The following is a 56,297-nucleotide window of genomic DNA, read 5'->3' on the forward strand; positions in this document are numbered from 1 at the left end:
CGGGCAGGCTGCGCCAGTAGCTGGCCAGCGCATCGGGCGCGGCCTGGCCCTTGCGCGGGGCGAGCAGCGCGGCGAATTCAGTACTGACGCGCTGCTGCTGCACGGCCAGTGCCGCGCGCAGTTCATCCCAGTCGGCGTAGCCCAGGCCGAGGGCGATGCGCTGGCGATCCAGCGGGTCGCTGGGCAGCACGTGGGTCTGTGCGTCGCGCAGCATCTGCAGGCGGTTTTCCAGGCGGCGCAGGAACAGGTAGGCCTCGCGCAGCGCAGCCCCATCGTCCGGCGCGATCTGGCCGGCGTTGACCAGCGCCTGCAGGGCGACCAGCAGGCGGCGTTCGCGCAGTACCGGCTCACGCCCGGCGCGGATCAGCTGCAGCGCCTGGCACAGGAACTCGATTTCGCGGATGCCACCGGCGCCGCGCTTGATGTCTTCGTGCAGCTCGCGGCGTGCGACTTCGGCGGTGATCGCCGCCTTCATCTCGCGCAGGCCGTCGAGCGCGGTGAAATCCAGGTAGCGGCGGTAGACGAACGGGCGCAGCGTCTGCAGCCACGCTTCACCGGCGGCGATGTCGCCAGCCACCGCGCGTGCCTTCAGCCAGGCATAGCGTTCCCAGTCGCGGCCCTCGCGCTGGAAGTACTGATCCATCGCCGCGAACGACAGCGCCACGCGGCCGGCGCTGCCGAACGGGCGCAGGCGCAGGTCGACGCGGTGGCTGAAGCCATCGACGGTGGTGTCGTCCAGCAGCTTGGCCAGGCGCTGGCCGAGGCGGGCGAAGTACTCCTCGGCGGCCAGCGGGCGCGGGCCATCGGATTCGCCGCCCTGCGCGTAGGCGTAGACCAGGTCGATGTCGGAACTGAAATTCAGCTCGCCGCCGCCCAGCTTGCCCAGCCCGAACACCACCAGCTGCATGACCCGGCCGTCGTCATCGCGGATGACGCCGTGGCGCTGGGCGAATTCCTGCTGCAGGGCGTCCAGCGCCAGGCGCAGGCAGTCCTCGGCGAGGGTGGTGGCGCCGGCCAGGGTCTGCGGCACGTCGTCCAGGCCGGCCAGGTCGCGCCAGACCAGGCGGGTGGACATGGCCGTGCGCCAGCGCCGCAGCTGCGCGGGCCAGTCGCTGGGCTGCTGCGGGTCGAGCACCGGCGCCGGCAGCGGCGGGCAGCCCGGCTGGGCCAGGTGGGCCAGCAGCGCGGGCTGGCGCACCAGGGTGTCCAGGGCGAAGTCGCTGGCCACCGCCAGGTGGGCCAGCGGCGCCTGCAGCGCGGCGGGGATGGGCTCGGGCAGGACGTGGGCCAGGCGCGCCAGCGCGCGGTCGACCAGGGGCTGCAGGGTGGCGGGCAGTGCGGCGGGGGCGAGGGTCATCCCCCGATTGTATCGACCCGGCCGGGGCGCGACGGACCCGGCAGGGAGGGGCACGTAGCGTCGCGCCTGCTCGACTGGCCGTTGCAGAGCAGTCGAGCAGGCTCGACGCTACCGGCAACGCCACCTCGCCTATTCAGCTTGGGCATCAGGCAATAAAAAAGCCCGCTTGCAGCGAACTGCCAGCGGGCTCTGCTCCCTCCCCCACGTCGGGATGCAGGGCCATCGTGCGGGCTGCGGAACGACATTGCACGCTGCACTGCAAAACAGAACTGGTGGGTATGGTAGCCCGCGGCCCGGAAAAGCCATTCCACGAAGGTAGAACGCCCCGTACGCCGGGGGATGGCCGATAATCGGGCTTCCCCCCTGAAACACGTGTCGTCATGTCTGTTGATCGCATCGCCAACGCGCGTCTCCGTGACCGCGTGGTCTCCGCCGAGGCCGCAGCCGCGCTGATCCAGCCCGGTGAAACCGTCGCCATGAGCGGCTTCACCGGTTCCGGTTACCCCAAGGCCGTTCCCGTCGAACTCGCCCGCCGCATCGAGGCGATGCACGCCGAGGGCCAGCCCTTCCAGATCAAGCTGATGACCGGCGCCTCGACCGCGCCGGAACTCGATGGCGCGCTGGCCAAGGCCGATGGCATCGCCATGCGCATGCCGTTCCAGAGCGACCCGGATGCGCGTAACCGCATCAACGAGGGCAAGCTGGATTACATCGACATCCACCTCAGCCACGTCGCCCAGCACGTCTGGTTCGGCTTCTACGGCGAGATCGACACCGCGGTGATCGAAGTGTCGGCCATCCGCGAGGACGGCTCGCTGGTGCCTTCCACCTCGGTGGGCAACAACAAGACCTGGCTGGACCTGGCCAAGAAGGTCATCGTCGAGGTCAACGAGTGGCAGCCGGCCGGCGTCGACGGCATGCATGACATCTACTACGGCACCGCGCTGCCGCCGCACCGCAAGCCGATTCCGCTGGTGAACGCCAACGACCGCATCGGCGATACCGCGCTGCGCTGCGACCCGGACAAGATCGTGGCCGTGGTGCGCACCAACGGCCCGGACCGCAACAGCCCGTTCAGCCCGATCGATGCCACCAGCGAACAGATCGCCGCGCACCTGATCGAGTTCCTCAAGCACGAGGTGAAGAAGGGCCGCCTGCCGCCGAACCTGCTGCCGCTGCAGTCGGGCGTGGGCAACATCCCCAATGCGGTACTGGCGGGCCTGGCCAAGAGCGGTTTCCGCGACCTGGCCGCGTTCACCGAGGTCATCCAGGACGGCATGCTCGACCTGCTGCGCGACGGCGTGCTGAGCTATGCCTCGTGCACTGGCTTCGCGCTGAGCCCGCAGGCCAACGAGACGTTCAAGGAACACATCGATTTCTACCGCGAGCGCATCATCATGCGCACGCAGGAAATCTCCAACCACCCGGAACTGGTGCGCCGCCTGGGCTGCATCGGCATGAACGGCATGATCGAGGTGGACATCTACGGCAACGTCAATTCGACGCACGTGATGGGCACGCGGATCATGAACGGCATCGGCGGTTCGGGTGACTTCGCCCGCAATGGCTTCCTGTCGGCGTTCCTCAGCCCGTCCACGGCGAAGAACGGCACGATCTCGGCGATCACCCCGATGGTGAGCCATGTCGACCACACCGAACACGACGTGTCGGTGATCGTGACCGAGCAGGGCCTGGCCGATCTGCGTGGCCTGACCCCGCGCAAGCGCGCGCAGGTGCTGATCGACAACTGCGCGCACCCGGATTTCCGTCCGCAGCTGCAGGATTACTTCGACCGCGCCAGCCGCGAAAGCTACGGCAAGCACACCCCGCACCTGCTGCCGGAAGCGCTGTCGTGGCACCAGCGTTGGCTGGATACCGGCACGATGAAGGGCTGAAACCCGGTTCCGGGGAGCCGAGCATGGGCTCGGCTCTACACGGCACGGATCACGCGATACGCAGCGCCGCCAGCGATTCGGCCTGCAGCCGCTCGTAGATCTCGAACTCATCGTTCACCGCCACGCCCATCGCCTGCTCGAACGCTTCGCGGTTGGCATGCGCGGCATACGCGCGCTGTTCTTCGCCACCCAGATTCGACTGGAAGATGCCAGCGGCGCTGACCGGCAGGAAATCCTCGTAGACGATCGGGTCGGCCGTGGCCAGGCCGGCGGCCACCAGCACTTCGGCCGGCAGATCGGCCACGCGCTCCGGCGCGGCACGGCCGGCATCGGTCAGCTGGTAACGGTAATAGCCCAGCCCTTCCTGGCGCAGGGTGTCGTGGTCATCGGGGAAGCTGGCGAACACCGCCTGCAGGCGCTGGCCGTAGTCGCCACCGGTACTGCCGGCGCCACCGGCATCGCGCGCCTGCGCCAGCAGCTGGTCGTACAGCGCCCGGCCCTTCGGGGTCAGGGCCAGCCCACGCTGTTCGATCTCGCCAAAGCGCGCGGTGTGCGTGCCAGCGGCACCGCCTTCGCCACCGGGGAAATGCACGGCCTCTTCCAGCGCCTTGAAGCTGGTCTGCCGCAGCAGGATCGGACAGGCGCGGCGTGGCGGGCCCTCGATCACCGCCTTGGCGGCCATGCCGTGCTCGATCATCGCCGCCTGCGCGGCATCGATATCCAGCGTGCGCGGGGTGAGGTGGTTGATGTGCGGGCCACGGAAGCTGACCACGTCGGCCACCAGCCGGTGCGCGTTGTGCAGGGCGTGGTAGGTGGGCAGGTCGACGGTGGCATCGCCGTGCCAGCGGAAGGTTTCCAGGGCCTCGGCAACGAAGCGCTCGGCATCGGCCTGCGACAGGCCACCGTCACGCTCGGCCTGGTCGATCAGCGCCAGCGCGCCGTCGGTGAAGATGCGGCGGCGTTCAAGGATGCGGGCGGATTCGGCGCGCAGGGCTTCGTCTTCGATCAGCTCCAGGCGCAGCAGCGAGGTGAACACGCGGAACGGATTTTGCGCCAGGGCGGCACCGGTGAGCGGGCGGAACGCGGTGGAATGCACCGGCACGCCGGCCACCGACAGATCGTAGTAGGCCACCGGGAACATGCCCATCACCGCGAACAGGCGGCGCAGCGTGGCCAGTTCCTGCGCGGTGCCGACACGGATCGCGCCGTGGCGCTCCTCGTCCAGGCGCGCGCGCTCGTCGTTGCGCTGCAGCTGCGCGGCCAGCGCCGGGTCCTGCGCAAGCACCTCCGCGTTGATCCGCTCTACCAGTTCCACCAGCGTGCCGTACAGCGGCACTTCGGTGCGGTACATGCGGGACATGGCCTGGGCGAACAGGCGGCGGATCACATCAGGCGAAACGAAAGAGGCGCTCATCAGTCACTCGAATGCGGGAACGGGGAACGGCGAGAACCGTATTGTCGCCGGAGTGCGCGATGGGGGCGATACGCACAGCAACATGAAGAATATCGGTAGCGCCGGGCCATGCCCGGCGGATAGCGCTGATTTGGTGGGTGCGAACCAAGGTTCGCACCTACCGGGTCCTCACCGGGCATGGCAGCAGCGGTGGACTGATTTGGTGGGTGCGAACCTTGGTTCGCACCTACCGGGCCCTCGCCGGGCATGGCAGCAGCGGTGGACTGCCTTGGTGGGTGCGAACCAAGGTTCGCACCTACCGGGCCCTCGCCGGGCATGGCAGCAGCAGTGGACTGCCTTGGTGGGTGCGAACCAAGGTTCGCACCGATCTGGCAGGGGCCGAGGCAAAGACGTGCGAACCAAGGTTCGCACCTACCAGGTCCTCTCCGGGCATGGCAGCAGCGGTGGACTGCCTTGGTGGGTGCGAACCTTGGTTCGCACCTACCGGGCCGCCGGGCATGGCCCGGCGCTACCGGTTGAGCTGGCGCTTCAGGGTGGCATCCAGGGTGATCGGCCGGTCCCAGTGCGCGAAGCTGGCCACGACGGCGTGGCGCACGGCGCGGACATGCCCGTTTTCCGGCTTCACCGCCATGCGCGTGACCACCGCCTCCCAGCCCCCTTCCGGGTTCTGGCTGAAGGCGCGCACGCTGTCGCGGCAGGTCTGGCCACTGGCCTTGGCCCAGAAGCAGGCGAAGTAGATATCCCCGGCCTGCCAGCCGTGGGTGGTGAACAGTGCGCTGATGTACCCGCGCGGCACGTCGGCGTAGCGCGCTACCTCGTCGAGGAAGGCATCGGGGTAGCGCTCGGCGTAGTGGTTGATGTCCTGCAGCTGGGCATCCAGCCAGCGGTCACCGGTTTCCACCGTATAGGCCGCCGAACGTTCGGCGGTCTGCTGGGCCAGCACGGTGGCCGGCGCCAGCAGCAGGAGCGACAGCAGCAGGAACGGGAAACGGTTCATGCCCCGATTCTGCCGCAGCCGCCGGGTCCTGTCAGGCTGCGGCAGCGGCCTTGGCCTCGATCGCGGCCAGGGCGGCCGGCCAATCCCAGGCGGTATCGGCGGTGACCAGGCGCGGTTCGTCATCGGCCACGCCATGCTGGGTTTCATGCGCCCAGGTGACGGCGTACGGGGTGTGGATGCCCCAGCCGCCCAGGGTGACCACCGGCTCGATGTCCGAGCGCAGCGAGTTGCCGACCATCACGAACTGCTGCATCGGCAGGTCGAACTCGGCCAGCACGCGGGCGTAGGTTTCCGGGTCCTTCTCCGAGACGATCTCGATGCGCGGGAACAGCTCGTGCAGCTTGGCCACCTTGATCTTGGCTTCCTGGTGGAACAGATCGCCCTTGGTGATCAGCACCACCGGGTAGTGCTCGGCGATGGCCGCCACCGATTCGCGCACGCCATCGATCAGCTCGACCGGGTGGCGCAGGGTGTCATGGCCGATGTCCAGCATGCGCTGGATGTCCTTGGCGTCGATGCGCTGGCCGGTGATGTCGATGGCCGCTTCGATCATCGACAGCACCATGCCCTTCACGCCGTAGCCGAACACGGCCAGGTTGCGCTGCTGCACTTCCAGCAGGTGGCGGGCGGTCTGGGTGTCGTGCACGTCGACGTAGCGCGAGAGCAGGTCCAGGTAATCCTGCTCGGCCTTGCGGTAGTAGTCCTCGCTCTTCCACAGCGTGTCGTCACCGTCAAAACCGACCAGGCCGATGGCGCGCAGGCGCGCAGGCATGGAGGTGTTCATGCGACAAGGATACAGGGGTGGCGCAGGCAACAAAAACCCGGGCGGCCTACGCCGCCCGGGTCCCATGCACCGGTTTTTCCCGAATCAGGCGGCGATCAGTTGCCGCCTGCGTTGCCTGCGCCTGCCCCGGCCTGCTGGGCAGCCACGAAGGCCTTGTACTCATCTGCGGTGAGCTGGCCGTCCTTGTTGGTATCGGCCTGGTCGAACACCTGGGCCAGGCCCGCGTTCACCTGCGCCTCGGACTTGCTGATGGTGCCGTTGCCATCGGTATCGATGCTGGCCCAGGTCTGGCCGCCGCCACTGGCCTGTGCCGACGCAGATGCAGCCGCACTGGAGGCCTGGTCAGCCGCCTGGCCTGCCTGGGCCGCCGACTGCTGCGCCTGCGCCGCCTGGGTCTGCGCCTGGGCGGCCTGCTGCTGGGCGCTCTGCGCCATGGCCGGGAGAGCCAGCACGCTACCGGCGGCAACGATCAGGGCGAGCACGGGCTTGCGGTTGCGAATAGTCATCAGGTGGATCTCCTTTGGGTGGTGGAGCGCGGGGTGTTGTCTCCGCACGGCACCTACCCTGCCACCGCGTTTCTGAATCGATTTTGCGCCGCGACCGGCCTGCACACACGCCATTAACCACTGGCCACCGCGCATGGTTTACCGCACTGGTTAGGGCAAAGTGAGGGGGCCATAAGGCAGGCATTCAGCGCGGCAGCATTTAACCGGAACGCAACGAAAAACCTGCGTCAATCGACGTTCTGCACCGATGACCGCGAACTGAACAACACCCACCCCAGTGCAACACCGGCGAGCGCACCGGCGATTTCCAGCACCACGCGGCTGCCCAGTTCGTTGGGGTCGTGGATGGTGGAGAGGAAGATGCGTGCATACAACGGCGATTCCAGCCGCACGATGCCCATGTAGAACAGCTTCCACATGTCGATGCCGGCGGAGATGGCGACGGAGAACACACACGCCCAGCCGATGGCATGGCCCATGGACCAGCGCAGCGCGCGGCACAGGTGATGCCAGAGGAAGTACACCAGCAGCCCGACCAGCAGGGCGATGGCACCGGCTTCGAGGGAGCCGAGCAGGCCGAAGTGCAGGGGAAGGTTCATGCAGGTGGGTCGTTGGGAGGCGGTAGTGAGTGTAAGGGTATCGGCAGGGCTTGCAGCCCTGCACCTGCTCAATGCAACGGCAACGGCAAAAGCCAGAGCGGGCATTCCGTGGGTTGGCGGGTTCACGCGGCTGTTGGCAACGGCGACTACTGGAACGCGCGGCTGTTGGTAGGTGTCGACCTTGGTCAACACACCTGTCAGATATCGAATGAATTCGTCCGTGTCGACCAAGGTCGACACCTACCAGAGCAGAACGCCGTTCCGACAGATCGCGGGAAACTGTCGAAGGCGGGGTGGGTCCGGTTGAGGGGGCGTGAGCCGCATGGATGCGGCGACCGAGCTTACAGGGACGTACTTGCAGCGTCCCCCTCAACCGGACCCACCCCGCCATCCCACGGAATGCACGCATTTGACGTCGAAGTTGACGTTGATTCAGCAGGTGCAGGGCTGCAAACCCTGCAAAAAATCACCTCACGGGGAAATCGTACGCGGTGCCCGCATCCGGCTCGGGCTGCAATGTGTAATGCCACCACTCCTGCGGGTAGTTGGCAAACCCGCGCCGCGCCATCGCCCGCAGCAACTGCTGCCGGTTTTCACGCTGCGCCGCCGTCAGCCCAGTGGCATCGGTATGCGCGCGCACGCCGAAGAAATCAAAATCCGTGCCCATGTCCATCACCACGCACGGGCCACGGCGGCAGTCCAGCAGCCCCAGGTCCACCGTCGCGCCACGGCTGTGGCCCGAGCGTTCGGCGATGTAGCCGTCGGCCAGCAGCCGCGGCTTGTCCAGGTCCGGATACTGCAGCGCCTTGCGCGACTGCTCGTGCGGGTCGTTCACCCAGGCCATGAATGCCTGCACCGATCGCACCGGCCGGTAGCAGTCGTAGATGCGCAGCGCATAGCCCTCGGCCCGCAGATCGCCCTCCACGGCGGCCAGCGCCTTGGCCACCGGCGCCAGCAGATAGCACGACGGCGCGTCGTAGCCCGGCACCCGGGCGCCGGTGAAGTTGTTGCGGCCGGCGTAGCGGATGTCCATCTCGATGCGCGGGGCCAGCGTGCGGATCTCCAGCAGACCGGCGCTGGCCGCATCGGTGGCCGGCGAGATGCGCGGTGGCTCAGCGGCGTGCGCGCTGCCCGCCAGGGCAATCGCCAGTACGAGTGAACTGCAGGTCCTGGAAGTCATAGCTGAAGTCGATGTCCGGATCGAGGGCGCGCAGCTGCAGCGTGGGTGGTGCACCGTCGCCGGCCTGCAGCCATGCCTGCGCGGATGCCTCCAGCGTATCCCAGTGCAGCAGCCAGCGACCCTGCAGCTGCATCACCTGCGCCTGCAGCTTGGGCGACTTGTCCACGCTGAAACGCAGGCCGTCCTTGCCCGGGCACAGCGAGGCAGGCCCCAGCCACGGATCGCGATAGCGTCCCTGCCACTGCGGCAGGCCATCACGTCCCACCGGCAGCGCACCCGCGGTTGACGGCCGCCCTTCCCCGCTGGCAGCCCGCTCGGCCTGGCCGGCCTTCAGTTCAGCCAGATATTCCATCGCCGGGGGTGCCGCGCCCGTGGCGGTGAAACGCTTCAGCGTCGACTGCATGAGTACCGTGCGTGCATCCTCGCCCTCGCCATTCATCAGCATCACCACGCCCACCTTGCGGTCGGGCAGCAGGGCCAGCGAGGAATACATGCCCGACAGCGTGCCGGTGTGTGCCACCTTCCACTGCCCGTCCATGTCCGAAACGCGCCAGCCGTAGCCGTAGCCCATGAAATGCGCGTTGTCCCAGCGACGCTGGCGCTCGCCCAGCGGCATCGGCATGTGCAGGGTCCACAGCGTGCGCCGCTGCTCACTGCCCAGCCAGCCGGGCACCAGCGCCGGGTCCAGCAGCACCTGCATCCAGCGTGTCATGTCGCGCAGCGAACAGCGGATGCCGCCCGCAGCCATCGAGGTCAGGTCGGGGCTGGTCGCACCATCGGCGTTGACCACCACGTTGCGGCCCCCGCGCCAGGCGTGCGGCTGGGCCACGTTGCCCACGCGCTGCACCGACCAGGCGCCCACCTGGCAGCGGTCCATGCCCAGCGGCACGAACACCTGCTCACGCATCAGCGCATCGTAGGGCTTGCCACCGGCAGCCGCTGCCACTTCACCGGCCACCACGTACATCAGGTTGTCGTAGGCATAACCGCTGCGGAAGCTGGTGACCGGCTTGAGGTGGGCCAGCACGGCGATGATGTCGGCGCGGGTGTAGGCGTTGGGCTCGGGCCACAGCATCAGATCGCCGGCGCCCAGGCCCAGCCCACTGTTGTGGATCAGCAGGTCGCGCACCTGCATGTGCTCGCCCACCCACGGGTCATGCATGGTGAAGCCGGGCAGGTGCTTCCGCACCGGATCATCCCAGCGCAGCTTTCCCTGCTCCACCAGCCGTGCCAGCAGCGCAGCGGTCATTGCCTTGCTGTTGGAGGCGATCTTGAACAGCGTGTCCTGGTCGATGCGGCCGCCATCACCGCGTGCGCCTTCAGTGTGCTGGTAGACCACCCTTCCCTGTTCGACCACGGCCATGGCCAGCCCGGGCAGGTGCGCGTGCTGGACCACGGCCGCGACATCGGCATCGATGGCGGTGGAGGCGTCTGATGCTGCTGCCACGGAGGGAAAGGCCATGAACGCGGCCATGCATACGTAACGTCGGCCACGCCCGTAGAGTCGAGCTTGCTCGACTGAGCGGGGTCCAAAAAACCGCGAAAGGCAGTCGAGCAAGCTCGACTCTACCGGGCTCCCGATCAGAAGTTCCACGTCACCACCAGCTGCGTGTAACGCGGCGCCTGCCAGCGCGTACCGGTGGCGAAGGTCGCTTCGCGGTACTGGCCCGGCTGTGCTTCGTAGCGCTGGTGCACGTTGATGGTCTTCTGGTTGTTGGTCAGGTTGTACACCGACAGCCGCGCGCTCAGGTCGATGCCCTCCACCGGCAGGCGCCAGGTCACGTTGGCACCCATCGTCCAGGTCCACGGCAGGCGACCGAACGCGCCGCGCGGGCTGTACTCGAACTGGCGCTGGTCATACGGCCCGGAGCAGTTGGCCACGCACAGCCAGCCGGTACCGCCGCCACTACCTTCGCTGGAGGTGCTGCCGCCGGCGATGGTGTCGTTCGGCCACATCACACCATAGGCGGTGATCGGCCCGCCCGACTGCACCTGCAGGGTGGTACCGAACGACCACTGCTTGTTCAGCGCGTAAGCGGCACGCAGCTTGATCTGGTGGCGGAAATCGTTGAACAGCACGCCGTAGCGTTCGTTGGTGGCCGGGTGATCCCAGTACTGCACCATGCCGGTGTCACCGTAGTTGGTATCGGAGTTCACCGGGCCTTCGAAGTTGCCATCACTGCGCGACCACAGGTAGGACGCGTTGAGCATCCACTTCTCGTCCCAGGCACGGTCGATCTGCAGTTCCAGGCCCTTGTAGGTGCGCTTGGGCTTGGAATAGCCGATGACCTCGCCACTGCCGCCCTTGCGGTAGCCGCTGTTGGCGGTATCGATGGTGATCCAGCCCTCCTGCGCGCAGCCGATGCTGGAATCGCCCCAGATCGTCAGCGACTCACCGGGGTTGCCGATCGGCCACAGCGTGCTCGGCGTCGGGCCGCACGGGGTGTAGTTGATGCGGATGTCATCCAGTGCGCGGGTCATGCGCCGGTAGGTGGCATTGACGCCCCACGACCAGGCCGCGTTGATCATGCTCTGGAAACCGAGGATGTACTCGTCCTGGTAAACCGCCTTCAGGTCACGGTCCACGCTCTGCCGCAGGTCGGCGCCACCGGTGTTCATGCGGGTATCGGTCGGCCCGATCTGCGCGCCGATGATCGGTGCCATGTAGGCCGCACCGGTCGGCGAGGTCTTCTGCTCCCAGCCTTCCAGCACGTAGTAGCTGTATTCGTCGGTGAGGCCACCGGCGAAGTTGACGTTGATGTTGTTGGTGACCGGCAGGTAGTAGCGGCCCGCGTTGCCGAACAGCTTGGTGCTGCCATCGCCGCGCATGTCCCACGAGAAGCCGACGCGCGGAGCGAACAGGTCGTCCATCTTGATGAAGGCGTCGCCCTGCGCGGTACGGTTCTCGAAGCGGTCCCAGCGGATGCCGAGGTTGAGCATCAGGTTCGGGGTGATGTTCCAGATGTCTTCCAGGTAGAAGGCATTGGCTTCGGTTTCGAACGTGCCGCCGGACTGGCGGTTGCGCGCGCGCAGCATCTCGGTGACGCCGGCCGGCACGTAGGCATTGGCGCCGTCCCACACTTCATCGCCGGGCCGCGCCACGTAGGCGGTGTAGCTCAGCGCGGTCGGCCCCGGGTAGCGGGTCGACTGGTCGGTGGTCATCAGCTCGCGGTCCAGGCCGAAGCGCAGCAGGTGGTCGCCCAGCTGCCATTCGAAATCCAGGCGCGCCACATCGCGGGTGTCATCGCGCTCGGCCACGGCGGTGCCGGTGGGGTGGCAGCCGGCCCGCAGGCCCTGCAGCTTGTACAGGCGGGTGCCATACGTGCTGTCGGTGAACACCGGGCTGCAGGCCTGGTCCAGCGAGGAATTGGTGAACGCACGCTGGTTGTTCTGGCCGACCATGGCGCGCGCGGTGAAGTTCTGCCCGAAGTGGCCGGTATAGGTGGCCGACCAGTTTTTACCGCCGGTCTCGGTCACCGAATCGCCGCCCCAGGCACCGATCTGGTCATCGTCCCAGTCATAGCCGTAGGACGCATTGGTGACATCGCCCTCATCGGAGAATGCCAGCAGGGCCAGGCTGTGGTTGTCGCTGATGTTCCAGTCCAGCTTGGTGCCCCAGAAGCCGTTGCCGGAATCATTCTTGAACCAGGTGCTGCCGTCGGACGAGGTGTTGTGGCCCTTATCACTGCGATCCTCGTACATCGCAAACAGGAACAGCTTGTCCTTGATGATCGGGCCCGAGCCCCAGACATTGGTCTTGAAGAACGAGTTGTTGTCACGGCTGCCGTAGGAATGCGCGGTGCCGTCGCGATGGAAGTGGTCGCGCCCGCTGGCACGCCACGCGCTGGGCTCGGCAGTCACTTCCACGCCACCCTCGAATTCGTTGCTGCCCGAGCGGGTGACCGCGTTGATGACACCGCCGGTGGAGCGGCCGAACTCCACCGAGTAGCCCCCGGTCTTGACCTGGAACTCGTTGAAGAAGGCGAACGGTGCGGTACTGAATCCGCGCCGGGTATACATGTCAGTGACATTGAGGCCGTTGATGAATACCGCATTCTCGGCCACCGACGAACCGGCAAAGGACAGGCCGCCGAAGGACGAGTTGCCACCGACCACGCCCGGCGCCATCAGCGCCACGGCGGACAGATCCTGCGCCACCGGCAGCCTCGAGATCTCCTGCCGGTTGATGTTGAACGAGGTTTCGGTGGAATAGACGTCCACGCGGTTGATCACCCGCGTGCCGGTCACCTGCAGCGCATCGAGGTTGGTCACCCCGCCGGCGCTGGCCAGGTTGACCGTGGTGGTGCCGCCCACCGCCACGCTGACGGCGACCTGCTCACCCAGCTTCTGCCCCTCGCGGCTGAGCTGCAGCTGGTAGTCGCCCACCGGCAGCTGGCCGAGGCGGTAGCTGCCGTCGGCGCCGACGGTGACGGTGCGGGTCAGGCCGGTGCTGCTGCTGACCACGGTGACCTGGTCACCCGCTGTTGCCCGGCCTGCCACTGCGCCACTCACGTTCTGGGCCATCGCCATGCCGGGCAGCATCGCGCCCAGACATGCCCCTAGAGCGACGCACAACGCCGCCCGCTTGATGCTGTAAGCCTTCATCCCCTGCTCTCTCCTGCAAGAATTGAATGGTGGTGGTGGAGGTAGCGCGCTAGCGTTGCCCGGCCGGCAGTACCTGCCACTGGAAGTCGTAGTTCCATTGGTCGAAGTACAGGTTGCCGCCCGCCCACTCGGCCTCGCCGCGCTGCGAGTCGACCGTTTCCGAGCGGTAATGCTGTTTGGCTGGCACGAAGGGCTGGCCGAAGTCATCGTTGAAGGCGATGCGGTAGCCATCCTGGCCACCGAGATAGAAGTCGCGCAGGGCAGGCGTGTCGCTGGCCAGTGCCCCGGTGGTCACGTCCATCGGCAGCCAGCCGTACGGCGCCAGGTAGACCTGGCCCCAGTCATGCAGGTTGTTGTAGCCGCTGCCGTCATCGGAAAACACCATGCCCGACTGCCAGCGCGCGGGAATGCCATTCATGCGCAGCAGGGCGATCAGCAGAAGCGTCTGCTGCCCGCAATCGGCATGGCCGGCGCGCAGCGCATGATCGCTGATGTTGCTGAGGGTGGAGTACTCGCGGGCACCCGCCCACGGAATGTGATCGACCGCGGCGTACAGCCGGCGCACTACTTCGTACGGGCGCGTCTCGCCCTGCAGTACCTGGTCGGAAAACAGCTTCAGCGCAGGCGTGAAGCGCACATGCGGCAGCTGCTCGGCAAGGAACGGCTGCAGCGCGGGGTCGGCCGGGGTGGGCCGCACGCGTGCCGGGTCAAGCGCTGTGTGCCGGGCGAAGATCGTGGCCGCGTAGCGGATCTCGAAGCGCGTGGGCTGCCCGGCCACGGCCTTCGCTTCCAGATAGGCGGTGCGCTGCAGGGTGCTGGCCGGGGCAATGCGTGCCGTGGCCGGCGTGCTGCCCAGCCACTGCACCTGCTCCTGCTGGCCGGCAATCTCGCGCGGGTACGGAATCCACGCACGAATGGTTTCGCCGGCCGGTACCGCATCGGCCTTCACGGTCAGCGACTGGGTGAAGGCAATGCGCTGCGGCAGCACCGACGTCCTGCCGCTCTGGCCAACGGAGTCAACCACGCGCGCGTGGTGCGCGTTGAGCACTTCGTTCGGACCCGGCGCCGGCATCGGCGCATCGGCGCGGCGGCGTGCGCGTGCTTCATTGCTGAGCCGGAACAGGTTGGACGGCGCACGCTTGAAGTACCAGCGCGTGCCGTCGATATCGAGGTGCTCGATCAGGCCGAGCTGATCCCAGCGCGCGAATTCGGCATCGGTCAGGTCCGGAATCCAACGGCGCACGGCGGCTTTCGCTGCAGCCTCGTCCAGGCTGAACTCCTGGCGGATGCGACGCATGCGTTCACGCTGCCAGGCCGCCGTGACCGGCAGGTCGCCGCGCGCCAGCAGGTCTTCGGCTTGCGCGAAGTGGCCGCTGTCGACCAGATCGATCAGTCGCGTCCCGGCTGCACCCGGCTCCCGCAGGTCCTGCGCCGCCACCGACCACGCCCATAGCAGCAGCGCGGCACACAGGCCGGCAGCGGCAGGCAGAGGCGGTTTGCGAACGGCGGGATCCACGGCGACACTTCCCCAGCGCGGGTGGTAACGGCTGTGTAACACGGGCTGGGTAGCGGGTCAATTATTTATTCTTGCTTTCGCAACCGAAAGGAATAAATATTCCACAAGGCATTGAGGAGGGTGTGCAGCGCATGATCCTGGCTTCCCGCGAACCGCGCCGGCACTGGCCGCGCCGGTTGACCCTGGCCCTGTGCCTGCTGGCGGCGCCGGCATTCGCACAGGCCGCACCATCGCCGGATCCCGGCGCTCCGCTGCCTTATGTCATTGGCCTGCACGAGGCCTACCTGACCCCGCAGTACTGGGCGGCGCGGCTGGACAATGCCGATGCGCCGATCCTGGACCGCACACAGATCGAGTCCCAGAACGCGCGCATGCGCACGCAGGACGCGCACATCCAGGACATCGCCGCCCTGCCCGCGCAGCTGGCCGCCGCGCAGGTGCGCGCCAGCATCACCGCGCTGTCGACCTGGCCGGCGCGGCCCCTGTATGACGAGCAGGGCCAGCCCATCGCGCCGGCGCTTCGTGCGTCCATCGAGTCCAACCTCGGCCTGCAGGCGATCGCTGCACAGGCGGCACCGCAGTACGGCCTGGTGGTGAAGCGCGCCGCACTGCGCACCTTCCCGACCCGCCAGCGCGTCTTCAGCAGCAGCGGCGATACCGATATCGACCGCTTCCAGGAATCGGCGCTGTTCCCCGGTGACAAGGTCGCGGTGGTCCATCGCAGCGCCGATGGCCGCTGGCTGTTCGTGCACAGCGAGCGCTACAGCGCGTGGATCGAAGCCGAGTCCGTGGCCACCGGCGAGAAGGCCAGCGTGATCGGCTACGGCGCGCAGGGGCCATACCGCATCGTCACCGGCGCGGTGGCGCACACCGCATTCACCCCGGAAGAACCGCGCGTGTCGCGCCTGCAGCTGGACATGGGCGTACGCCTGCCGGTGCTGGCCGACTGGCCCGCTGCCACGCCGGTGAACGGCCAGCAGGCACATGGGGCCTGGGTGGTGCAGCTGCCGGTGCGCGAAGCCGATGGCCAGCTGAAGCTGGTGCCGGCGCTGCTGCCACGTTCGCAGGACACTGCTGGCGACTATCTGCCGCTGACCCCACGCCTGCTGCTGCAGCAGGCCTTCAAGTTCCTCGGCGAGCGCTACGGCTGGGGCCACGACTACGACACCCGCGACTGCAGCGGTTTCGTTTCCGAGATCTACCGCAGCTTCGGCGTGCTGCTGCCGCGCAATACCAGTGCGCAGGCGGTCAGCCCGGCGCTGGACCGCCTGCCGTTCACCGAAAAGACCGGCAAGGCCGCGCGCGACCGCACCGTGACCCAGCTGCAGGTAGGCGACCTGGTCTACATCCCCGGCCACGTGATGATGGCCATCGGCCACGTCGACGGCCGCACCTGGGTCATCCACGATACGGCAGGCGGCAGCTGGTACGGTGCCGATGGAAAGCGCGTGCAGGCCCACCTCAATGGTGTCTCGGTCACCCCGCTGGAGCCGATGATGGCCAGCGATACCCTCCGCTACATCGACCGCATCACCAACATCCAGCGCCTGCGGGCCAGGACCGCCGAATGAAGATCACCGCTATCGAACTGGGCATGCTGCGCGTGCCGCTGAAGACCCCCTTCAAGACCGCCCTGCGCACGGTGGAAACCGTGGAAGACGTGGTGGTGCTGATCCGCACCGACAGCGGCCACACCGGCTACGGCGAAGCGCCGGCCACCGCGGTCATCACCGGCGATACCCACGGCTCGATCATCGAAGCGATCCGCCACTTCATCGCCCCGCGCCTGGTCGGCCAGGACGTGGCCAACCTCAACCACCTGTGCACGCTGGTGCAGACCGCCATGGAGCGCAACACCAGCGCCAAGGCGGCGGTGGAAATCGCCCTGTACGACCTGTGGGCACAGCTGCACGGCGCGCCGCTGTACCAGATGCTGGGCGGTGGCGATCCGGTCATCACCACCGACATCACCATCAGCGTGGACTACATCGACAAGATGGTGGCCGATTCGCTGTCGGCCATCGAGCGCGGTTTCGAGTCGCTGAAGATCAAGGTGGGCAAGGACATCGGCCTGGACATCGAGCGGGTCAAGGCGATCCATGCCGCCGTACAGGGCCGCGCCCTGCTGCGCCTGGATGCCAACCAGGGCTGGACCGCCAAGCAGGCCGTGCATGCCATGCGCACGCTGGAAGACGCCGGCGTGGTGCTGGAACTGCTGGAGCAGCCGGTGAAGGCCGCCGACATCACCGGCCTGAAGTACGTGACCGACCGCGTCAACACGCCGGTGATGGCCGACGAAAGCGTGTTCAGCCCGAGCCAGGTGATGGACCTGATCCAGCAGCGCGCGGCCGACATCATCAACATCAAGCTGATGAAGACCGGCGGCCTGTCCAATGCGATCCGCATCGCCGACATCGCCGGCATCTACGGCGTGCCATGCATGATCGGCTGCATGATCGAATCGAGCATCAGCGTGGCCGCCGCCGTGCACCTGGCTGTGGCCAAGAGCGATGTGATCACCAAGGTCGACCTGGACGGCCCCTCGCTGGGCCAGTTCGACCCGGTCAGCGGCGGCGTGCATTTCAACGAATCGGAGATCAGCATCAGCGACGTACCGGGGCTGGGCATCACCGAAGTACGCGGCCTGGAGATGCTGGGTTGATTTGCGCCTTGCGGCTGGCTTGGTCCTCAACTGATCCTGGGTCGCGCGTTACTTTTCTTTGCGCGCAAAGAAAAGTAACCAAAAGAAACGCTCCGCCATCCGCGAGCCGACGTGCTGCGCACGCCGGTGCCCTGCGGTGCTCGGCTCGCTACAAGGCGGACTCAACGTCCAATGCAACAGCTGCACCCAGTAGATCCACGCCATGCGTGGATGCACCTGCTCTTGCTTCTGCCCCACCCCGTAACCCCTTCGCGGCTGGCACGCGCGCGATCTGTCCGGGGGCGGGCGGGTGGGGCTTGCGGGGGTGTCCGCGCCATGGATGGCGCGGCCAAGCCTCCATGGACGGATTCACGGCGTCCCCTGCAAGCCCCACCCGCCCGACCCACCCCATGACACGCTCTCAGCGGCCAACCGCAACGCCTTTGCAGACCCCCGGACACCCCGCATGCCGCCCCTGCTGAAAATACGTACCGAGCGCGGGCAGATGTCGGCCATCGAACGCCGCATCGCCGATTTCATCCTCGACAACGCCCACCTGCTGCGCGACTACTCCTCGCAGCAGCTGGCCAGCGCGCTGGGCATCAGCCAGTCCAGCGTGGTCAAGTTCAGCCAGAAGCTGGGCTTCAAGGGCTACCCGGACCTGAAGTACTCCATCGGCCAGGACGTGGCCCGCGCCGGTGCCGACCCGCAGCAGGCACCGACCGAGCCGGACAGCGGTGATCACTACCTGCGCCTGGGCGAGGCCCTGCGCCGCAGCAAGGCCCAGGCCGAGGAGGAGACCCGCCAGGCCAACCCGCGCGAGGAGATCGAGCGCATCGTGCGGCTGATGGACGGCGCGCCCAAGCTGTTCGTCTACGGGCTGGGCGATGACGGGCTGTTCGCGCGCGAGTTCGCCATGCGGCTGTCGCTGCTCGGCCTGCTGGTGGTGCCGCACACCGATCCGGTGCTGCTGCTGGCCAACCTCTCGGCCGCCCGGCCGCGCGATGCCCTGCTGGTGTTTTCCGAATACGGCAACCTGCCGCAGCTCTCGCAGCTGTCGCGGCAGTTCCAGAACATGGGCGGCAAGGTGGTCTCGATCACCCGCCACACCGCCAACCCCCTGCGCGCGCACGCCGATGCATCGCTGGCCGTGTGCGCGCATGACCGCACGCCGCAGGTGGCACAGCTGCTGTACCGTAGCGCCATGCATGCCCTGCTCGACTTCCTGTTCGTGCTGCTCTGCCACGCCAATCCAGATCGCCAGCGGCAGCTGGCGGTGAACCTGGAACGCATTGACCACCTGCTCGATTCCTGACCGGAGCGCCTGCTGATGAAGCCGTTGTCCCGCCTTGTCACCGCCGCCCTGCTGCTGGCCGCGTCGCTGTCCCTGCACGCGGCGCCGCTGGACGGTGCGCGGCAGTTGATCGTGGTCACCAGCGAGGGCTGGGACAGTACCCAGGGCCAGCTGCAGGCCTTCGTGCGTGACGGCAAGGGCTGGCGCGCGCACGGCGCGGCCTTCCCGGTCGCGCTGGGCCGCAGTGGCAGCGCGTGGGGCCTGGGCCTGCACCCGGCACAGGGCGATGGCCCGCAGAAACAGGAAGGCGATGGCCGCAGCCCGGCAGGCGTGTTCGCCCTGGGCAGTGCGTTCGGTTATGCCGGCACGCGACCGGGTACCGCAATGGCCTACCAGCCGATGCTCGACAGCAGCTACTGCATGGATGTGCCGGCCTCGCCGTTCTACAACCGCATCGTCGATGCGGCCAAAGTGGGCAGCGCGGCCGTGCAGGGATCCACCGAACCGATGCGGCTGGACCTGCACGACAAGGGCGACGTGCGCTACCAGGAAGGCTTCGTGATCGCGCACAACCCGCAGAACCAGCCCGGCAAGGGCAGCTGCATCTTCGCCCACCTGTGGCGCCAGCCGGGTGAGGCCACGGCCGGCTGCACGGCCATGCCGCAGGCACGCATGCAGGCCCTGCTCAGCTGGCTGCGGCCGCAGGACACGCCGCGCTTCGTGCTGCTGCCGCGCGCCGAGTACGCGCGCCTGCAGGCGCAGTGGCAGCTGCCCGCGCTGGCCGGAGTACGCCGTTGAGCGCGCAGGACGAACCGCAGCTGCAGCGCGCGGTCAGCCGCTGGCAGATCGTCGGCCTCTCGATCAACGATGTGATCGGCAGCGGCATCTATCTGCTGCCGGCCGCCACGGTCGCCCTGCTCGGTCCCTTCAGCCTGTGGGGCGTGGTCGCCGCCGGCATCGTCGTGGCCCTGCTGGTGCTGTGCTACGCGCAGGCCGCCAGCTACTTCGATGAACCCGGTGGCAGCTATCTGTATGCCCGCGAAGCCTTCGGCCACTTCGCCGGCTTCGAGATCGGCTGGATGATCTGGCTGACCCGCATCAGTTCGGCCGCCGCGCTCAGCAACGCGCTGGCCGATGCGGTCGCGCGGTTCTGGCCGTGGGCCGGCGCCGGCATGGGCCGCATCGCAGTCATCGTGGTATCGCTGGGCTTCCTCACCGGGGTCAACATCATCGGCGTGCGCTCGGCTGCACGTACCGGCATCGTGCTGGTCATCGGCAAGATGCTGCCGCTGCTGCTGTTCGTAGCCATCGGCGCGTTCTACATCGATCCGCAGCTGGCGTTCTCCGGCCAGCGCCCGGACCCGCACGACCTGCAGCGCATGGGCGAGGCTGCATTGCTGCTGCTGTACGCCTACGCCGGGTTCGAGAACATCCCGGCCGCCGCAGGCGAATACCGCAACCCGCGCCGCGACATCCCGTTCGCGCTGATCACCATGATCGTCACCGTCACCGTCATCTACGGCGCGGTGCAGCTGGTGGCGCAGGGCACGCTGGCCGGCCTGGCCAGTTCGGCCACACCGCTGGCCGATGCCGCCGCCGGTTTCGGCGGCGAAGCCCTGGCCCTGATCCTCACGGTGGGTGCCACCATCTCCATCCTCGGCACCAACAGCAACACGATGATGATGGGCCCGCGCTTCCTGTTCGCCCTGGCCCGCGATGGCTACGGCCCGAAGGTGCTGGCGCAGGTGCATCCGCGCTTCCGCACACCGGCCGCGGCGATCTTCTGCCAGGGTCTGATCGCGCTGGGGCTGGCGCTGTCCGGCTCGTTCGTGCAGCTGGCCCTGCTGTCGATGACCACACGCCTGTTCGCCTACATCGGCACGGCGGCGGCGGTGCTGGTGCTGGCCAAGCGCTATGCCGACCGGCCGGGTGCGCTGAAGCTGCCCGGTGGCCCGCTGATTCCGGTGCTGGCACTGCTGCTGTGCGTGGCCCTGTTTGCCAGTGCCAGCTGGCAGAACATCGCCGCCGCGCTGGTCGCCTTCGCCATCGGCGCGGTGATCTACAGACTGCCGCGCAAACCCGAACCGTAGCGTCGAGCCCTGCTCGACTCTACAAACCTGCCCTTCACGCAACCGGCCCGGGCGGTTAACCGCTGCACCGCCACCATCAGGCTTCATCCCCACACGGAGCCTGACCGATGAGTCCCGACTACCAGATCCCCGGCCGCGTGCCGGACGACAGCACCCCGCGCGCGACCGTTTCCGACTATTGGCGCGACCGCTACAGCGCCGAACCGTACTACGACGCGAGCCTGCTGTTCGATGATTATGAACCTGCCTACCAGGTCGGCCACGCGGCACGGCTCCATGAGACCCGTGCAGACCAGGTCATCCGCGCCTATGAGCAGGTAGAGGCCGAGCTGGAATCGCGCTGGGCCAACGAGCGTGGCAAGAGCCGCCTGGAGTGGGCGCAGGCACGCGCCGCCGTACGCCGTGGCTGGGATGAAGCGCACACCGTGGACCCGCGCCTGGGCCGCATTGGCTGACACGCGTGCCCCTTGTGTTGTAGAGCCGAGCCCATGCTCGGCTGCTTCTACCCTGGCGGCCTGAGCCGAGCATGGGCTCGGCTCTACAACGCTGCCGTCACTCGTGTTCGGGCAGCGGCGGCAGGGTCACCGTGCGGGTCGGTTCACCGGCATTGGCCGCAATCAGATCGCGGGTGTTCTTCTGCACCGCCACCGCGCCGAACAGCGAAAGCGCGAACGCCATCCCGTGGAAGCCCTTCTCGCTCAGCACCAGCGTCGCGTTCCACAGGCCGACCAGCAGCAACAGCAGCGAGGACAGCAGGGCGAACCAGCACAGCGCGTAATACAGGCCGCTGACCGGGATGTTCTCCACGCGGTCACGCACGCTTTTCTGCAGCGACACCGCCGCAAACAGGCCAAACAGCAGCAGAGTGAGGTAGTAGCCTTTCTCGTTGAGGGCCATGTCGGCGTTGAACAGGCCGATCAGGTAGGCCACCGCGCCCAGCAGCAGGGCCACCCAGGAGGCGGCGATGAAGGCAGGCGACGGCTTGGAGACGACGGTCGGTTGCATTGCAGTTCCTTGGCAGACAACGGGCACGCTTTGCCCGGACGCCTCCACCGTAGACCATCGGCCGCGCGCCGCACAGGGGGCAGCAGGACCTTTGGACCACGCGCCCGTTCACTGCTGTGGTGTACAAGGGGGATTGGCCATCCGCATCCCCACCTGGAGATACCCATGACCCGTCCTTCGAAACGCGCGCCCCTGCTGCTCGCCATGGGCCTGCTGCCCATCCTCGCCACCACCGCCTGCAGCGCGGCCGGTCCGGATACGACATCGACCGCACAGGCGGCGCCGGCAGCGACCAGCGCCGACCAGCGCCCGTTCACCGCCACCGAGGTCAGCCGCTTCGACCAGCCATGGGCGATGACCTTCCTGCCCGACGGCAGCCTGCTGGTCACCGAGAAGCGCGGCAAGCTGCAGCACCTGGATCTGGCCAGCGGCCAGAAGCATGAGATCACCGGCGTGCCGAAGGTGGCCTACGGCGGCCAGGGCGGCTTCGGCGATGTCATCCTGCATCCTGATTTCGCCCGCAACAACGTGGTCTACGTCAGCTACGCCGAAGAAGGCACGCTGGACACCCGCGGCGCCGCCGTGGCCCGTGCCACCCTGGCGCTGAACGCCGATGGCAGCGGCGCGCTGAAGGATCTGAAGGTGATCTGGCGGCAGACCCCCAAGGTCAGCGGCCAAGGCCACTACGGGCACCGCCTCGCCTTCGGCCCGGACGGCAAGCTGTGGATCAGCTCCAGCGAGCGGCAGAAGTTCGACCCTGCCCAGGACATGAGCGGCAACCTCGGCAAGATCATCCGCCTCAACGAGGATGGCAGCCTGCCGGCGGACAATCCGTTCGCCTCGCAGGGCGGCGTCGCGGCCCAGGTCTGGTCGCTGGGCCACCGCAACGTGCTGGGTATCGCCTTCGATGCCAACGGCAAGCTGTGGGCGCAGGAAATGGGCCCGGCCGGTGGCGACGAACTGAACCTGATCCAGCGCGGTGCCAACTACGGCTACCCGATCGTCTCCAACGGCGATCATTACGACGGCCGCCCGATTCCCAACCACGATACCCGTCCGGAATTCGCCGCACCGAAGGTGACCTGGAACCCGGTGATTTCCCCGGCCGGCCTGATGTTCTACAGCGGCAGCCTGTTCCCGCAGTGGAAGGGCAGCGCCTTCATCGGCGGCCTGTCCTCCACCTCGCTGGTGCGGGTGGCCTTCGATGGCGAGAACGCCCGCGAAGCCGAGCGCTTCAACATGGGCGAGCGCATCCGCGAAGTGGAACAGGGCCCCGATGGCGCCCTGTGGCTGCTGGAAGACGGCAGCAAGGCCCGCCTGCTGAAGCTGACCCCGAAAGCCTGACCCCGGTAGTGCCGGCCGCTGGCCGGCATCGCCCCAACCCAACGGCCCCGCATCACGCGGGGCCGTCTTCGTTTACTGGATGGTGCCGACCTTCACCTCAGTACGGGCGCAGGCCTTGTCCAGGCACTCGCCGGTCAGCCAGACCTGGCCATCGCCGATCATCACGCCCTGCTGGTTGACGAAGACCTTGCCGAACTCCTGCCCGGACATCGCCTTGACCACCGCCGGGGTGATGATTTTTTCGTAGTTGCGCTGGAACTCACCCGGACCGGTGATCTTCTTGCCGTCGGCGATGTTCAGCGGGAAGCGCACTTCCTCCACCACGGCGGCGCGGTCACCGCCGACCACCGCGGTCTTGAAGGCGTTGAACACCTTCTCGTACTGCTCGGCGTCGCCCAGCACTCTGTCGATGCGCGCGCGCGCATCGCCTTCATCGGCGGCAGGGGCCGGCGCAGGGGTTTCGCTGGCGTGCTCGGCCGCAGCCTGCGGCGCAGCGGCCGGGTCAGGCGTGGTGCTGGCGGCGGCTTCAGCCGGCGTGGAACCGGTCATCGGCGGCGGCGCATCGGCAGCAGGCTCAGCCGGCGGTGCCGGCTGCGAGCAGGCCGCCAGCAGCAGGGCCGGAATCAGGAAAGCAATCTTGCGCATGGCGCGGACTCCATCGGATCAATGGTCCGATGGTAGCGCCGGGCCATGCCCGGCGTGTTTGCCAGGGGTGAGGACGCCGGGCATGGCCCGGTGCTACCACTCCGCGATCAGCCCTTCAGCAGCTCGAACTGCACGGCTTCACCGGCAGCCGACGAGGCACACACCCACACGTCGAACTGGCCCGGCTCGGCACGCAGCACACCGTCGCGGCCGGTGAACGCCAGCTGCTCGCGGGTGAGGGTGAACACCACCTCGGTCGATTCACCCGGCTGCAGGGCGACCTTGCGGAAGTCCTTCAGTTCGCGCACCGGCCGCACGCGGCTGGCCACGCGGTCGTGGATGTACAGCTGCACCACTTCCTCACCGGCCACGGCGCTGGTGTTGGTCAGCGTGGTGGTCACGGTCAGGGTGTCGTCCCAGCCAAGCTGGGCCGCGCTCAGCTGCGGCACGCCGTAGGCGAAGGTGGCGTAGCCGATGCCGTGGCCGAACGGGTACAGCGGCTCGTTCGGAATCTCGCGCCAGCGGGCCTTGAACTCCGACATGGTCGGCAGTTCCGGGCGGCCGGTGCGCGGGTGGTTGTAGAAGTACGGCTGCTGGCCGGACACCTGCGGGAAGCTGACCGGCAGGCGGCCGGACGGGCTGTAATCGCCGAACAGCACATCGGCCACGGCATGGCCGGTCTGTGTGCCCAGGTACCAGGTGACCGCCACGGCATGCGCATTGCGCACCGCACCCTGCAGGGCCAGCGCGCGGCCATTGCGCAGCAGCACCACCAGCGGCTTGCCGGTCATCGCCACGGCCTCGGCCAGCGCCTGCTGTGCCGGCGGCAGGGTGATTTCCACGCGCGACTGCGCTTCGCCGCTGTAACGCTGCGGTTCGCCCAGGGCCAGCACCACCACGTCGGCGCGCAGCGCAGCGGCCACGGCCGCTTCGGTGCCACCCGGAATCGCGGCTTCCAGTTCGCAGCCGGGTACGACTTCCAGCAGCGCTTCATCGCCGATGGCCGCGCGCACGCCGGTCTCCAGGTCCACATAGCGCTGCTTGTCGCCGAACAGGGTCCAGCAGCCTTCGATGTTCTCGCGGTCCTGCACGAACGGGCCGATCAGGGCGATCTTCTGCCCGCGCTTCTGCAGCGGCAGCACGTTGTCGCGGTTGTTCAGCAGCACGATCGAACGGCGCGCGGCATCGCGCGACAGTTCGTCATGGGCGGCGATGTGCGAGGTATCCGCTTCGCGCGCCGGGTCCAGCGAACGGTACGGGTCGTCGAACAGGCCGATGGTTTCCTTCAGCCACAGGATGCGGCGCACGCCTTCATCCAGCACGGCCATCGGCACTTCGCCGCTCTCGACCAGGCCCGGCAGGTGCTCGGCATAGAAGCCGCTCTGCATGCTCAGGTCCAGGCCGGCGGTGAAAGCCTTGGCGGTGGCGTCGCGGTCGTCGGCGGCATAGCCGTGGGCGACCAGTTCCATGTCGGCGGTGTAATCGGAAATCACCACGCCCGGGAACTTCCACTCACCGCGCAGGATGTCGGTCAGCAGCTCGGCATTGGCGCTGGCCGGCACGCCATTGATGTCGTTGAACGAAGACATCACGGTGATCGCGCCGGCGTCGAAGGCGGCCTTGAACGGCGGCAGGTGCACGTCGCGCAGGGTCTGCGGCGAGATGTCCACCATGTTGTATTCCATGCCGGCCATCACCGCGCCATAGGCGGCGAAGTGCTTGGGCGTGGCCAGCAGCGAATCGGCCGCGCGCAGGTCGCCGCCCTGGAAGCCACGCACGCGGGCAGCAGCAAACGCGCAGCCCAGCACCACGTCCTCACCGGCACCTTCGGCGCCACGGCCCCAGCGCTGGTCGCGGGCGATGTCCACCGCCGGTGCATAGGTCCAGTGCAGGCCCGCGGCGGTGGCCTCGACGGCGGTGGCACGGGCGGTGCGCTCGGCCAGGTCCGGCTCGAAGCTGGCCGCTTCGCCCAGCGGGATCGGGAACACGGTGCGCATGCCGTGGATGACGTCGGCGGCCAGGATCACCGGGATGCCCAGGCGGCTCTCCTCGGTGGCGACCTGCTGGATGCGGCGGCCGAGTTCGGCGCCCACGCCATTGAACAGCGAGCCGACCTTGCCTTCGCGCACCTGCTGCAGCACCTGGTCGGCGTTGCGCACGTTGGCTTCCGGGTTCACGTCCGGCGCGAACGGGCGGACCATGTCGGCGAAGACACCCAGCTGGCCGACCTTTTCCTCGACGGTCATCTGGGCAATGAGGGATTCGATGCGATCGGAGGCCACCAGCGGTCCTTATGAAAACGTTTACAAGCCCGGCATTCTAGCGTTCCCGGGCCATTTGGCGAGAGGTTTCGTCATTCAGTTTCGTGCGCCCGCCCACACTCTGGGCGTCCCATACGGGGGCGGACGCGAGGGTGGAGCTTACTCCGAGCCGGCCAGTGCGCGCTGCCCCGCCAGCAACATGGCGTCGCTGGAGGCCTGGAAAACCCGCAGGCCAAAGGCCGGGAGGATTGCCAGCAGGTGGTCGAAGATGTCCGACTGCACTCCTTCGTAGACGCCCCAGGCGGTGCTGCGGGTGAAGCAGTAGATCTCCAGCGGCAGGCCCTCGGTGGTGGGCTGCATCTGCCGTACCAGCAGGGTCATATCGGTATGGACGCCGGGGTGACTGCGCAGATAGCGCTCCACATAGGCGCGGAACGTGCCCAGGTTGGTGACCCGGCGGCTGTTCACCTCGGCCATGCCCTGCTCGCGCAGGCGCCCGTTCCACTGCTCCAGTTCCTGCGCCTTGTCGCGCAGGTAATCCCCCAGCAGGGCGAACTGGCCCAGGCGCTGCAGCCCGTCGGCATCCAGGAAGCCCACGCTGTGCTGGTCCAGGTACAGCGCGCGCTTGATCCGGCGGCCGCCGGCCTCCTGCATGCCGCGCCAGTTCTTGAACGACTCGGTGACCAGCTTCTTGGTCGGGATGGTGGTGATGGTCTTGTCGAAGTTCTGCACGGTGATGGTGTGCAGGGCGATATCGATGACATCGCCGTCGGCGTTCTGGCTGGGCATCTCGATCCAGTCGCCGAGGCGCACGCGGCCATCGCCACTGATCTGCACGCTGGCCACCAGCGAGAGGATGGTGTCCTGGAAGATCAGCATCAGCACCGCGGTGGCCGCGCCCAGGCCGGTCACCAGCGGGCCGATCTTCACCCCCAGCAGAGTGGCGACGATGGACAGGCCAGCGGCCACGAACACCACGATCTTGACCACCTGCAGGTAGCCCTTGATCGGCTTGTTGCGCGCATCGGGCTTGCGCTCGTACAGGCTGTTGGCCGCATCCAGCGCATGCGAGAACGCCAGCGACACGGTCAGCACCGCCCACACGATGCACAGCTTGACGATGATGTTGACCAGGCCGGGCGGCAGGTCGGGAATGAAGGTGATGCCCGAGGCGATCACTTGGCTGGGCACCACGTTGGACAGCCGCGCGATGACCCGCATCAGGTGGCTGCCACGCCCGGACTCTGCACCGGGCAGGCGCTGCAGCAGCCGCCGCAGCCCACGCACCAGGATGCGCTTGGTGACCCAGTTGGCCAGGCCGGCGGCGATCAGCAGCGCCGCGATCATCAACGCCAGGTAGGCGCCGGGATAGGGTTCCAGTGTCATCTGCAGCTGTTCCAGCCACTGTACCGCCACCACCGCATCCACCATCCTTCATCTCCTTCTTTGTTTTTATTGAGGTTGCCGGCCAGCGGCCGGCACGACCGGTCAGTCGCGCGCGCGCTCGATGATCACGCCCACCGCGCGCGCGCCGCGCACCGCACCGGGCTTGCTCAGCTTCAGGCGCAGCCACTTCACGTCGAACTCGTCCAGCACGATCTGCGCGCAGCGCTCGGCAAGGGTTTCGACCAGGCCGAATTCCGATTCGCGCACGAACTGCTCCAGGCGCTTGCTCACCGCCTTGTAGTTCAGGGTATGGGCGATGTCATCGGAGGCGGCCGGGCGGCGGTTGTCGAAGCCCATTTCAAGGTCGAACACCAGGTCCTGCCGGATCCGCCGTTCCCAGTCGTAGATGCCGATCAGGGCGTCGATCGTCAGCCCTTCGATGAAAACCTTGTCCATTGCGGTTACCAGCCGGATACAGGCGGCCATGGTAACGGCACGGCGGTGAGCCTGCCCGGAACGGGCGGCGGCGTGGGTGGGATGTGGCAGGGGCGGGAAAGACAAAGGGCCCTGCTAGCGGGGCCCTTTGGTACCTCTCAACGTCCTCGGGGGGAGCTGGTAACCAGCCGCGAGTCCCGAAGCACACGCTGGCGAAGGTATCCCATCGGTCCTGTCCGACGCGAGAGGCGATTGCGGCAACTGCTGATGACGGAAAAAACAAAGGGCCCCGCTAGCAGGGCCCTCTGGTACTACCGTTTGTCCCCGGGGGGAGCTGTTGAACAGCCGCGAGTCCCGGTGGCGCAGGCACGTAGAGTAGGCAAGGTCCAGATCGCCGGTCAAGGCCAATTCCGACAGATTAGGTCAGGTGTTCGTCCGAGGCGAAACACAGGGAATCGGCCGCCCGGCCAACGGCATTCCCTGATGGTTGTTGCCCGCGTGACTGGCCAACATCGATCCATCTTCACCACCGCACATCACGATGGCTTCATACGATGCATTGCGGCGCGCGTTGTCAGCGGAGCGTCTGTCTACTTACGAGAGAATCGCATTGACCTGCGCCCCCCACGTTACAGCCGAATCCCTCTACCTATGGAACATGCGGCTGTGCGGTGCGCTGATGATGCCGGTCCATCTGTGCGAAGTGGTCACCCGCAACGCTGCGGCAACGGTTCTCGCTCGGCAGCACGGTCCACGTTGGCCCTGGAATGATGCCTTCCGACGCAGACTGCCAACTTCGTCCAGCACTTCCCCACGCACGGCACTGGAACAACTTGCCAGCCGTGAAAGCGATACACCTGAGATCGTCGCCAACCTGCCAATGGTGTTCTGGCAGCAGCTATTCACATGTCGCTTCGACTCCACGCTGTGGATACCGGCACTCAGCGGGGTCCTGCGCCATGCGCCTTCCGCCCACCCCAGTGTCATCCGGAGAGCCATCCACGCGGATATTGGCCGCATCCGCCACCTGCGCAACCGCATCGCCCACCACGAACCCATCCTCGAGCGCGACATCGGTGCCGATCTGGCCGCGATCGGGCGGCTGATCCATGCGCGCTGCCCGCACACCCTGGGGTGGCTGCAGCGCCATGAGCGGGCGACGACGGTGCTGGCGGCATCGCCGTTGGCCGGCCGTCCGTGATGCGTCCGCCGGCCGCGGTCCGGCGATACGGTTCAGACCGCCGGCAGGGTCGCCATGTCCCAGCGCGGGGTGACTTCCACCTTCGGCGGGTTGTGCTGGCCGGCCTGCAGGCGCAGCGCGCCGGCGAAGGCGATCATCGCGCCATTGTCGGTGCACAGCGCCGGGCGCGGGAAGCAGGCGCGGCCGCCCAGGCGCTCGGCCATCTGCTGCAGGCGGGCGCGCAGTCGCTTGTTCGCGCCCACGCCGCCGGCCACCACGATCACGTTGGTGCCGGCCGCTTCCAGCGCGCGCTCGCACTTGATCGACAGGGTTTCCACCACCGCATCTTCAAAGCCGCGGGCGATGTCGGCGCGGGTCTGTTCGCTCTGGTCGCTGTCGCGCCAGGCCATCAGGACCTGGGTCTTCAGGCCGGAGAAGCTGAAATCCAGCCCCGGGCGGTCGGTCATCGGCCGCGCGAAGCGGTAGACGCCCGGCGTGCCCTGCTCGGCCAGCCTGGCCAGCTGCGGGCCACCCGGGTACGGCAGGCCCATCATCTTGGCGGTCTTGTCGAAGGCCTCACCGGCCGCATCGTCCAGGGTCTCGCCCAGCAGGCGGTACTGGCCGATGGCGTCCACCGCCACCAGCTGGGTATGGCCGCCGGACACCAGCAGGGCCACGAACGGGGCTTGCGGCGGGTCGTCTTCCATCAACGGGGCCAGCAGGTGGCCTTCCATATGGTGTACGCCCACCGCCGGCACCTCCAGCGCCCAGGCCAGCGAACGGGCCACGCCCGCGCCGACCAGCAGGGCGCCGACCAGGCCAGGGCCGGCCGTATAGGCCACGCCGTCGATGTCGCCCACGCCCAGGCCGGCCTCGGCCAGGGTCTGTCGCACCAGTGGCAGCAGCTTGCGGACGTGGTCGCGGCTGGCCAGCTCGGGCACTACACCGCCGTACTCGGCGTGCAGGGCGATCTGGCTGTAGACCGCATGGGCGCGCAGGGCCGCGCTGCCGGCCAGGTCGGTGTCATACACCGCCACGCCGGTCTCATCACAGGAAGATTCGATGCCAAGGACTCGCATGCCTGCTATTATGACGCCCCTGCCGCCCCCTCGGGGGACGTGCAGATCTCTCTGCTTTCGAACCCCGGCCCGTATTCAGGGTTGGCCGCTTGCAGTTTGTCTTTTCGCCGCTATAATGTGCGGCTCGCCGGGCGTGACCCGGTTCTACTGTGTCCCGGAGATTCCATGCCCAGCGTCAAAGTCCGCGAGAACGAGCCCTTCGAGTTTGCTCTTCGCCGCTTCAAGCGCACTTGCGAAAAGGCCGGTGTGCTGGCCGAAACCCGCAAGCGCGAGTTCTACGAAAAGCCGACCCAGGAGCGCAAGCGCAAGGCCGCCGCTGCTGTGAAGCGTCAGCTGCGCCGCTCGTCGCGCGACGTCACCAAGCGTCAGCGCCTGTACTGATCGGACGCATCTTCATTGCGATGGGCTTGCCTGTCGCAGTGGAGCCGAAGCCGGCACGCGCAAGCGTCGCCGGCTTTTTGCGTTTCCGGGCCCGGGCATCCGCCCCTGCCCCACCACCACCACGAGGTTCCTCATGAGCATGAAGCAGCAGCTCACCGACGACATGAAGGCCGCCATGAAGGCGGGCGAAAAGCACAAGCTGGGCGTGATCCGCCTGATCAACGCCGCCATCAAGCAGAAGGAAGTGGACGAGCGTGTCGAGCTGGATGACACCGCCGTCATCGCCGTGCTGGACAAGATGGTCAAGCAGCGCAAGGACTCGGTCAGCCAGTACGAAGCGGCCAACCGTGAAGACCTGGCCGAGATCGAGCGCGCCGAGATCGTGGTGATCGAAGCCTACCTGCCGGCCAAGATGGGCGAAGCCGAAATCGTCGCCGCCATCCAGGCCGCCATTGCCGAGACCGGTGCCAGCGGCCCGGCCGACATGGGCAAGCTGATGGGCGCACTGAAGCCCAAGCTGGCCGGCCAGGCCGACATGGGCCTGGTGTCCAAGCTGGTCAAGCAGCAGCTGTCGTAAGCCAGCAGCCGGGGTCGGATCCCTTTCGCCACGCGAAAGGGCTCTGACCCCAACGCCGCGATGCTTCACCGCGCCTTCGACCCCGGGCTGCTACAACACGGACATGGTTGAACCTGTGTCCCCCGTCCCCGTGAATCTGCGCAAGTACGTCCAGCGCCTGCAGGACAGCTTTCCCATGGCCGTCGGCAAGCGCTTCGTCGAGATCGACGTGCTCACCCAGGCCGCCTCGGTCTCCTTCTACGCCCTGCTGTCGATGGCACCACTGCTGGTGCTGCTGCTGTGGCTGACCGCTTCGCTGTACCCGCCTGCGCAGCAGGCCCTGGTCGGACAGATCAGCGACGCCGCTGGCAGCAGCGCGGCCACCGTGGCCGAGACCGTGCTGAAGAACGCCGACAACCAGCCCGACGTCGGCTCGCTGGCCGGGCTGTGGAGCACCCTGCTGCTGTTCATCGGTGCCACCGCTGTGTTCGCCCAGCTGCAGAACGCGCTGAACCTGATCTTCCGCACCAGCGGCGAGCGCCTGGAGGGCATCAAGGCCTGGCTGCGCAAGCGCGTGTTCTCCTTCGGCGTGGTGCTGGCGCTGGGCTTCCTGCTGATCCTGTCGATGACCGCCACCACCATGCTGCAGGTGGCCTTCGCCCAGTTGCCGTCCATCCTGCCGGCCATCGGCTATCTCACCAGCCTGCTGCTGTACGCGGTCGGCTTCGCCTTCATGTACCACTATCTGCCGGACCGCCGCGTGGCCTGGCGCCAGGCCTTCATCGGCGGCGTCATCACCTCGGCGCTGTTCGCGCTGGGCCGCTATGGCATCGGCGTCTACATCGCCACCGTGGCCCCGGGCAGTGCCTACGGTTCGATGGGCGCGCTGGTCATCTCGCTGGTCTGGATCTACTACGCCACCGTGGTGTTCTTCGTCGGCGCGCTGATGACCGCGGTGATCGACGAGCGCCTGCGCGCCCGCACCCATCTGGCCGCAGCCGGCATCGATCCGGCCAGCGCCGGCCCCCTGCCCGACAGGGAGTAAACTAGGCGGATTGATCGTTCCGCCTCGCGTGGCCACCGGCCGCGCCCCTGCCCTGCTGCCCATGGCCCGTATCCCCGACGCATTCATCGACGACCTGCTGGCCCGCTCCGACATCGTCGAGGTGGTGGGCAGCCGCGTGCCGTTGAAGCGCCAGGGCAAGGAATACGCGGCGCGCTGCCCGTTCCATGACGAGCGCTCGGCCTCGTTCACGGTCTCGCCCACCAAGCAGTTCTATCACTGCTTCGGCTGCGGCGCGCACGGCACCGCCATCAGCTTCCTGATGAACTACGACCGCCTCGAATTCCTCGATGCGGTGGACGAACTGGCCAAGCGCGCCGGCATGGAAGTGCCGCGCAGCGAGAACCCGCGCAACGCCCAGCAGCAGGACGACAGCCGCGAGCTGTACTCGGCGCTGGATGCGGCGACGAAGTTCTTCCAGAAGAACCTGGAAGGCAGCGAGAAGGCGCGTACCTACCTGGACGGCCGCGGCGTGGACGAGGAAAACCGCGCGCGCTTCCAGATCGGTTACGCGCCGGACGGTTACAGCGGCCTGCGCGATGCGCTGGGCAAGGACGAGCGACGGATGAAGCTGCTCGATCGCGCCGGCCTGTTCTCCAAGAACGACCGCGGCCACGTCTACGACAAGTTCCGCGACCGGGTGATGTTCCCGATCTTTGATCGCCGTGGCCGTGTCATCGCCTTCGGTGGTCGCGTGTTCGAGAAGGACGACGGCCCCAAGTACCTCAACTCGCCGGAAACCGCGCTGTTCCACAAGGGCCGCGAACTGTACGGCCTGTGGCAGGTGCGCCAGGCCAACCAGAAGATCGAGCGGCTGATCGTGGTCGAGGGCTACATGGACGTGGTCTCGCTGTTCCAGTTCGGGGTCACCCAGGCGGTGGCCACGCTGGGCACGGCCACCACGCCGGACCACGCCGAGCTGCTGTTCCGCAACGCGCCGGATGTGTTCTTCTGCTTCGACGGCGACGCCGCCGGCCGCCGCGCCGGCTGGAAGGCGCTGGAATCGGTGCTGCCGCGCATGAAGGATGGACGCCAGGCGTTCTTCCTGTTCCTGCCCGATGGCGAGGACCCGGACACCATCGTGCGCAAGGAAGGCGCCGAGGTCTTCAACGACCGCCTGAAGCAGGCCACGCCGCTGTCGCAGTTCTTCTTCGATGAACTGACCCGCGAGATCAACCTCGGCACGCTGGACGGCAAGGCGCGCCTGGCCGAGCGGGCCAAGCCGATGCTGGCGCAGATTCCCGATGGCGCCTTCGGCGACCTGATGAAGCAGCAGCTGGCGCAGCTGACCGGCCTGGGCGGTGGCACTGGCGCGGCCACACGCGCGCCGATGCCGCAGCGCGCGCCGGCCCGGCAGATCCAGCCCATCGCCAAGCGCAGCCTGGTGCGCGGTGCCATCGCCGTGCTGCTGCAGCAGCCCTCGCTGGCGATGACCCTGGGCGGCAAGCACCATTTCCAGGGCCTGCGCCTGCCCGGCGTGGAGCTGCTGCTGGAACTGCTGGGGCTGGTCGAACAGCGCCCGGACATCAGCACCGGCGCGCTGCTGGAACATTTCGACGGCCGCGAAGAGCAGGCCTCGCTGCATACGCTGGCCGCGCAGACCCTGCCCGGCGACGACGCGATGTGGACCCAGGAACTGCACGACGCGGTGGCCCAGCTGGAGAAACAACTGCTGGTGCAACGTCTGGACGAACTGTTGGCAAAGCAGCGCCAGCAGGGCCTGGACGATACTGACAAGTACGAACTGCGCGAGCTGCTGAAGGCCCGCGCCACCCTGCGCCTGTAGCGGCAGCCCGACCACGGAGAGAGCATGCTGCTGCGCCTGACCTGCCTGCTGTTGCTGTCACTCTGCACGACCCTGCCCGCCTGGGCCGGGGACACGCCGCTCAACGAAGTCCGCCCCGGCCTGTATGCCGGTGGCCAGCCCAGTGCCGCACAGCTGCAGGCGCTGGCCGCGCAGGGCGTGCGCACCGTCATCGACCTGCGCCAGCCCGATGAAGACCGCGGCTTTGACGAAACCGCACAGGCCGAAGCGCTGGGCCTGCGCTACGTGCGCATTCCCGTGGCCGGCGCCGCCGGCCTGGATGCCGCCAACGTGCGCGCCGTGCACCAGGCCCTGCAGCAGAGCCAGGGCCCGGTGCTGCTGCACTGCGCCTCGGGCAACCGCGCCGGCGCCGTGCTCGGCCTGGTCAATGCGCGTTACGAACAGGCCAGCGCCGAGCAGGCCCTGAAGCTGGGCCAGCGCGCCGGCCTGACATCCCTGGAAGCCGCCACCCGGCAACGCCTGGCGGAACCGGCTACTTCGCCCTGAACCTCACGTACCAAGGAGCCTGCCCACCATGACCCGCTGGTGGTCGCGCCTGCGACCGGACAACTTCACCCTCGCCCTGCTGTGCACCGTCGGCCTGGCCTCGCTGCTGCCGATGAAGGGCGCCGCCGCCATCGTGCTGGACGATGTCACCACCGTGGCCATCGCCGCGCTGTTCTTCCTGCACGGCGCGCGCCTGCCGCGCGAGTCGATCATCGGCGGCATGCTGCACTGGCGGCTGCACCTGACCATCCTCGCCTGCACTTTCATCCTGTTCCCGCTGCTGGGCCTGCTGTTCAAGCCGCTGTCGGGCTGGCTGCTGACGCCGGAGCTGTACCTGGGCGTGCTGTTCCTGTGCACCCTGCCCTCCACCGTGCAGTCGTCCATCGCCTTCACCTCGATGGCGCGCGGCAACGTGCCGGCGGCGGTGTGCAGCGCCTCGCTGTCGAGCATCCTCGGCGTGTTCCTCACGCCGCTGCTGCTGACCGCACTGGCCGGCACCTCCGGCGGCGTGCACGACCCGCTGCATGCCATCGGCGGCATCATGCTGCAGCTGCTGGTGCCGTTCGTGGCCGGCCACCTGCTGCGGCCGTGGATTGCCGGCTGGGTGGAAAAGCAGCGTGCACTGCTGCGCTACACCGACCAGGCCACCATCCTGCTGGTGGTGTATTCGGCGTTCGGCGAAGCGGTGACCGAAGGGCTGTGGAGCAAGACGCCGCTGCTGTCCCTGTTCGCCGTGGCCGTGGTCGCTGCCGTGCTGCTGGGCATCGCGATGCCGCTGATCACCTTCCTGGCCCGCCGCCTGCACTTCAACCGCGAAGACGAGATCGCGATCGTGTTCTGCGGCTCGAAGAAAAGCCTGGCCACCGGCGTGCCGATCGCCAAAGTGTTGTTCGCCGGTGGCAGCCTCGGTGCCATCGTGCTGCCGGTGATGATCTACCACCAGATCCAGCTGATCGTCTGCGGCGTGATCGCGCAGCGGTATGCGAAGCGCGCGCCCTGATTGGGCGCGCGGGTTTTCTTGCGGGGAACCCATCCACGCGTGGCGTGGATCTACCAAACCGCGGATGGCGTTACCCCGCAGTAGATCCACGCCATGCGTGGATGACGCTCGCGCCGCCGCTAATCCACGATGGCCGCCGCGATGTCGTGCAACATCCGGGCGTTGCGCTCCACATCGCTCCCCGGCTCACCCGTGACAACCAGGCTGTAAGTCTTGCTGCCGCCGGTCCAGGCAAGTTCCACGCGGGTACGGCCGTCACCATCCACGGTCCTCCCCAGGTAAGCGGGCTTGCCGTTCACCAAGGTGTTCTGTGCCTCCGCGATGACCTCGATCTGCATGCCCGCGGCGAGGAAGCTGTTCTCCCTGAACTCCACGATGCCGACACCCTCAAGCCGGTAGAAGCGGCTCAGCCCCGAGGACGTTCCTCCATCCAACCTGCCACTGGGCTCCATGCCGATCAGCTCGGCGGGGCCCAGAAGACTGCCTTCCAGCCTGCTGGGTGGCTGCGGCAGGCGCTGGCGTAGTTCCGACGCCGAACGCTGCGTGCGGGGCAAGGCAGCCAGCACTTCGGCCTGCGTTGGGATGCCCCCTTCCGCAACCCGCACGACACCCTTGGATCGCTCGATATCAGCGCGAAGCTGCTGCTTCACCTCTTCAGGGGCGTCCAGCTCAGCCAATCCCACGACGCGGTAACTGCCCGCTGGCGGCGTGCCGCCCTGCGTAGTCGCCTGCATGCCGCGTTGTCGCAGCCACTGTCCGACCGGATCGGGGTCTTCAAAACGTGTAGATGCAGGTGCATTCACCGCAATCACCACAATGGCACCACACAGCAGAAGGAAACGCATCGCGATCACCTTGCTCCACAGGACTGCGAGTCATCTCGCCAGTCCTGTGTATCCACGTTGGAGCGCGCCGTTGGGCGGATGAGTGCGGATCTGTGACCCATCGCTCGCGGCACGTTGGCAGCACGGCAATTCCCTACAGCGTGACAGCTTGGTTACCTGGCACAGTGTCGAACCCAGCGAGAAGAAGCCGACATCAAATGCACCGGATTCGGCGGGAACCTCATCCACGCATGGCGTGGATCTACTGCCCCACCAGCGTGCCGATGCTCAGCGCCGGCATCCACAGCCACAGGTCGTACTGGCGCCCGGCATCGGTATCGACCTCAGGCGCGCGCGCCGTCTGTTCGCGTATCGGCAACGCCTTGCAGCGATCCAGGCAGGCCCAGAAATGGCCGCGCTGCGCTTCCAGCCGCACGCTGTAGATATCCAGGTCGCGAAGCAGCGATGCCATCGGCTGAGTCTGCATCTCCGGCGGCGCATCGGCCGGCCGCTGCAGCATGGCGTGCACATTGCCGGTCAGCACCAGCATCCGTGCGCCCTCCGGCAGGCGCCGGTAAAGCCGGCGCAGCTCGGCCGCCATGCGGTCGTCGCGTGCCTGATTGCCGCCATCGCTGTTGTCGACGTCATAGCCGACCACGTCGATGACACGCCCCTGCGCCTTCAGCGCGCGCAGGTCTTCGATCATCGCCAGCATGTCGCGGCTGCGACGGCCATCGTGCTGATCGTCATGCACGGTCCAGAACGCGCGGCCGTGCAGGCGCTGGCGTGCCGCGGCCCCGCCATTGGAAACCAGGTACTCGCGCAGCGTGGGGTTCTCGGCACGCGGTAGTTCCAGCGCCAGCAGTACCGGCGTGCCATCGCGGCTGTAGTCGTCCATCAGCTGGCGCACCAGCAGCGGCGTCTCGCGGGTTCCATGGAATTCGCCCAGCACCAGCATGCGATGGTCGGCGGCGTGCTGGCGGATCTGCGCGGCGGTGTCGTCGGCATGCGCGCTCACGGCGATGCCCAGCGCCAGCAGCAGCGCGATGATCCAGCGGAAGATCGAATGCATCCCTGCTCCTTCCTTTCCTTGAGGTCAGGAACAGCTATGGCGACGCCGCAACCGCGGTTCAAGTAGATCCACGCCATGCGTGGATGTCCGCGCGATCAGGCAGCCCTTACATCCAGGGCAGGATCCAGTGGTCCACCAGCAGGAACGCGAACAGCGCCATCAGGTACACGATGGAATAGTGGAACATCTTCATCGAGAACAGCTCGTCCGGCGGGTTCAGCATGCGCCAGGCGTACCAGAGGAAGACGGCATTGAGCACGATCGCCCCGCCCAGGTAGAACGGCCCGCTCATGCCCACCAGGTAGGGCACCACGCAGACCAGCGCCAGCACCACCGAATACACCAGGATCTGCCTGCGCGTGTGCACCACGCCGTGGGTGACCGGCAGCATCGGGATCTTCGCCTTGGCGTAGTCCTCGCGGCGGAAGATCGCCAGCGCCCAGAAGTGCGGCGGGGTCCAGATGAAGATGATCAGCACCAGCAGCGACGAGTACGCCCAGTCCGACGGACCCTGCATGCCGGTGATCGCCGCCCAGCCCAGCATCGGCGGCATCGCGCCGGCCAGGCCGCCGATGACGATGTTCTGCGAGGTCGCGCGCTTCAGGTACACGGTGTAGATCACCGCATAGCCGATCAGCGAGGCGAAGGTCAGCACCGCGGTGATCCAGTTCACCCACAGCAGCAGGATCGCCATCGACAGCACGATCAGCACGCCGGCAAACACCAGCACCTGCCACGGCTTGACCTTGCCCACCACCAGCGGGCGCCACGAGGTACGCGCCATCTGCGCATCGATGTGCGCATCCAGCAGCTGGTTGATGGCCGCGGCGGCCGATGCGGCCAGCCAGATGCCGAGGAAGCCGAGCGCACCGGCGCGCACCTGTTCCCAGCTGGGCACGCCCGGAATGGCCAGGACCATGCCGACCAGGGCGGTGAAAACGATCAGGGCCACGACCTTGGGTTTGGTCAGGTCCCAGTACTGGCGATATCTGGAAAACATGGAATCAGTCCGGGGCACGCAGGCGGGCCAGCAGGCTGACCAGTACGAACAACAGGGCAACGGCCACGCCGTTGTGGGCCACGGCCACTTCCAGCGGCAGGGCCAGCTTCACATTGAGGATGCCCAGGGTGACCTGCAGCACCAGCAGCGCCACCAGCGCGCTGGCCCAGCCACGCATGCTGGGCACGCGGAACAGGCGCAGGCCCAGCCACAGCAGGTAGGCAGCAACGACGATCGCGAACAGGCGGTGCGCCATCTGGATGGCGATGCGCGAGGCGCCATCCAGCACGCCCCCTTCGTAATCCACGCCGATGCCACGCCACAGGGTGAAGCCCTCGGCGAAGTTGTGCTGCGGCCACCATTGGTTGGCGCAGCGCGGGAAGTTGTCCAGCGAGGCGCTGCCGCCGCCGCAGGCCAGCGCGGCATAGTTGGCGCTGACCCAGCCGCCGAGGGCGATCTGGGTGACCAGCACGGCCACGCCGATGCGCAGCAGCCACTTCAGCTTCGGCGCTTCGGCCAGGGTGATCGGCAGGTGCGTTGCCCGCCAGGCCATCCACACCAGCAGGCCGAACATCAGCATGCCGCCCAGCAGGTGGCCCATCACGACGATGGGTTTCAGCAGCAGGGTCACCGTCCACATGCCCAGCAGGGCCTGGAAGATCACCACGGCCAGGGTCAGCAGGGCCGCGCGCGCCAGGTCGATGTTGCTCCAGCGCAGCGCGGCGATCAGCAGGATCGCCTCACCCACCAGCGCCAGGGTGCTGGCCGTGCCATGCCATCCCATCATGTACAGCGGTATGCCAGCGGCCACCAGCACGCAGGCGGTCACCACCGCCGTGCTTCCGAAGCGACGCTTGCGGGTGGCCAGCAGGGCCAGGGTGAGGATCTCGATGCCCAGCGCGCCGGCCAGGAAGCGGTGCACCTGCTCACGCCAGGCCTTGTGGGTTTCCAGCGGACGGATCTCGGCAGCCGGGTGGCCGATGGTTTCTTCCACGTGCTGCGGCCAGGTGGCCTGGCCATAGCAGGTCGGCCAGTCCGGGCAGCTCAGGCCGGCATCGGACAGGCGGACGAAGGCGCCGAACATGATCGTACTGGCGGTCATGATCATGGCGAACCACGCCAGGCGGTGGAAGTTGCGATGCAGCGCCGGACGCGCGGAAAGGCTCATCAAACAGGACTCACTTCAGTTTCAGCAACGTGGCCATGTCCTTGCGCAGGCCGCCCAGGTCACTGCCGGGGGCATGGCGCATGATCACGAAGCCGTTCGGATCGATCACGTAGACCGGCAGTCCCGCCGGATCATCGACGCCCGGCAGGGCCGCGCGCAGGGCTGGCGACGGGGCCAGCGGCCGCAGCGCGGGCAGCGAGGCGATCGACGCCGGTGGCGTACCCAGCCACAGGATGTCCACATTATCGGCGTTATGGCCGAACAGCTGCCACACCTTGCCCAGTCCCTGCGACAAAGTGACGCACTGTGCGTCACAGGCGCCGGCCGGGGCCACCAGCAACCGCCAGGTCCGCGCTTCGGGGTTCCACGGGTAAGCCTGGCCGTTGGCCAGCGTGGGGGCCTGCTGGCGCAGGTCCACGGTCGGCTGCAGCAACTGGCCCGCATTGCGGTGACCGGTGGGCTGCCAGCCGGTGAAACGCAGCACAGCGGCCAGCGCCATCGCCCCGAAGAACACGGCGAACAGCAGCACCAGGGTCCGGCGGCCGGAACCGCGCGCCTGCGGGGACGTAGCAGTGTTCATGCGGGGCATTTTCTCATGGTTGGGTGGAAGGAAGCGGTCGATGCTCTGGTAGCCCCCGACCTTGGTCCGGGGAGAGGGTGCCGACCAAGGTCGGCACCCACCGAAGCCGGTCAACGCCGCCGTCGGCGCCGTTCCAGCACCAGCGCCACCACCAGCACGGTCAGGGCCAGGCCAAACCACTGCACGGCGTAGCCCAGGTGGCGCTGCGGTGGCAGCGTGTTCGGCAGCAGGTCCAGGTCGCGTGCGTCGCCGAACGGCAGGGCCGGGTCCAGGCGCAGCACGCGGTCGGGCAGCGCGGCCAGGCCCAGCGCGCGGGCCAGGCCTTCGGCAGGCAGGCGGCTGGCCAGCCAGCGCCCGGGCTTGCCGGTGCTGGAAAACGCCGGGCCCAGCGCCAGGCCTGCGGCCGGTGGCGGCGCCAGCAACCCGCGCACCGCCACCGGCGAAGGCGGCGCGGGCAGATCCGGCAGCGTGCGGTCCGGCGGCAGCGCGCGCCAGCCCAGGTCGACCAGCAGCACGCTGCCGCCGTCGCTCTGGAACGGGCGATATATCTTCACCCCGGCGCGGCCTTGCCGGGTCTGGTTGTCCAGCAGCACCACCCCGGGCAGGAAGCGGCCGTGATCGGCCACCCCATGCAGGGCGCCCGATGCCGCCAGCGCCTGCGCCAGCGGCAGTGCCTGCGCCACCGCCGGCCCCTGCGCATCGAGCAGCGCCTGCTTGGCCTGCATGCGCTGCAGCTGCCAGAACCCCAATGCGGTGAAGGCGGCCATCGTCAGCACCGCCAGCAGCCAGCCGATCACGCGCGTGTGCTGGCGCATCATGACAAGTCCGCACAAACGCGGTCAGATAGGCGCATCCACCCTGCCCTCGAGCCGCGCATGAGTGATTCGCTGAAGACCCTGCTGGTAATCGCGTTTCTGATCGTCATCGTCTGGAATCTGGGCGCTGGCCTGTATTACCTGCTGGTCGACCGCGGCCAGACCAAGCGCACGGTCAATGCACTGACGCGCCGCATCGGCGTGTCGGTCGCATTGATCGTACTGGTGATCGTGTGCATCTACATGGGCTGGATCAAACCGCATGGCATCGGCGGCTGAGACCGCCGGCGCCGCGCGCGGTCAAAGCACGTAGACGAACATGAAGAGCATCAGCCACACCACGTCGACGAAGTGCCAGTACCACGCAGCGGCTTCGAACGCGAAGTGGTTGTCGCGGGTGAAGTGTCCCTTGGCCGAACGCAGCCACATCACGATCAGCATGATCGTGCCCAGCAGCACGTGCGCGCCATGGAAGCCGGTCAGCATGAAGAACGTCGAACCGTAGATGCCCGAACCCAGCGTCAGGTTCAGCTCCTTGTAGGCGTGGATGTATTCCTCCGCCTGCAGGGTCAGGAAGCCGAGGCCGAGCAGCACGGTGGCGCCCAGCCACACCAGCAGCTGGCGGCGGTTGCCGGCCTTCAGGGCATGGTGGGCGATGGTCAGGGTCACGCCGGAGGTCAGCAGGATCAGCGTGTTGATCAGCGGCAGGCCCCAGGCCGGAATGGTCTGGAACGCACCGCCGATCGCGGCCGGTCCGTTGGTCGGCCAGCCCGCTGAATAGCCCTGCCACAGCAGTTCGTTGGTCATCACCCCGCGGCCTTCGCCGCTGAGCCAGGACAGGCCCAGGTTGCGGGTGTAGAACAGCGCGCCGAAGAACGCTCCGAAGAACATCACTTCGGAGAAGATGAACCAGACCATGCCCATCCGGAACGAGCCGTCGACCTGGCGGTTGTAGTGGCCGGCCTGCGATTCGCGCACCACGTCGCTGAACCACCAGAACAGGGTCAGCACCAGCATCGCGATGCCGATGTAGAAGGTCCAGCGCCCCCAGCTGGCATCGTTGAGCCAGCTGGCCACGCCGACCATGGTCACCATCATCGCGATGGACCCCACGAACGGCCACCGGCTCTGGGCCGGGACGAAGTACACGTTGGCGTCGGTTGGTGTCTGGGCCATGTCGGTATCCGGGTCAGGGAGCGGCGTGCGCGCCTTCCGAGGTGGCGGCAGGTGCCAGCCGATCGGACAGCGCGTCGTTGCGGTAGAAGGTGTAGGACAGGGTGATCGTCTTGATTTCCGGCGGCAGGTCCGGATCGACGATGAAACGCACCGGCATGTCGCGCTTCTCGCCGGCCTGCAGCGTCTGCGCGGTGAAACAGAAGCATTCGGTCTTGCTGAAGAAGCCCGACGCGCGCGCCGGCGCCACCGAGGGCACGGCGCTGCCGACCACGGCATTGGCGCTGTCGTTGCGGGCGAAGTATAAGGCCTCGTTCAGCTCACCGGGCACCACGTCCATGGTGAGCTGCTCGGGATGGAACGACCACGGCAACCGCGAATTGACGCCGCCATCGAACTCCACGCGCACGGTACGCTTGCCGGTGGCGGCGCCAGTGCTGGCCTCGCTGCCGGGGCCGCGCTCCAGGCGCACGCCGAACACCTTTTCGCAGGCGATGCGGTACAGCGGCACCAGCGAGAACGTCAGCAGAAACACCGCCACCGCCACACCGATCAGGCGCGGCAGCCCGGCGCTGGGTGACGGCGTGGTGGCGGGCGTCTCGCTCATCGGCCGATCACCCCGCTGAGGATGAAGCCAACGTAGACCAGCACGGCGATGGCACCGACCCACAGGGCGGTGCGCCTGGCGCGCTGGCGCTGCAGCTCGACGCCGTTGCTCTCGCTGTTGTAGAGCCGAGCCATGCTCGGCTGCTTTTTGTCAGTCGAGCATGGCTCGACTCTACCGGTCGGAAGCGGGCTCTCGTTATGCATGCCCCACCTCAATGCGTGATGTCGTCATGGGCCAGATCCCCCGGACGGATCGTCGGCGGCGTGGTGAAGGTATGTGCCGGTGCCGGCGACGGCAGCGTCCACTCCAGGCCACGCGCGCCTTCCCACGAACGGGCCTCGGCCTTCTCGCCATTGCGCAGCGAGGACAGCAGGATCGCGGCCATCATGAACGGCGTGGCGAACATGCCGAACGCACCGATCGAACTGATCAGGTTCCAGTCGGCAAACGCCACGCTGTAATCAGGAATGCGCCGCGGCATGCCGGCCAGGCCGAGGAAGTGCTGCGGGAAGAACAACAGGTTGACGAACACGATCGACCACCAGAAGTGCACCTTGGCCCACTTCTCGCTGTACATGCGCCCGGTCCACTTCGGCCACCAGTAGTACACCGCCGCGATCAGCGCGAACACCGCACCGGTCACCAGCACGTAGTGGAAGTGGGCGACCACGAAGTAGGTGTCGTGGTACTGGAAATCGGCCGCCACGATGGCCAGCATCAGGCCGGAGAAGCCACCGATGGTGAACAGGATGACGAAGGCGACCGACCACAGCATCGGCGCTTCGAAGGTCAGCGAACCGCGCCACATGGTGCTGACCCAGTTGAACACCTTCACACCGGTCGGGATCGAGATCAGCATGGTGGCGAACATGAAGTAGATCTCGCCGCCCAGCGGCATGCCCACGGTGAACATGTGGTGGGCCCAGACGATGAACGACAGGAAGGCGATGGCGGCGGTGGCGTACACCATCGCCTGGTAACCGAACAGCGGCTTGCGGCTGAAGGTGGGGATGATCTCGCTGACCACGCCGAAGGCGGGCAGGATCATGATGTAGACCTCCGGGTGGCCGAAGAACCAGAAGATGTGCTGGTACATCACCGGGTCACCGCCACCGGCGGCATTGAAGAAGCTGGTGCCGAAGAACTTGTCGGTCAGCAGCATGGTCACCGCACCGGCCAGCACCGGCATCACCGCGATCAGCAGGAAGGCGGTGATCAGCCAGGCCCAGCAGAAGATCGGCATCTTCAGCAGGTCGATGCCCGGCGCGCGCATGTTGAGCACGGTGGCGATGATGTTGATCGCGCCCATGATCGAGCTGATGCCGGCCACGTGGATGGCGAACACGCTGAAGGCCACGTTGTAGCCGCCCTGCAGCGACAGCGGCGGGTACAGCGTCCAGCCACCGGCCGGCGCGCCACCCGGCAGGAACAGGGTCAGCAGCAGCAGGCTGAAGGCCACCGGCAGCAGCCAGAACGACCAGTTGTTCATGCGCGGCAGCGCCATGTCCGGCGCGCCGATCTGCAGCGGGATCATCCAGTTGGCCAGGCCGACGAAGGCCGGCATCACGCCGCCGAAGATCATCACCAGTGCATGCACGGTGGTCATCTGGTTGAAGAATTCGGGCTTGACGAACTGCAGGCCCGGCTGCGCCAGCTCGGCCCGGATCACTACGCTCATCGCCGCACCGATGATGAACATGATGAAGCTGAAGCCCAGGTACAGCGTGCCGATGTCCTTGTGGTTGGTGGAGAAGAACCAACGCTCGAAGAACCTCTGGTGGTGGTGGTGATCGTCGTGCCCAACTGCCGAGTGCGCCATCGCAAAACACCTCTCAGAATCGGTTGTCGCCACGGCCGCGAACGGCCGCGGGCTTTACATCACGCGCCGCTGGCCGCGGTGGCAGGTGCGGTGCCGGCTTCGGCTGCTGCCGGGGCTGCCGGCGCAGCCGGAGCTTCGCTGCCAGGCGCGGCCGGTTCGGCCGGTGCCGCAGCAGGCGTGGCCGGTGCGGGCGGTGCCGGCTTGCGCTGGGCCAGCCACTGCTTGAAGTCTTCCTTGGACACCGCCTCGACCACGATCGGCATGAAGCCATGGTCCTTGCCGCACAGCTCGGCGCACTGCCCGCGGTACACACCGGCCTGCTCGATGCTGGTCCACGCTTCATTGATGAAGCCGGGAATGGCGTCCTGCTTCCAGCCCAGCGCCGGCACCCACCAGGCATGGATCACGTCGTCGGAGGTGATGACGAAGCGGACCTTGGTATCCACCGGCAGTACCAGGCGGTTGTCCACGTCCAGCAGGTAGTGCGGGTTACTCTCGCGGGTGGGTACCACGCCGCTCTGCCGCACGCGGTCCGATTCACGGTCCAGGCGGCTGGTGAAGGTGACGTTCTCGCCGAGGTATTCGTACTTCCACATCCACTGGTAGCCGGTGATCTTCACCGTCATCTCGGCATCGCGGGTGTCGTACATCTTGATCAGGTTGGCCGTGGCCGGCCACGCCATCACGATCAGGATGATCACCGGGATCACCGTCCAGATCACTTCGGCCTTGGTGTTGTGGCTGAAGGTGGCCGCCACCGCGCCCTTGGACTTGCGGAATTTGAACATCGCATAGCCCATCGCGCCGAACACGATGACCCCGATCACCGTACAGATGATCAACGACAGATTGTTCGACTCCCAGGCCAGGCGCGAGGTCTGGGTGACCCCCTTGCCCATGTTCAGCTGCCACGGCTTGGGATCGGCGGCCTGCGCCCATGCCCCTGCCGGAACCAGTCCCCCGGCCACCAGGCTGGCGACCGCTGCAACGCACTTCGTGCCCCACCTGCTGCTTTGCTTCATTGCCTAGACCCTTAGCGTCGTCGGTTGCCGCCATCGCTGGCGGCGAGCAAGCCTTCAAGCATTTCAGCGAGCGTCTGGCGTTCGGCCGGCGCGAGGAAACTCCCCACCTCCACCTGCCGTCCGCTGGATGCCAGCCGGACCCTCTCGTCGTCGGTGAGCAGGCGCACCCAATGGGGGTGGGCCCGGAACACCGGCGATCCACCGGGTACGGGGATGACCTCCACGTACGCCGGCACGACCCGGATCTCCTCCTGCCGTTCACCGCTGCGCCACAAGGCACGCAGGGCGGCTGCCAGCAACAGGCTGTACAGCAGCGCGAACAGGGGGGCGAATGCGTTGCCAGCCACCCACCCGAGGGCAGAGACCAGCCACATCGCTCCCGACAACACGGCAAACAACAGGACGAACTGCCGGGCATCGAGCGCCCGTGGGGGACGCAGCCGCAGCTGCGTACCTGACCCATCCGGAGCTGGAAGCACCTCGATCATGTCGCAACCGCGTTCCTGCCGCGGGAAACGCCTCGATGGTAGCCCCGCCCTCTCACCGGTAGCAAGGGTCCATTCACACTTTTTCCCATGTTGCAATACAGCATGACCCCGGCGGCGCGAATGACGAATTCAGCACAAACACGGTCGAGCTTGCTGAACACGCTGAATCCACCACTGCTAGGGGCTATCAGCCCTCTACAAAGGTGTCTTCGGGGGACTTCCGGAGGGCTCAAAAATGATTAAAATCGCCAAGTTTTCCACTGGCCGGATCGGCATGAACGCACCCTCCTCCTCCCCTGCCGCCCACGACGCCCCGCGTCCGGGCGCGCTGCTGTCGCCGGAATTGCCGGCGTCCCCCAACCCGTTCCGCCAGGCCATCACCGACGCCTGGTTGCAGGACGAGGCCAGCCACGTGCGCGAACTGCTGGCGCAGGCCCGCCTGCCCGCCGAGGAGCAGGCCAAGGTGCAGGCGCTTGCCGCCGACCTGGTCGGCCGGGTGCGCGTGCGCGCCAAGGACCAGGGTGCGATCGAAGCCTTCATGCGCCAGTACGACCTGGGCAGCGAGGAAGGCGTGCTGCTGATGTGCGTGGCCGAGGCGCTGCTGCGCATTCCGGACCAGGACACCGCTGACAAGCTGATCCGCGACAAGCTGGCCGATGCCGACTGGGAAAAGCACCTGGGCGGCAGCGACTCGGTGCTGGTCAACGCCTCCACCTGGGGCCTGATGCTGACCGGCAAGCTGGTGCAGATGAACGACGCCACCCGCGCCGATGCCCCCAGCGCGTTCAAGCGCCTGGTCGGCCGCGTCGGTGAGCCGGTGGTGCGCCTGGCCGTGCGCCAGGCCATGAAGATCATGGGCCACCAGTTCGTCATGGGCCGCACCATCAGCGAAGCGCTGTCGCGTTCGCACAAGGGCGACAACGCCAGCTACCGCTATTCCTTCGACATGCTGGGCGAAGGCGCGCTGACCATGAAGGACGCGCTGCGCTACCTCGAGGACTACCGCCGTGCGATCCACGCCATCGGCGGCGACCACAAGGCGCGCGGCGGCCGCCCGGACGGCGACGTCAACAACGCCCCGGGCATCTCCATCAAGCTGTCGGCGCTGTACCCGCGCTACGAGCACGCCAAGCGCGAGCGCGTGCTGACCGACCTGGTGCCGGGCGTGCTGGAACTGGCGCAGCTGGCCAAGAGCTACGGCATCGGCTGCACCGTCGACGCCGAAGAGTCCGACCGCCTGGAACTGTCGCTGGACATCATCGAACAGGTGTTCGGCGATGCCTCGCTGGCCGGCTGGGATGGCTTCGGCGTGGTCGTGCAGGCCTACCAGAAGCGCACCCCGTACACGATCGACCATCTGGCCGACATGGCGCGCCGCGCCGGTCGCCGCCTGCAGGTGCGCCTGGTCAAGGGCGCCTACTGGGATGCCGAGATCAAGCGCGCGCAGATCGAAGGCTATCCGGGCTACCCGGTGTTCACCCGCAAGCAGAACACCGACGTGTCCTACCTGGCCTGTGCCAAGCGTCTATTCACCCATGCCGACGCGATCTACCCGATGTTCGCCACGCACAACGCGCACACCATCGCCGCAGTGCGCAGCATCGCCAACGGCGGCGTATACGAACACCAGAAGCTGCACGGCATGGGCGACGACCTGTACGCCGAAGTGGTGCCGGCCGACCGCCTGGGCCTGCCGTGCCGCGTGTATGCGCCGGTCGGTTCGCATGAAGACCTGCTGCCGTACCTGGTGCGCCGCCTGCTGGAAAACGGCGCCAACTCCAGCTTCGTCAACCGCATCACCGACGAACGCGTGCCGATCGCCGACCTGATCCGCGATCCGGTCGAGATGGTCGCCTCGTTCGCCTCGATCCCCCACCCGAAGATCCCGCTGCCGGTTGACCTGCTGCGCAGCCAGAACCACGACAGGAAGAACTCCATGGGCGCCAACCTCGCCAACGACAACGAACTGCGCGCCCTGGCCGAGCAGATCAACGCGGCTGTGCCCGCGTCTGGCAAGAGCGCCTGGCAGGCCGCTCCGCTGGTGCCGGGTGCGAACCCGGCCGGCGCCGCGCTGCCGGTGACCAACCCGGCCGACACCCGCGACGTGGTCGGCCAGTGGCTCGCCGCCGATGCCGCCACCGTGCAGAAGGCCCTGGCCAATGCCGTGGCCGCGCAGCCGGCCTGGAACCGCACCCCGGCCGCCAGCCGCGCCGCCATCCTCGAGCACGCCGCCGACCAGCTGGAAGCGCGCATGCCGGAATTCATGGCGCTGTGCGTGAAGGAGGCCGGCAAGAGCCTGCCCGACAGCATCGCCGAAGTGCGCGAAGCCGTGGATTTCCTGCGCTACTACGCCAAGCAGGCGCGCGAGCAGTTCAGCCACGCCGAGAAGCTGCCCAGCCCGACCGGTGAATCCAACGAACTGCAGCTGCACGGCCGCGGCGTGTTCGTCTGCATCAGCCCGTGGAACTTCCCGCTGGCGATCTTCCTGGGCCAGGTGGCTGCCGCACTGGCCGCCGGCAACAGCGTCATCGCCAAGCCGGCCGAGCAGACCAACCTGATCGGCTACTACGCGGTGAAGCTGCTGCACGACGCCGGCGTGCCGGCCGAGGTGGTGCAGTTCCTGCCGGGCGACGGTGCCACCGTCGGTGCCGCGCTGACCGCCGACCCGCGCGTGGCCGGCGTGGCCTTCACCGGCTCCACCGACACCGCCCGTGCGATCAACCGCGCGATGGCCGCACGTGATGCCGCCATCGGTGTGCTGATCGCCGAGACCGGCGGCCAGAACGCCTTCATCGCCGATTCCTCGGCGCTGCCGGAACAGCTGGTCAAGGACGCGATCGGTTCGGCCTTCACCTCCGCCGGCCAGCGCTGCTCGGCCGCCCGCGTGCTGTTCGTGCAGGACGACATCGCCGACAAGGTGATGACCATGCTGGCCGGTGCGATGAAGGAACTGAAGGTCGGCAACCCCGGCCTGCTGTCCACCGACGTCGGCCCGGTGATCGACGCCGACGCGCTGAAGATCCTGCAGGACCATGCCGAGCGCATGGACCGCGAAGCGCGCCTGATCGCCGCTGCCGAACTGTCCAGCGAAGCCGCCAACGGCACCTTCTTCGCACCGCGTGCGTATGAACTGAAGGACCTGGCCCAGCTGCAGAAGGAAGTGTTCGGTCCGGTGCTGCACGTCATCCGCTGGAAAGGCGACCAGCTCGACGCAGTGATCGACCAGATCAACGCCACCGGCTACGGCCTGACCCTGGGCGTGCATTCGCGCATCGACGAAACCGTCGACCGCATCAGCAACGGCGTCCACGTCGGCAACGTCTACGTCAACCGCAACCAGATCGGTGCGGTGGTGGGCGTGCAGCCGTTCGGCGGCCAGGGCCTGTCCGGCACCGGCCCGAAGGCTGGCGGCCCGCACTACCTGCTGCGTTTCGCCACGGAAAAGACGGTGACGGTGAACACCACCGCTGCCGGTGGCAACGCCTCGCTGCTGACCCTGGGCGACTGAAACATCCCTCCCCTTCCACGGGTGTGATTGATGCACGAGAACCCCGCGAAAGCGGGGTTTTTCGTGCCATCACGCCACCGCGCTGAACCGGTTGTCCGCACGTTTGGCCAGCGCGTGTTGCACCCGCGCGATGCGCGTTTCCAGATCGCCTTCCAGCAGCACGAACGGCAGCCCCCGCGCCTGCAGCTCCTGCAGGTACCAGGCATGCTGCTGCGCGCGGAAGGCCTCGCCCACCCGCGTGCCATCCTGGTCGAAGGCGATGTCCGGCGCACACAGGAACAGCAGGTCATACGGCCGCTGCGCGGCCTGCAGCAGCGCGTCTGGCGCGGTACCGAACATCCAGCCGCTGTAGCCCAGGGTCACCAGCGGTGTGGTATCGCAGAACAGCCAGCGCTGCGCGACCAGTGCCGCCGCATCCTCACGCCGAGGCTGCTCCCTCGCGATGCGCAGCAGGTCCGGTTCGTGCAGTTCACCGCCCTGCGCTTCCCACAGCGCACGCCCGTACTCGGGCACCCACTGCGTGCCCATGCGCTCGGCCAGCACCCGCGCCAGCGTGGTCTTTCCGGTGGACTCGCCACCGATGAACGCCACGCGCTGCACGTAGTCCGCGTACACCTGCGGTGACAGGCCGAGGCGATACGCATGCGGGTCGGCACGCAGCTGGGTGCCACTGGCCTGGCCGGCATCGAGGCTGCGCTCCAGCCGCAGGTGCTGCACCGGTGCATTGAAGTGCGCGGCCAGTGCGGCAGCGAAACCATCGCCGTAGTCCTCGCCGGTGAACACCGCCTGCACCGGACCACCGAACAGGTGCAGGCACAGCCAGGCGGTGAAATCACGCTGCACCTGCTCGCTGTCGCTGTCGCGCGGCAGCGCACGCGGGGGCAGCCCATGCTGCTCGCACAGCGCCGCCAAGCGGGCATCATCCAGCACCACCACCGTCGCCTGCGGAAAGCGCGCACGCAGCCAGCGTTCGCGGCGGGCGGCGCTGTAACCGGCAAATCCCGGCTGCGACCAGCTGATCACCCGCAGCTGCCGGCAGCGCGCGGCGGCGAAGTCGATCAGGCGCTCGTGGCCGCGGTGCAGCGGGCAGAACTTGCCCACCACCAGGCCACGCTCGACCCGCTCAGGCAGCGGCATCAGCGGTCTTTGCCTCGGCACGCATCAGCGTGCGCCAGTGGCGCAGCGCCACCAGCGCATTGATCCAGAAGCCGATGTAGAGGAAGGAGGTCAGGTGCAGGCCGCGGCTGTAATACAGCGGCACGGCGATGGTGTTCACCAGCAGCCACACCCACCACGATTCCAGCTTGCGCCGCATCATCAGGATCTGCGCGATCACGCTCAACACCAGCACCGCCGAATCGATGTAGGGCGCATACGCCTGGGTCAGGCGGGTCAGCATCCAGCCATAGGCAAAGGTCGCCACCACCGCCAGCGGCAGCAGCCAGGCCCAGGCGCGCGGGCGCACCGGGGTGATCGGCAGGGGCGCGCCGTGGTCACCGCGCAGCCACTGCCACCAGCCCAGCACGCTGATGACGATGAAGAAGCCCTGCAGCACCATGTCGGCGTACAGGTGCGAACGCTCGAACACCGCCGCGAACAGCGCGCAGCCGACGATGCCCAGCCACCAGGTATGCACGTTGTTGCGCCCGGCCAGCAGGATCGAGCCGGCGACGGCGATGTTGGCGGCCAGCTCCAGCTGGAAATTCGGATCGGACAGGTTCATGCCGCCATTGTCGTCGATCCGCGCGCCGCGCGCGGGTGGAGGGTCCTTACCGGCCCCATGTACACGGTGGATGACACAACCTCCGGTAGATCCACGCCATGCGTGGATGGCCCTACTCGGCCTATGTCCCGGGCAACTGGCACCGCCCGGATGTCGTCGTCCTCGCTACCAGCGTCTGCCCTTGCGGGTGAGCATCATGCCTGTCCCTCTGGCGGGCTCGCCACAGTTTCCGGCGCGCGGACACGCACCATCCACACCTGGCCTTCGCCCTCACCCTTGCACCCGGCCTGCACGCCCACCGGCAGCAGCGGCGCAAGCCAGTCCGGCATATCGGCATCCCAGCGCGTGCCCTCGAATGGGTGCGGCCAAGGGGTTCCCTGCGGATTGCACGAATGCAGGAACAGCGCGCTATCGCCCGTGTCTGCTGCCAGCGACACCCAGCACTGGACCTCCTTCCTGCCCGTGGATGCAGCCCGCTGCAGCAGCCGCAGCAACGCGCCAGCGACGTCTGCCCGATCGGTCGGGTGGCGATTGCCCCGGCCTTTCCAGTCGAGGTGGGTATGCCAGTAGTCGAACCACTCCGATTCCAATACCCGGTCGAGGATCGCATCGGCCTTGGCTTCCTCCCGGGCCCAGTAGCGGAGCATCTTCTTCCGGTAGCGACGATCAACCATCGTCCACTGTCCTCATCCACGTGAGGCGGCAAGGTATCAAGGCCGCCCCGCGGACGCAGCAGCCAGATGCGACTCCCCACGAAAAGAAAGCCCCGCTTGCGCGGGGCCTCCCTCGTACTGCTTCAGGCCGTGGCCTGGATCAGAACTTGTACTGCATCGAAGCTGCCAGCACGTCGCCGGACACCTTGTACTTGCCGGTCACGGTGTTGCCGGTGGCCGAGGTCGAGGTGATGTTCGGGTCCTTGGTGAACAGGTGGGTGTAGCCCACGCTGTATTCCATCTTCTCCGAGGCGGCGTAGGTCAGGCCCAGCGACAGCCACTTGCGGGTGGTGTCCGGCACGCGCACGTCGCGGTGGGCGTCGGTGGTCGGGGTCTGGTCGTACGCCAGGCCGCCGCGCAGGGTCAGCTGGTCGTTCATGCGGAACTCGGTACCGATCGACGCGAAGGTGGTATCGCGGTAGTTGAACGGCAGCACGCTGTCCGGCTGGTTGGAGTCATAGTCGACGGTGACCTGGTCGAACTTGCTCCACGCGGTGCGCGAGACGTCGGCCATGATCTTCCACTGGTCGTTCACGCGGTGGCTGACGCTGACCGTGGCGCTGGCCGGCAGGGTAATGGTGGCGCGCCCGTTGCTGTCGATGAAGGTGCCCGGGGCAGCCGAAGCCAGGAACGCGGCGGCAGCCGGGGTCATGGTGAAGTTGGCCTTGCCGTCGGTGATCTTGTGTTCGACTTCCGAGCGGTAGCTGAAGGCGATGTTGGTGCCTTCCACCGGGCTGACGGTCATGCCCAGGGTGTAACCCATGGACACTTCGTCACCCTTGATGCGCAGGGAGCCATCGGCCGAACCCGGCGAGAAGCCGAGCTGTGCGGCCTGCACGGCGGCCTGGCGGGCAGCGGCTGCAGCCTGCGCCGGGGTGCCACCGGCAGCCAGCACGGCGGCCGAAGCGCGCTGCTGTGCGCTGGCGTTGATGGCGGTACCGGCATCGACGGCGCTGGTCAGGTCGACGTTCAGACGCTCGGCGAACACGCCGACGCCGAAGGACAGGTACGGGTTGACGTCATAGGAGAACGCCACGCCCAGGTCGATCGCCTTCAGATCGGTCTTGACGCCGTTGTAGCGGCCGACCCAGTCGGTGTCGTACTCGGTCTTGAAGCCGAACGGCACGGTCAGCGAGGCACCGAAGTGCATGTTGTCATCTGCGCCGAACGGGACATGGAAGTACGCCGCCGGAACCGGGGCGATCATGCCGGCGTCGCCGCCGTTGCCGCCGGAAATCGGCGCGCCGTTGGCGTACTGGCCTTCGCCACGGAACTTGGCGCCGAAGCTGATGGCGCTGACGTCACCCTGGAACTGGGTGCCATCGAGCAGGCGCATCGAGGCCGGGTTGGTGGCGACCACCGAGGCATCGCCTTCGGCGGAGGTGGAGCCGGCGAACGCACGGCCCAGGCCCTTGGCGCTGTTTTCCTTCAGCTGGAAGGCAGCGGCATTGGCATCGGCAGCGGCCAGCGCACCGGCAACGCCGACGGCCAGCAGGGTCAGTCGGGCAATGGTGGAAGCAGTTTGCATCGTGTTGTCTCTCCGGTAAGCGGTGATGGTGCTCTAAGTGCGCCTGCGCCTACCGGACCCGCAAAGGTCCGCCAGAACGCGCCGGATTCCCCTCCCGACATACGACGCCGTATGCGAGTATTACCCAGAGCCGTTAATGAAACAATAACAGCAGCGCCCGTATTTCCCGCGCGAAAACTGAACAGGCGCCTCGCCCGCGCCGAGCCCCGGCACGCTAGGCTAGCGGCCATGTTCGTGTCTCTCCCCTCCCGCAAGAAGGCCACGCTGCGCTGGGCCACACCCGTGCTGTTTGCGGCATTGTGGCTGGCATTCCTGTGGTCGATCTCGCGTCCGGGCGACGCCCGCAACAGCCTCTGGCTGGACTGGGGTGCCCTGTCCACCGGCCTGACCCAGCCCCAGGATTGGTGGGCAACCCTGCAGGACGGCAGCGTGCTGCGGTTGTTCACCGCCCTGTTCCTGCACGCCGACTGGTCGCACCTGCTGGGCAACCTGGTGTTCCTGCTGATCTTCGGGCTGCCCGCCGAGCGGGTACTGGGACCGTGGCGGCTGATGCTGCTGTTTCTGGTCGGCGGCGCCGTGTCCAACCTGGTGGCGATCTACACCATGGGCAGCCCGGACCAGATCATCATCGGTGCCAGCGGCGCGGTGTCGGCGATGATCGGGGCCTACCTGGCGCTGTTCCCGGCCGCGCGCCTGGGCGTGGTCATCCCGCTGGGCCTGTTCCTGGAATTCGTGCGTGCCCCGGCCTACCTGCTCATCGGCGTCTGGGCCGCACTGCAGGTGGTGTTCGCCTACATCGGCCCGAGCTTCGGCATGGTCGCCTGGTGGGCGCACATCGGCGGCTTCGTGTTCGGCCTGCTGTATGGCGTGTACGTGCGCGCGGCCATCGCCCGCAAGCTGCGCAAGCGGCACGGGTTCTGAGCACCTGAAACGCAGTCGAGCAAGCTCGACTCTACCTGCGGCGTAGCGTCGAGCTTGCTCGGCTGCAGCCGTCGCCGGGCATGGCCCGGCGCTGCCTCAGGGCCTGGCCGGGGTTTCGGCCGGCTTGGCCGCCGGCTTCGCCTCAGGCTTTGGCTGTGCCTTCGCATCGGGCTTCGCATCAGGCTTCGGCGCCGGTGTGGCGGCAGCGGCCTTCGTCGCCTTCTCCGCCTCGGCTTTGGCCGCCTCCGCCTTCAGCCGCGCAGCCACCGAACCCGGGTTCTTCAGTTCGGCCAGGGCATCGTTGATCGGAGCGTCGCCCGGCAGCACCGCACCGGCGCGGTAGCCTTCGGTGCCTTCATCGTCACCACGCAGGTGGCCCGGCAGGGTCGCTTCGCTGTAATCGCTCAGGCTGGGCGGCAGGGCATCTTCCTCCGGCGTCGGCGCCGGCTTCAGTTCCACGTCGGGCACGATGCCGGTGGCCTGGATCGACTTGCCGCTGGGGGTGTAATAACGCGCGGTGGTCAGTTTCACCGAATCGCCATTGTCCAGCGGCAGCACGGTCTGCACCGAGCCCTTGCCGAAGGTGCGGCTGCCGACCACGCGGGCGCGGTTGTTGTCACGCAGCGCACCAGCCAGCACTTCCGACGCACTGGCCGAACCGGCATCGGCCAGCACCACCACCGGTGCGCCCTTCAGCAGGTCGCCCGGGGTCGCGTCGAAGCGCGCATCGCTGATCCGGATGCGGCCACGGGTGCTGACGATGTTGCCCTTGTCGAGCAGGTCATCGGCGACCTGCACCGCGGCGGTCAACAGGCCACCCGGGTTGCTGCGCAGATCCAGCACCAGGCCCTTGAGCTGGCCACCGGCCTGCTTCTGCAGCTGCTGCACGTGCTTCTGGAAATCAGAACCGGTATCGGCCTGGAACGTGCTCAGGCGGATGTAGCCATAACCCGGTTCCAGCATGCGGCTCTTCACACTGGTCACGCGGATGGTCTGCCGGGTCAGGCTGACGTCGAACGGCTTGGGCCTGCCATCGCGCACGATGGTGAGCACCACCTTGCTGCCGGCCGGGCCACGCAGCGGTTCGCTGGCGTCGATGGCACTGATCGGCTTGCCGTCGATGGCGATGATCAGATCACCGGCAAGAATGCCGGCCTTGGCCGCCGGCGTGTCGTCGATCGGCGCGATGACCTTCATGCTGGCGTTGTCGGGCTGCTGCTGCAGCTCCACGCCGATGCCCTCGTAGGCGCCGGTAGCCTGCTCGTCGAACGCTTCGGCGTCTTCCTTGTTGAAGTAGGTGCTGTGCGGATCAAGATCCAGCAGCAGGCCACGCACGGCCGACTGCATCAGCTTGTTGTCGTCGACCGGATCGACATAGGCGGCGCGGACCGCGTTGTAGACAGCGACGAACCGGCGGATGTCCTCCAGCGGTACCTTCGACGTCACCGCCTCCTCGCTGCTGGCTGCCTGGCCGGAGGTTTCGGCGGTGGCCGGCGCGGTCTGCTGCGCCCAGGACAGCGCTGGCATCAGGGCCAGCAAGAGGGTGGCGGTACGGGCTGCGCGCATGAAACACTCCTGTGGACGGTGGCATCGTGCCCAAGGCACATGTCCCGATTATGCGCGAAGCGTAGCTAAATTCCCGTTGAATCCGGCCCTGTCCGCAACGGCCACGATTCAGCGCCGCTGCAGCCAGCTGTCCGGGTTCACCGGCTGCCCGCCCCGGCGAAGTTCGAAGTACAGCGCCGTCACGCCCTGGCCGCCGGAATTGCCGACCTTGGCCACCGCGTCGCCACGACTCACACGGGCACCGGC

52 protein-coding genes (2 of these 52 only partly in view) are annotated in these 56,297 nt (G+C 67.4%); 18 read left to right on the forward strand and 34 right to left on the reverse strand.

Features of this window, described 5'->3' with window-relative positions; all coding sequences use genetic code 11:
- Positions 1-1,357, reverse strand: the 5' portion of a protein-coding gene (gene glnE / locus VER16_RS10105) for a bifunctional [glutamate--ammonia ligase]-adenylyl-L-tyrosine phosphorylase/[glutamate--ammonia-ligase] adenylyltransferase (RefSeq protein WP_324807736.1). Its footprint begins 1,439 nt before the window's first position; only the first 1,357 of its 2,796 coding nucleotides appear in the window; the start codon lies at positions 1,355-1,357; the stop codon falls past the left edge of the window.
- Positions 1,358-1,737: 380 nt separating this feature from the next.
- Between glnE and VER16_RS10110 the strand changes: the two genes are divergently transcribed.
- Positions 1,738-3,252: an acetyl-CoA hydrolase/transferase family protein gene (locus tag VER16_RS10110; RefSeq protein ID WP_324807737.1), complete on the forward strand. Its 1,515-nt coding sequence runs from the start codon at positions 1,738-1,740 to the stop codon at positions 3,250-3,252.
- 49 nt (positions 3,253-3,301) lie between these two features.
- On the opposite strand, the gene hglS is transcribed toward VER16_RS10110, so the two are convergent.
- From hglS to VER16_RS10155, 9 genes are all read right to left on the reverse strand, one after another.
- On the reverse strand, positions 3,302-4,666 hold the full coding sequence (gene hglS / locus VER16_RS10115; RefSeq protein ID WP_324807738.1) for a 2-oxoadipate dioxygenase/decarboxylase HglS: 1,365 nt from the start codon (positions 4,664-4,666) through the stop codon (positions 3,302-3,304).
- 508 nt (positions 4,667-5,174) lie between these two features.
- Positions 5,175-5,663, reverse strand: a complete 489-nt coding sequence (locus tag VER16_RS10120) for a hypothetical protein (protein WP_324807740.1) — start codon at positions 5,661-5,663, stop codon at positions 5,175-5,177.
- Between the two features lie 31 nt (positions 5,664-5,694).
- Positions 5,695-6,447, reverse strand: coding sequence for an HAD family hydrolase (locus VER16_RS10125; RefSeq protein WP_324807742.1), 753 nt, complete (start codon positions 6,445-6,447; stop codon positions 5,695-5,697).
- Positions 6,448-6,542: 95 nt separating this feature from the next.
- Complete coding sequence (locus tag VER16_RS10130; RefSeq protein ID WP_324807744.1) at positions 6,543-6,953, reverse strand: EF-hand domain-containing protein; 411 nt, start codon at positions 6,951-6,953, stop codon at positions 6,543-6,545.
- A gap of 227 nt (positions 6,954-7,180) precedes the next feature.
- Positions 7,181-7,552: a hypothetical protein gene (locus VER16_RS10135; RefSeq protein ID WP_324807746.1), complete on the reverse strand. Its 372-nt coding sequence runs from the start codon at positions 7,550-7,552 to the stop codon at positions 7,181-7,183.
- Positions 7,553-8,018: 466 nt separating this feature from the next.
- Complete coding sequence (locus VER16_RS10140; RefSeq protein WP_324807748.1) at positions 8,019-8,732, reverse strand: M15 family metallopeptidase; 714 nt, start codon at positions 8,730-8,732, stop codon at positions 8,019-8,021.
- Positions 8,665-10,194 carry a serine hydrolase domain-containing protein gene (locus VER16_RS10145; RefSeq protein WP_324807750.1) on the reverse strand — a complete coding sequence of 510 codons (1,530 nt, stop codon included), beginning with the start codon at positions 10,192-10,194 and terminating at the stop codon, positions 8,665-8,667. Before VER16_RS10145 ends, VER16_RS10140 begins: the two co-directional genes overlap by 68 nt.
- Before the next feature lie 119 nt (positions 10,195-10,313).
- Complete coding sequence (locus tag VER16_RS10150; protein ID WP_324807752.1) at positions 10,314-13,337, reverse strand: TonB-dependent receptor; 3,024 nt, start codon at positions 13,335-13,337, stop codon at positions 10,314-10,316.
- 49 nt (positions 13,338-13,386) lie between these two features.
- Positions 13,387-14,853, reverse strand: a complete 1,467-nt coding sequence (locus VER16_RS10155) for a transglutaminase-like domain-containing protein (protein WP_324807755.1) — start codon at positions 14,851-14,853, stop codon at positions 13,387-13,389.
- 131 nt (positions 14,854-14,984) lie between these two features.
- On the opposite strand from VER16_RS10155, the gene VER16_RS10160 reads away from it, so the two are divergent.
- From VER16_RS10160 to VER16_RS10185, 6 genes are all read left to right on the forward strand, one after another.
- The gene (locus tag VER16_RS10160; protein ID WP_324807757.1) at positions 14,985-16,424 is read left to right on the forward strand and encodes an SH3 domain-containing protein; all 1,440 of its coding nucleotides are present in this window, start codon (positions 14,985-14,987) and stop codon (positions 16,422-16,424) included.
- Positions 16,421-17,515, forward strand: a complete 1,095-nt coding sequence (locus VER16_RS10165) for a dipeptide epimerase (RefSeq protein WP_324807759.1) — start codon at positions 16,421-16,423, stop codon at positions 17,513-17,515. Before VER16_RS10160 ends, VER16_RS10165 begins: the two co-directional genes overlap by 4 nt.
- Positions 17,516-17,960: 445 nt before the next feature.
- On the forward strand, positions 17,961-18,809 hold the full coding sequence (locus tag VER16_RS10170) for a MurR/RpiR family transcriptional regulator (RefSeq protein WP_324807760.1): 849 nt from the start codon (positions 17,961-17,963) through the stop codon (positions 18,807-18,809).
- 15 nt (positions 18,810-18,824) lie between these two features.
- Complete coding sequence (locus VER16_RS10175) at positions 18,825-19,586, forward strand: L,D-transpeptidase family protein (protein ID WP_324807762.1); 762 nt, start codon at positions 18,825-18,827, stop codon at positions 19,584-19,586.
- Positions 19,583-20,878, forward strand: a complete 1,296-nt coding sequence (locus VER16_RS10180; RefSeq protein WP_324807764.1) for an APC family permease — start codon at positions 19,583-19,585, stop codon at positions 20,876-20,878. The genes VER16_RS10175 and VER16_RS10180 overlap by 4 nt, the downstream gene beginning before the upstream one ends.
- Positions 20,879-20,985: 107 nt before the next feature.
- A complete protein-coding gene (locus VER16_RS10185) occupies positions 20,986-21,333 on the forward strand; it encodes a hypothetical protein (protein WP_324807765.1) in 348 nt (115 codons plus the stop codon).
- A 97-nt stretch (positions 21,334-21,430) separates the two neighbouring features.
- On the opposite strand, the gene yiaA is transcribed toward VER16_RS10185, so the two are convergent.
- Complete coding sequence (gene yiaA, locus VER16_RS10190) at positions 21,431-21,883, reverse strand: inner membrane protein YiaA (protein ID WP_324807767.1); 453 nt, start codon at positions 21,881-21,883, stop codon at positions 21,431-21,433.
- Between the two features lie 165 nt (positions 21,884-22,048).
- Between yiaA and VER16_RS10195 the strand changes: the two genes are divergently transcribed.
- Positions 22,049-23,227 (forward strand): PQQ-dependent sugar dehydrogenase, encoded by a 1,179-nt coding sequence (locus VER16_RS10195; RefSeq protein WP_324807769.1) that lies wholly within the window; start codon positions 22,049-22,051, stop codon positions 23,225-23,227.
- Positions 23,228-23,299: 72 nt separating this feature from the next.
- On the opposite strand, the gene VER16_RS10200 is transcribed toward VER16_RS10195, so the two are convergent.
- The 4 genes from VER16_RS10200 to folB all read right to left on the reverse strand — a co-directional run bounded on the left by VER16_RS10200 (position 23,300) and on the right by folB (position 27,975).
- Positions 23,300-23,872: a hypothetical protein gene (locus tag VER16_RS10200; protein ID WP_324807771.1), complete on the reverse strand. Its 573-nt coding sequence runs from the start codon at positions 23,870-23,872 to the stop codon at positions 23,300-23,302.
- Positions 23,873-23,979: 107 nt separating this feature from the next.
- A complete protein-coding gene (locus tag VER16_RS10205; protein WP_324807773.1) occupies positions 23,980-26,154 on the reverse strand; it encodes a glycoside hydrolase family 3 N-terminal domain-containing protein in 2,175 nt (724 codons plus the stop codon).
- Between the two features lie 138 nt (positions 26,155-26,292).
- Positions 26,293-27,564 carry a mechanosensitive ion channel family protein gene (locus VER16_RS10210; RefSeq protein ID WP_324807774.1) on the reverse strand — a complete coding sequence of 424 codons (1,272 nt, stop codon included), beginning with the start codon at positions 27,562-27,564 and terminating at the stop codon, positions 26,293-26,295.
- A gap of 57 nt (positions 27,565-27,621) precedes the next feature.
- Complete coding sequence (gene folB / locus VER16_RS10215; RefSeq protein ID WP_164280819.1) at positions 27,622-27,975, reverse strand: dihydroneopterin aldolase; 354 nt, start codon at positions 27,973-27,975, stop codon at positions 27,622-27,624.
- A gap of 520 nt (positions 27,976-28,495) precedes the next feature.
- Between folB and VER16_RS10220 the strand changes: the two genes are divergently transcribed.
- Entirely contained in the window at positions 28,496-29,155 is a 660-nt protein-coding gene (locus tag VER16_RS10220; RefSeq protein WP_324807778.1) for a hypothetical protein, read from the forward strand.
- 32 nt (positions 29,156-29,187) lie between these two features.
- On the opposite strand, the gene tsaD is transcribed toward VER16_RS10220, so the two are convergent.
- Entirely contained in the window at positions 29,188-30,213 is a 1,026-nt protein-coding gene (gene tsaD, locus VER16_RS10225) for a tRNA (adenosine(37)-N6)-threonylcarbamoyltransferase complex transferase subunit TsaD (protein WP_324807780.1), read from the reverse strand.
- A gap of 165 nt (positions 30,214-30,378) precedes the next feature.
- On the opposite strand from tsaD, the gene rpsU reads away from it, so the two are divergent.
- The 6 genes from rpsU (at position 30,379) to VER16_RS10255 (ending at position 35,524) form a co-directional block, all read left to right on the forward strand.
- Complete coding sequence (gene rpsU / locus VER16_RS10230; protein ID WP_002808376.1) at positions 30,379-30,594, forward strand: 30S ribosomal protein S21; 216 nt, start codon at positions 30,379-30,381, stop codon at positions 30,592-30,594.
- Between the two features lie 133 nt (positions 30,595-30,727).
- Positions 30,728-31,171: a GatB/YqeY domain-containing protein gene (locus tag VER16_RS10235; RefSeq protein ID WP_324807784.1), complete on the forward strand. Its 444-nt coding sequence runs from the start codon at positions 30,728-30,730 to the stop codon at positions 31,169-31,171.
- 103 nt (positions 31,172-31,274) lie between these two features.
- Positions 31,275-32,195 carry a YihY/virulence factor BrkB family protein gene (locus VER16_RS10240; protein ID WP_324807785.1) on the forward strand — a complete coding sequence of 307 codons (921 nt, stop codon included), beginning with the start codon at positions 31,275-31,277 and terminating at the stop codon, positions 32,193-32,195.
- Between the two features lie 61 nt (positions 32,196-32,256).
- Complete coding sequence (gene dnaG, locus VER16_RS10245) at positions 32,257-33,999, forward strand: DNA primase (protein ID WP_324807838.1); 1,743 nt, start codon at positions 32,257-32,259, stop codon at positions 33,997-33,999.
- A gap of 24 nt (positions 34,000-34,023) precedes the next feature.
- Positions 34,024-34,524 carry a fused DSP-PTPase phosphatase/NAD kinase-like protein gene (locus VER16_RS10250; RefSeq protein WP_324807788.1) on the forward strand — a complete coding sequence of 167 codons (501 nt, stop codon included), beginning with the start codon at positions 34,024-34,026 and terminating at the stop codon, positions 34,522-34,524.
- Between the two features lie 28 nt (positions 34,525-34,552).
- On the forward strand, positions 34,553-35,524 hold the full coding sequence (locus tag VER16_RS10255) for a bile acid:sodium symporter family protein (protein WP_150455479.1): 972 nt from the start codon (positions 34,553-34,555) through the stop codon (positions 35,522-35,524).
- Between the two features lie 119 nt (positions 35,525-35,643).
- Here the strand turns inward: VER16_RS10255 and VER16_RS10260 are convergent, their stop codons facing one another.
- The 6 genes from VER16_RS10260 to VER16_RS10285 form a co-directional block, all read right to left on the reverse strand.
- Positions 35,644-36,369, reverse strand: coding sequence for a hypothetical protein (locus VER16_RS10260; RefSeq protein WP_324807791.1), 726 nt, complete (start codon positions 36,367-36,369; stop codon positions 35,644-35,646).
- 241 nt (positions 36,370-36,610) lie between these two features.
- Positions 36,611-37,420 (reverse strand): calcium-binding protein, encoded by an 810-nt coding sequence (locus VER16_RS10265; RefSeq protein ID WP_324807793.1) that lies wholly within the window; start codon positions 37,418-37,420, stop codon positions 36,611-36,613.
- A 106-nt stretch (positions 37,421-37,526) separates the two neighbouring features.
- Positions 37,527-38,420 carry a heme o synthase gene (cyoE, locus tag VER16_RS10270; protein WP_324807794.1) on the reverse strand — a complete coding sequence of 298 codons (894 nt, stop codon included), beginning with the start codon at positions 38,418-38,420 and terminating at the stop codon, positions 37,527-37,529.
- 4 nt (positions 38,421-38,424) lie between these two features.
- On the reverse strand, positions 38,425-39,588 hold the full coding sequence (locus VER16_RS10275) for a COX15/CtaA family protein (protein WP_324807796.1): 1,164 nt from the start codon (positions 39,586-39,588) through the stop codon (positions 38,425-38,427).
- 10 nt (positions 39,589-39,598) lie between these two features.
- Positions 39,599-40,168 carry a hypothetical protein gene (locus tag VER16_RS10280; protein ID WP_324807798.1) on the reverse strand — a complete coding sequence of 190 codons (570 nt, stop codon included), beginning with the start codon at positions 40,166-40,168 and terminating at the stop codon, positions 39,599-39,601.
- Positions 40,169-40,278: 110 nt separating this feature from the next.
- A complete protein-coding gene (locus tag VER16_RS10285; RefSeq protein WP_324807800.1) occupies positions 40,279-40,986 on the reverse strand; it encodes an SURF1 family protein in 708 nt (235 codons plus the stop codon).
- Between the two features lie 57 nt (positions 40,987-41,043).
- Here VER16_RS10285 and VER16_RS10290 point away from each other — a divergent pair, with 57 nt between their 5' ends.
- Positions 41,044-41,262, forward strand: coding sequence for a twin transmembrane helix small protein (locus VER16_RS10290; protein ID WP_049468560.1), 219 nt, complete (start codon positions 41,044-41,046; stop codon positions 41,260-41,262).
- A gap of 21 nt (positions 41,263-41,283) precedes the next feature.
- Here VER16_RS10290 and VER16_RS10295 read toward each other — a convergent pair whose 3' ends face one another.
- From VER16_RS10295 to VER16_RS10320, 6 genes are read right to left on the reverse strand one after another with little or no spacing between them, the layout of a single operon-like run.
- The gene (locus tag VER16_RS10295) at positions 41,284-42,159 is read right to left on the reverse strand and encodes a cytochrome c oxidase subunit 3 (protein WP_324807803.1); all 876 of its coding nucleotides are present in this window, start codon (positions 42,157-42,159) and stop codon (positions 41,284-41,286) included.
- 13 nt (positions 42,160-42,172) lie between these two features.
- Positions 42,173-42,763: a cytochrome c oxidase assembly protein gene (locus tag VER16_RS10300; protein WP_324807806.1), complete on the reverse strand. Its 591-nt coding sequence runs from the start codon at positions 42,761-42,763 to the stop codon at positions 42,173-42,175.
- On the reverse strand, positions 42,760-42,966 hold the full coding sequence (locus tag VER16_RS10305; protein WP_108751937.1) for a hypothetical protein: 207 nt from the start codon (positions 42,964-42,966) through the stop codon (positions 42,760-42,762). Before VER16_RS10305 ends, VER16_RS10300 begins: the two co-directional genes overlap by 4 nt.
- A gap of 8 nt (positions 42,967-42,974) precedes the next feature.
- On the reverse strand, positions 42,975-44,582 hold the full coding sequence (gene ctaD / locus VER16_RS10310; protein WP_324807809.1) for a cytochrome c oxidase subunit I: 1,608 nt from the start codon (positions 44,580-44,582) through the stop codon (positions 42,975-42,977).
- Between the two features lie 59 nt (positions 44,583-44,641).
- Entirely contained in the window at positions 44,642-45,604 is a 963-nt protein-coding gene (gene coxB / locus VER16_RS10315; protein ID WP_324807811.1) for a cytochrome c oxidase subunit II, read from the reverse strand.
- Positions 45,605-45,615: 11 nt separating this feature from the next.
- Entirely contained in the window at positions 45,616-46,092 is a 477-nt protein-coding gene (locus VER16_RS10320; RefSeq protein WP_108767493.1) for a DUF2244 domain-containing protein, read from the reverse strand.
- A 274-nt stretch (positions 46,093-46,366) separates the two neighbouring features.
- Here VER16_RS10320 and putA point away from each other — a divergent pair, with 274 nt between their 5' ends.
- Entirely contained in the window at positions 46,367-49,600 is a 3,234-nt protein-coding gene (putA, locus tag VER16_RS10325) for a bifunctional proline dehydrogenase/L-glutamate gamma-semialdehyde dehydrogenase PutA (RefSeq protein WP_324807814.1), read from the forward strand.
- Positions 49,601-49,669: 69 nt separating this feature from the next.
- Here the strand turns inward: putA and VER16_RS10330 are convergent, their stop codons facing one another.
- The 4 genes from VER16_RS10330 to VER16_RS10345 all read right to left on the reverse strand — a co-directional run bounded on the left by VER16_RS10330 (position 49,670) and on the right by VER16_RS10345 (position 53,564).
- A complete protein-coding gene (locus VER16_RS10330; RefSeq protein ID WP_324807817.1) occupies positions 49,670-50,737 on the reverse strand; it encodes an AAA family ATPase in 1,068 nt (355 codons plus the stop codon).
- A complete protein-coding gene (gene pnuC / locus VER16_RS10335; protein ID WP_324807818.1) occupies positions 50,724-51,323 on the reverse strand; it encodes a nicotinamide riboside transporter PnuC in 600 nt (199 codons plus the stop codon). The genes VER16_RS10330 and pnuC overlap by 14 nt, the downstream gene beginning before the upstream one ends.
- Positions 51,324-51,517: 194 nt before the next feature.
- Positions 51,518-51,997 carry a hypothetical protein gene (locus tag VER16_RS10340; RefSeq protein ID WP_324807821.1) on the reverse strand — a complete coding sequence of 160 codons (480 nt, stop codon included), beginning with the start codon at positions 51,995-51,997 and terminating at the stop codon, positions 51,518-51,520.
- 139 nt (positions 51,998-52,136) lie between these two features.
- A complete protein-coding gene (locus VER16_RS10345; protein WP_324807823.1) occupies positions 52,137-53,564 on the reverse strand; it encodes an outer membrane protein transport protein in 1,428 nt (475 codons plus the stop codon).
- Between the two features lie 228 nt (positions 53,565-53,792).
- On the opposite strand from VER16_RS10345, the gene VER16_RS10350 reads away from it, so the two are divergent.
- Entirely contained in the window at positions 53,793-54,485 is a 693-nt protein-coding gene (locus VER16_RS10350) for a rhomboid family intramembrane serine protease (RefSeq protein ID WP_116864952.1), read from the forward strand.
- A 96-nt stretch (positions 54,486-54,581) separates the two neighbouring features.
- Here VER16_RS10350 and VER16_RS10355 read toward each other — a convergent pair whose 3' ends face one another.
- Entirely contained in the window at positions 54,582-56,051 is a 1,470-nt protein-coding gene (locus VER16_RS10355) for a S41 family peptidase (protein ID WP_324807827.1), read from the reverse strand.
- Between the two features lie 108 nt (positions 56,052-56,159).
- A protein-coding gene (locus tag VER16_RS10360) for a murein hydrolase activator EnvC family protein (RefSeq protein ID WP_324807829.1) crosses the window boundary here: on the reverse strand, positions 56,160-56,297 show its final stretch. Its footprint extends 1,167 nt past the window's final position; 138 of the gene's 1,305 nt are visible here — the last part of the coding sequence; its start codon lies beyond the right edge, outside the window; the stop codon is at positions 56,160-56,162.

It is taken from the genome of Stenotrophomonas sp. (assembly GCF_035634915.1).
GTDB lineage: Bacteria > Pseudomonadota > Gammaproteobacteria > Xanthomonadales > Xanthomonadaceae > Stenotrophomonas.

What these genes read in the sequence shown, in the direction of transcription:
- VER16_RS10110 (WP_324807737.1), top strand. Translation starts at nt 1,738, where the DNA reads ATGTCTGTTGATCGCATCGCCAACGCGCGTCTCCGTGACCGCGTGGTC.
- hglS (WP_324807738.1), bottom strand. Translation starts at nt 4,666, where the DNA reads ATGAGCGCCTCTTTCGTTTCGCCTGATGTGATCCGCCGCCTGTTCGCC.
- VER16_RS10120 (WP_324807740.1), bottom strand. Translation starts at nt 5,663, where the DNA reads ATGAACCGTTTCCCGTTCCTGCTGCTGTCGCTCCTGCTGCTGGCGCCG.
- VER16_RS10125 (WP_324807742.1), bottom strand. Translation starts at nt 6,447, where the DNA reads ATGAACACCTCCATGCCTGCGCGCCTGCGCGCCATCGGCCTGGTCGGT.
- VER16_RS10130 (WP_324807744.1), bottom strand. Translation starts at nt 6,953, where the DNA reads ATGACTATTCGCAACCGCAAGCCCGTGCTCGCCCTGATCGTTGCCGCC.
- VER16_RS10135 (WP_324807746.1), bottom strand. Translation starts at nt 7,552, where the DNA reads ATGAACCTTCCCCTGCACTTCGGCCTGCTCGGCTCCCTCGAAGCCGGT.
- VER16_RS10140 (WP_324807748.1), bottom strand. Translation starts at nt 8,732, where the DNA reads ATGACTTCCAGGACCTGCAGTTCACTCGTACTGGCGATTGCCCTGGCG.
- VER16_RS10145 (WP_324807750.1), bottom strand. Translation starts at nt 10,194, where the DNA reads ATGGCCTTTCCCTCCGTGGCAGCAGCATCAGACGCCTCCACCGCCATC.
- VER16_RS10150 (WP_324807752.1), bottom strand. Translation starts at nt 13,337, where the DNA reads ATGAAGGCTTACAGCATCAAGCGGGCGGCGTTGTGCGTCGCTCTAGGG.
- VER16_RS10160 (WP_324807757.1), top strand. Translation starts at nt 14,985, where the DNA reads ATGATCCTGGCTTCCCGCGAACCGCGCCGGCACTGGCCGCGCCGGTTG.
- VER16_RS10165 (WP_324807759.1), top strand. Translation starts at nt 16,421, where the DNA reads ATGAAGATCACCGCTATCGAACTGGGCATGCTGCGCGTGCCGCTGAAG.
- VER16_RS10170 (WP_324807760.1), top strand. Translation starts at nt 17,961, where the DNA reads ATGCCGCCCCTGCTGAAAATACGTACCGAGCGCGGGCAGATGTCGGCC.
- VER16_RS10175 (WP_324807762.1), top strand. Translation starts at nt 18,825, where the DNA reads ATGAAGCCGTTGTCCCGCCTTGTCACCGCCGCCCTGCTGCTGGCCGCG.
- VER16_RS10185 (WP_324807765.1), top strand. Translation starts at nt 20,986, where the DNA reads ATGAGTCCCGACTACCAGATCCCCGGCCGCGTGCCGGACGACAGCACC.
- yiaA (WP_324807767.1), bottom strand. Translation starts at nt 21,883, where the DNA reads ATGCAACCGACCGTCGTCTCCAAGCCGTCGCCTGCCTTCATCGCCGCC.
- VER16_RS10195 (WP_324807769.1), top strand. Translation starts at nt 22,049, where the DNA reads ATGACCCGTCCTTCGAAACGCGCGCCCCTGCTGCTCGCCATGGGCCTG.
- VER16_RS10200 (WP_324807771.1), bottom strand. Translation starts at nt 23,872, where the DNA reads ATGCGCAAGATTGCTTTCCTGATTCCGGCCCTGCTGCTGGCGGCCTGC.
- VER16_RS10210 (WP_324807774.1), bottom strand. Translation starts at nt 27,564, where the DNA reads ATGGTGGATGCGGTGGTGGCGGTACAGTGGCTGGAACAGCTGCAGATG.
- folB (WP_164280819.1), bottom strand. Translation starts at nt 27,975, where the DNA reads ATGGACAAGGTTTTCATCGAAGGGCTGACGATCGACGCCCTGATCGGC.
- VER16_RS10220 (WP_324807778.1), top strand. Translation starts at nt 28,496, where the DNA reads ATGGCTTCATACGATGCATTGCGGCGCGCGTTGTCAGCGGAGCGTCTG.
- tsaD (WP_324807780.1), bottom strand. Translation starts at nt 30,213, where the DNA reads ATGCGAGTCCTTGGCATCGAATCTTCCTGTGATGAGACCGGCGTGGCG.
- rpsU (WP_002808376.1), top strand. Translation starts at nt 30,379, where the DNA reads ATGCCCAGCGTCAAAGTCCGCGAGAACGAGCCCTTCGAGTTTGCTCTT.
- VER16_RS10235 (WP_324807784.1), top strand. Translation starts at nt 30,728, where the DNA reads ATGAGCATGAAGCAGCAGCTCACCGACGACATGAAGGCCGCCATGAAG.
- VER16_RS10240 (WP_324807785.1), top strand. Translation starts at nt 31,275, where the DNA reads ATGGTTGAACCTGTGTCCCCCGTCCCCGTGAATCTGCGCAAGTACGTC.
- dnaG (WP_324807838.1), top strand. Translation starts at nt 32,257, where the DNA reads ATGGCCCGTATCCCCGACGCATTCATCGACGACCTGCTGGCCCGCTCC.
- VER16_RS10250 (WP_324807788.1), top strand. Translation starts at nt 34,024, where the DNA reads ATGCTGCTGCGCCTGACCTGCCTGCTGTTGCTGTCACTCTGCACGACC.
- VER16_RS10255 (WP_150455479.1), top strand. Translation starts at nt 34,553, where the DNA reads ATGACCCGCTGGTGGTCGCGCCTGCGACCGGACAACTTCACCCTCGCC.
- VER16_RS10260 (WP_324807791.1), bottom strand. Translation starts at nt 36,369, where the DNA reads ATGCGTTTCCTTCTGCTGTGTGGTGCCATTGTGGTGATTGCGGTGAAT.
- VER16_RS10265 (WP_324807793.1), bottom strand. Translation starts at nt 37,420, where the DNA reads ATGCATTCGATCTTCCGCTGGATCATCGCGCTGCTGCTGGCGCTGGGC.
- cyoE (WP_324807794.1), bottom strand. Translation starts at nt 38,420, where the DNA reads ATGTTTTCCAGATATCGCCAGTACTGGGACCTGACCAAACCCAAGGTC.
- VER16_RS10275 (WP_324807796.1), bottom strand. Translation starts at nt 39,588, where the DNA reads ATGAGCCTTTCCGCGCGTCCGGCGCTGCATCGCAACTTCCACCGCCTG.
- VER16_RS10280 (WP_324807798.1), bottom strand. Translation starts at nt 40,168, where the DNA reads ATGAACACTGCTACGTCCCCGCAGGCGCGCGGTTCCGGCCGCCGGACC.
- VER16_RS10285 (WP_324807800.1), bottom strand. Translation starts at nt 40,986, where the DNA reads ATGATGCGCCAGCACACGCGCGTGATCGGCTGGCTGCTGGCGGTGCTG.
- VER16_RS10290 (WP_049468560.1), top strand. Translation starts at nt 41,044, where the DNA reads ATGAGTGATTCGCTGAAGACCCTGCTGGTAATCGCGTTTCTGATCGTC.
- VER16_RS10295 (WP_324807803.1), bottom strand. Translation starts at nt 42,159, where the DNA reads ATGGCCCAGACACCAACCGACGCCAACGTGTACTTCGTCCCGGCCCAG.
- VER16_RS10300 (WP_324807806.1), bottom strand. Translation starts at nt 42,763, where the DNA reads ATGAGCGAGACGCCCGCCACCACGCCGTCACCCAGCGCCGGGCTGCCG.
- VER16_RS10305 (WP_108751937.1), bottom strand. Translation starts at nt 42,966, where the DNA reads ATGCATAACGAGAGCCCGCTTCCGACCGGTAGAGTCGAGCCATGCTCG.
- ctaD (WP_324807809.1), bottom strand. Translation starts at nt 44,582, where the DNA reads ATGGCGCACTCGGCAGTTGGGCACGACGATCACCACCACCACCAGAGG.
- coxB (WP_324807811.1), bottom strand. Translation starts at nt 45,604, where the DNA reads ATGAAGCAAAGCAGCAGGTGGGGCACGAAGTGCGTTGCAGCGGTCGCC.
- VER16_RS10320 (WP_108767493.1), bottom strand. Translation starts at nt 46,092, where the DNA reads ATGATCGAGGTGCTTCCAGCTCCGGATGGGTCAGGTACGCAGCTGCGG.
- putA (WP_324807814.1), top strand. Translation starts at nt 46,367, where the DNA reads ATGAACGCACCCTCCTCCTCCCCTGCCGCCCACGACGCCCCGCGTCCG.
- VER16_RS10330 (WP_324807817.1), bottom strand. Translation starts at nt 50,737, where the DNA reads ATGCCGCTGCCTGAGCGGGTCGAGCGTGGCCTGGTGGTGGGCAAGTTC.
- pnuC (WP_324807818.1), bottom strand. Translation starts at nt 51,323, where the DNA reads ATGAACCTGTCCGATCCGAATTTCCAGCTGGAGCTGGCCGCCAACATC.
- VER16_RS10340 (WP_324807821.1), bottom strand. Translation starts at nt 51,997, where the DNA reads ATGGTTGATCGTCGCTACCGGAAGAAGATGCTCCGCTACTGGGCCCGG.
- VER16_RS10345 (WP_324807823.1), bottom strand. Translation starts at nt 53,564, where the DNA reads ATGCAAACTGCTTCCACCATTGCCCGACTGACCCTGCTGGCCGTCGGC.
- VER16_RS10350 (WP_116864952.1), top strand. Translation starts at nt 53,793, where the DNA reads ATGTTCGTGTCTCTCCCCTCCCGCAAGAAGGCCACGCTGCGCTGGGCC.
- VER16_RS10355 (WP_324807827.1), bottom strand. Translation starts at nt 56,051, where the DNA reads ATGCGCGCAGCCCGTACCGCCACCCTCTTGCTGGCCCTGATGCCAGCG.